Consider the following 56159-nt stretch of genomic DNA (forward strand, 5'->3'; position numbering starts at 1 on the left):
CATTCGCGGCACCATGGAGCAGGTCTATGAGCTGTTCCCGATCCTGAAGGACAAACGCCGTCAGGCCGCCGGAGAGCTTTCGGGCGGCCAGCGCCAGCAGGTCGCAGTCGGCCGGGCGTTGATGACGCGTCCCTCGCTTCTGATGCTCGACGAACCGACCGCCGGTGTCTCGCCCATCGTCATGGACGAGCTTTTCGACCGGATCATCGAGGTCGCCCGCACCGGCATCTCGATCCTGATGGTCGAACAAAATGCCCGGCAGGCGCTCGAGATTGCCGACAAGGGCTATGTGCTGGTGCAGGGCAGCAATGCCCACACAGGATCCGGCAAGGCGCTGCTGGCCGATCCGCAGGTGCGAAAAAGCTTCCTCGGGGGGACGGAATGATGGCACCCGGCCAGCCCGCCGCCCCGGCCCGACCCGGCCGCAACCGCCCCAGAAGGAACGGCTGACATGGATATTCTCAACGCCGTCGTGGTGCTCGCCAATTTCGTGCTGATCCCGGCGCTGTCCTATGGCAGCCAGCTTGCGCTCGGCGCGCTCGGGGTGACGCTGATCTATGGCATCCTGCGGTTCTCGAACTTCGCCCATGGCGACACCATGGCCTTTGGCGCCATGGTGACGATCCTGTTCACCTGGGCCTTTCAAAACATGGGGATCTCGATCGCGCCGCTGCCGACGGCGCTGCTGGCCCTGCCCTTCGGCATCGTGGTCACGGCCGCCCTGCTGCTGGCGACCGACCGCGTGGTCTATCGCTTCTACCGCCAGCAAAAGGCCAAGCCGATCATCCTTGTCATGGTGTCGCTCGGCGTCATGTTCATCCTCAACGGCATCGTCCGCGTCATCATCGGCCCGGGCGAGCAACGGTTCGAGGACGGCGCGCGGTTCATCATCAATGCGCGCCAGTTCAAGGAGATGACGGGTCTTGAGGAGGGGCTGGCCTTCAAGGCATCGCAGGGGCTGACCATCGTCGTCACGATCATCGCGGTCGCGGCGCTGTTCTGGTTTCTCGACCGCACCAAGATGGGCAAGTCGATGCGCGCCTATTCCGACAACGAGGATCTCGCGCTGCTGTCGGGGATCAACCCCGAACGGGTGGTGCGGATCACCTGGATCCTCGCTGCGATCCTCGCCACCACCGCGGGCGTGCTCTATGGCCTCGACAAGTCGTTCAAGCCCTTCACCTATTTTCAGCTGCTGCTGCCGATGTTCGCAGCCGCCATCGTCGGCGGGCTTGGCAATCCGCTCGGCGCGATTGTCGGCGGCTATATCATCGCCTTCTCCGAGGTCACGCTGACCTATGCCTGGAAGAAGGTCGCGACCTACTTCCTGCCGGCCAGCCTGGCGCCTGACAGCCTGATGCAGCTGCTGTCGACCGACTACAAATATGCGGTCTCGTTCACGATCCTGGTGATCGTGCTGATCTTCAAGCCATACGGCCTGTTCCGGGGAAAAGCGGTATGAGAAACGCAGCCCTCTTCGCCCTCGTTGCGGCGCTTTATATCGCGACCGGCATGATGCAAAGCTGGAACACGGCGCTGGCGATCTTCAACATGGGCCTGATCTCGGCGGTCATGGCGCTCGGCGTCAATATCCAGTGGGGATACGCGGGGCTTTTCAACGTCGGTATCATGGGCTTCGTGGCACTTGGCGGGCTGGCGACAGTCCTCGTCTCGATGCCGCCGGTGACCGAGGCCTGGGCCGCGGGCGGTGCGCGCATGCTGGCCGCCCTCGCCTTCGGCGCCGGCACGATCGCTGCGGGCATCGCGACCTTCCGCCGGATGCAACCGGGGCGCCGACGCGCACTCGCGGTCGCCGCGATCTTTGCCGTTGGCTTCGTGCTCTACCGCTGGGCCTTCGATCCCGCGCGCGACGCGATCGAGGCGATCGATCCGGCCTCCACCGGCTATCTCGGCGGGCTTGGCCTGCCGATCCTGATCGCCTGGCCGGTCGGCGGGTTGCTGGCCGCGGCGGCGGCCTGGGGCATCGGCAAGACAGCGCTTGGCCTGCGCTCGGACTACCTTGCCATCGCGACGCTCGGCATCGCCGAGATCATCATCGCGGTCCTGAAGAACGAGGACTGGCTCGGCCGCGGGGTCAAGAACGTCGTCGGCCTGCCCCGTCCCGTCCCCTACGAGATCGACCTGCAGGACACCCCCGAATTCGTCGCCCGCGCCACCGAGCTTGGGCTCGACCCGGCCACGGCCTCCTCGCTCTGGGTCAAGCTGTGCTATACCGGCCTCTTCGCCGCCGTGCTGCTGGCGTTGATCCTGCTGACGCAACTGGCGTTGAAATCGCCCTGGGGCCGGATGATGCGGGCGATCCGCGACAATGAGGTCGCGGCCGAGGCGATGGGCAAGAACGTCACCCGCAGGCATCTGCAGATCTTCATCCTCGGCTCTGCGATCTGCGGCATGGCCGGGGCGATGATGACCACGCTCGACGGGCAGTTGACGCCAGGAACCTATCAGCCGCTGCGCTATACCTTCCTGATCTGGGTGATGGTGATCGTCGGCGGGTCGGGCAACAACTGGGGCTCGGTGCTGGGCGGCTTCCTGATCTGGTGGCTGTGGATTCAGGTCGAACCGATCGGCGGTTTCGTGATGAACCTGATCACCATGCCGCTGCCCGAGGACTCGGGGCTGCGGCTGCATCTGCTCGACAGTGTCCAGCACATCCGCCTGCTGACCATGGGTGTCGTGCTGCTGCTGGTGCTGCGATTCAGTCCCCGCGGCCTGATCCCCGAGAAATAAGGCGTTCGGCGGGGCAAACTCATTGCCCTGCCGGCACGCGGCCGGTCAAAGCGTGGCCGCAATCGTCGACGCCGGTTATTCCTTGGCGATGCGGCTGGTCAGCCCGCCCTTCGGCATCCGCGATATCGGCGACCTGCTGGCGGTGTTCAGCGCCGCGCTGGTCGTGCTCATCGCCATAATGAGCGGCCCTCGGAGGCCGCGCCCCGCGCCGACTCACAGATCGTAGAGATCCGCGAACTTCGTTTCGAGATAGCGCAGCAGCGGCTGGGCCGAAACCGCGGCACCGGTCGCCTGCGCGATCAGCGCCGGCGCCTCGTAAAGCCCGCCATATTGCTGCACCCTCTCGCGCAGCCAGCCCGTCGCCGGCCCGGCATCGCCCGTGGCAAGCGCAGGCTCCCATTCCGGCACGTCGCGCTGCAATGCCTCGAACAGGCAGCCCGCATAGACGTTGCCAAGCGTGTAGGTCGGGAAATAGCCGAACAACCCGACCGGCCAGTGAACGTCCTGCAGCACCCCGTTCGAGGGCCGGTCGACCGCCACCCCGAAATCGGCCTTGAACCGGTCGTTCCAGGCCGCCTCGAGGTCGGCCACCTCCAGCGCGCCCCGGATCAGCGCCCGTTCCAGATCGAAGCGCAGCATGATGTGCAGGTTGTAGTGCACCTCGTCGGCTTCGGTGCGGATATAGCCCGCTTCGACCCGGTTCATCGCGCCATAGAAGGCGTCCGCCCCTGCGACCCCCATGTCACCGAAGGCCTCGACGCAGCGCCCGTGCAGCCAGCCCGCAAAGGCCCGGCTGCGGCCAAGCTGGTTTTCATAGATCCGGCTCTGGCTTTCGTGCACGCCCATCGACACCCCGGTGCCGAGCGGGGTCAGCAGATAGGCCCTGTCGATCCCCTGTTCGTAACAGCCATGGCCGGTCTCGTGGATCGTCGAATAAAGACAGCCGAAGATCTCGTCGGGGCTGGTGCGCGTGGTGATCCGTACGTCAAGCCCGCTGCCCGAACTGAACGGATGCACCGCCTTGTCGATCCGTCCGCGGTCAAGGTCATAGCCGAAGGCGCGCGCGCACTCCGTGGTCAGCCGCAGCTGCGCCGCCTCGTCGAACGGCCCCTGCAGGATGGCCATGTCACGCCCGCTGCCAAGGATGCGCTGGCGCAGATCGACCAGACCGGGACGCAGGCTGTCGAACAGCGCCGCAATCGCCGCCCCCGACATCCCGGGTTCGTGGCCGTCCAGAAGGGCGTCATAGGGATCGCCGCCATCGGCCAGCGCGGCGGCCTCGGCGCGGGCCAGATCGACCACCTGCGCCAGCGTCGGCAGGAAGGCCGCCACGTCGTCGGCGGCGCGCGCCTCGGCCCAGATCCCCTGCGACAGGCTGGTGACGCGCGCGATCTCGGAGGCCAGATCGACCGGCACCTTCATGGCGCGGTCATAGGCACGCCGGATCAGCCGGATCTGGGCGCGGGCGACGTCATCCGAGGGCTCTGCCGCGGCCAGCCATTCGCCGACACGCGGGTCGCTGCGGCGGCCGTGCAGCACCTTTTCAAGCGCTGCCATTTCCTCGGCGCGTTGCGGCGCGGCGCCCCGCGGCATCACCGTCTCCTGATCCCAGCTCAGCCGCCCGAGAACTTCGGCCAGGGCGTGAGTGTCACGGGTGAAGGCAAGCAACGCGTCATAGGCCGTCATGCGCTATTTCCTTTCCCGCACCGATTGCACCACTGGATAGCCCGCCATGTGCCGTGCCCGCAGCACCAGCACCCAGACCGCCACCGCGACCAGCTGATGGGTCAGCGCCACATGTGCCTGCGCCTGAGTCAGAACCGCCACGACGCCCAGGACCGCCTGCCCGAAAATCATCACCATCATCCAGTCAAAGGCGCGCCTTGTGCGCAGATGCGCGCTGCTGCGGCTCTGCCACCAGACGAAAAGCCCGAACAGGAACACGCCATAGCCGACCATACGGTGGACGAACTGCACCAGCCCCGGATCCTCGAAGAAGTTGCGCCAGATGGGGCTCAGCTGGAACGGATCGGGCGGAAAGAAGCCGCCGGCCATCAGCGGCCAGTCGTTGAAATTTCGCCCGGCATCGTTGCCGGCCACCAGTGCGCCGAGCAGCACCTGCACCAGCAGCGCGCCAGCCAGACCCGCCGTCAGCCGCCAAAGCCGCGCCTCGCGCAGCCGCCGCGCCTGCATCAGCACCCGGTCGGGGCGGGACAGCTGCATGACATGCCAGGCCAGCACCCCGAGGATCACGAAGGCAAGTTCAAGGTGGATCGCCAGCCGATAGGGCGCGACATCGACCATGCCGGCCCCCAGCCCCGAAGAGACCATCCACCAGCCGACGGCGCCCTGCAGACCCCCAAGCAGCCCCGGCAGGACCAGACGCCAGGTCCAGCCCGTCGGCACCTGACGGCGCAGCAGGAAATAGCCAAGCCCCAGCGCCCAGACCAGCCCCACAAGACGGCCAAGCTGCCGGTGGCCCCATTCCCACCAGTAGATCCCCCTGAACTCGTCGAGCGTCATCTGGGAGTTCTGCAAGGCGAATTCCGGGATCTGCTGGTATTTCGCGAACTCGCCCTGCCAGGCTTCGTCGGACATCGGCGGGATCGCACCCGTCACCGGGGCCCATTCGGTGATCGAAAGCCCGGCATCGGTCAGACGGGTCAGCCCGCCGACGGCGATCATGGCGACGACCAGCGCGAAAAGCACGATCAGCCACAGCCGGATCGCGCCGCGGGCGCCGGCATGGGCGCGGTCGATCACACCGGTTCGGGCAACCGGCGGTGCCTCGCGCTTTTCCGTGCCCACGTCTTCGAAAATGCTGCGTTTTGCGGCCATATCAGATAACTCCTGTCGCGGGAGGCTCAACCTTCGCCGTCGTCGGTTCCGTTCGGGGCGAGCTTGCGGCGGGTCAATTGCCGCAACATGCCGTGAAAGATCTGCACGTCGCTTGGGCTCAGCGCCAGACGCGACAGCATGTTGCGCACCGTAACCTTCATCCCCGGTGCCTTGGTCGGCGGAAAGAAGAACCCGGCCTGATCGAGCCGGGTCTCGAAATGATCGGCCAGCCGTTCGACCTCGATCGCGGGGGCCCGCTCGATCTCGTCGCCCTCGGGCAAGTCAACGGCCTGGCGGCGCCACTCATAGGCCGTCAGCAGCACGCATTGTGCGAGGTTGAGCGAGAAGAATTCGGGATTCACCGGCACCGTGATGATCGCTTCGGCCCGGGCGATGTCCTCGTTTTCCAGACCTGCACGCTCGGGCCCGAACATGATGCCGACCCGGCCGCCCGCAGCCGTCGCCGCCCGCGCCTCGGCCATGGCGGCCTCCGGCGTCAGCACCCGCTTGCTCAGCCCGCGGCCACGCGCCGTGGTGGCATAGACATGGGTGCAATCGGCAATCGCCTCGGCCGTGGTGGCAAAGATCCCGGCATGGTCCAGTACCCGGCCCGCACCGCTTGCCAGGGCGGCCGCGCGCGGGTTCGGCCAGCCGTCGCGCGGATCGACCATCCGCATCCGGTTCAGCCCGAAATTCCACATGGCCCGCGCCGCACCACCGATGTTCTCGCCCATCTGGGGGCGCACGAGGATGAAGACGGGATCGGGCATTGGCTCTCGCTTTGTCTGTCAGGCCCCGAGGTGATACGCCGCCCCCGGCCGGCCTTCAAGGCGCGGTCCCGGGGCTGCATGGGGCATGGTGCCCCGCCTGAAAGAGCGCTATAGGGCGCAAAACCAATCCAGAAGCCGGAACTGAGCCATGGCCGAGCCCGAACAGCCGCAGATCTATCTGATCACCCCCCCCGAGATCGAATTATCGATCTTTCCTGCCCGTCTTGCGCGGGTGCTGGATTCGCGCCCCGTCGCCTGCGTGCGGCTGGCGCTGGCCGGGCGCGACGAGGACGCCATCGCGCGGGCTGCCGATGCCTGCCGCGAGGTCTGCCATGGCCGCGACGTGGCGCTGGTGATCGCCGATCACCTGCTGCTGGTCGAACGCCACGGGCTCGACGGGGTGCACCTTGGCAATTCCAGGGGCATCCGCGACGCCCGCAAGGCCTTGGGAGAGGACGCCATCGTCGGCGCCTTCTGCGGCGCCTCGCGGCACGAAGGGATCACCGCAGCCGAGGCCGGAGCCGACTATGCCGCCTTCGGGCCGGTTTCGGACACGGCTCTTGGCGACGGCACGGTGGCCGACCGCGACCTGTTCGAGTGGTGGTCCGAGATGATCGAAGTTCCGGTCGTGGCCGAAGGCGGGCTAAGCCCCGCCCTGGTAGAGGCCCTGTCGCCGGTCACCGATTTCCTCGCCATCGGCGACGAGATCTGGTCGGCGGAAGATCCGGTGGCGGCGCTCGACCGGCTGGTGCCGCGGCTGGGCTGAGGGCGGGCCTCTCAACACAGCCAGACCGATGCAGGGAAGACGGGCTCAGCTGTCCGAGATCTGCACGGGACCCGGGATCCCGGACCGCACCGCCGTCTCACAGGCGGCGGCAAGCGCCTTTCGGCCCGCGAAATCTGCAACGCGGAGCGCCGGGTGATAGATCACCTCGACCGAGCCCTGCCGGGGCGCCGCGAGGATCTTCAGCAGATGCGGCCCGAAATCCATGTCGCCCCACCAGCCATAGAATCGCGGATCCTCGCCCTCTGGGGCGGTATAGACCACGGTTACCGGCTGAACCTGCAGGCCCGGCCTCAGGTGCTCGGTAAAGAACGCCTGAAACAGCGTTGTCTTGAAGGGCAGAATGCGGCGCCCGTCGGTGCTGGTCCCTTCGGGAAAGAACAGCAGCTTATGCCCCGCCATGAGCCGGGTCTCCAGAACGCTCGTGTGGTCCCTTGCCTCGCGTCGGTCGCGGTTGATGAATACCGTTCCGGTCGCCCGGGCAAGCCAGCCGATGCCGGGCCAGGCCGCGACTTCGGCCTTCGAGACGAAATAGATCCGCTGCGCGGCATTGAGCGAAAAGATGTCGAGCCAGCTCGAGTGGTTCGAGACCACCGCCCCGCCGCCCAGAATCGGGGTGCCGCGCACGCGGCGTTGGATACCCAAAAGGACGAAGGCGGCGGTACAGACGAAGCGGGTCAGCCAGGGCGTGACCGGGCGGCGCAGCCCGAACAGCGGCCGTTCCAGCAGCCGCAGGATCAGCATGATCGCAAGGCAGCCAAAGGTGACGATCGCCAGCGGCAGGCCGCGCCGAACCACCCGCACCCAGTCGCCCACGCTCAGGCGGCGCGCCGCCTCGGGTGGCGCCTCGGACCGCCAGGTGGCGCTCATCCCCGTGTCCCGGTGCCGGAATAGCCGGAATAGAGCGCCCGTTGCCGCACGTTCATCCGCGCGGTGTCCATCACCAGGCAGACATCGGTGGTATTGAATTCGTGATCGATGAAGGCTCCGTCGCCGACGCAGCCGCCAAGCCGGAGATAGCCCTTGATCAGCGCCGGGATCTGGCGAACCGCCTGCGCCCGCACCACCCGGTCCTCGGGCAGGATATCCATCGGTGCGCTGTGCTCGGGCAGCGCCCGCACCCGCAGCTCGGGCGGCGCCAGATGGCCATGGTGCAGAAACGACAGCGGCTGTGCCAGCGCCGCGACGTCGGTGCCATGGAAGCTCGCCACGCCGAACAGCACCTCGATCTGGCGGTCGAGGATATAACGCGCAAGCCCGTTCCAGAGGTGGTACATCGCCGTGCCGCCCCGACACTCGGGATGCACGCAGGAGCGGCCGAGTTCCAGCAGGCGCCGGCCAGAGTCGAGCAGCGGGGTCAGGTCGTATTCGCCGGCGGAATAGAACCCCCCCGCCTCGACCGCCCGTTCTCCGGGCATCAGGCGATAGACGCCCACCACATGGTCGAGCGCCGCGGCATCGCGCGCCGGATCTACCAGCACCAGATGGTCATAGAACGGATCAAAGCGGTCACGCTCCAGCCGCGCCTCGTGGTCGACCAGCGGCCCGTCACCGCCCAGCTCGGCCACGAAGACCTGATAGCGTAGGCGATGCGCAGCCAGAAGATCGGCCTCGGACTCGGCCAGTCGGACCTCGAACTGCGGGGCGGCGGCCGCGCGGGCTACGGGCTGGGAACCTGTCATCATGTCCCGCGGGTCTTTAGGGGCTTGCCGGCAGCTTGGCAAGCATTCGCCTGAGCCGCGGCTTGACCTGTGTCGCGGTCCCGGTAGTGTGATGGTGAATCTGGCAATGGTTCTGCGTTGTTGCGGGGATCAGGGCAATTCCGGTCGAAGGGCAATAACACGCCCGTCGATCGTGACCTTGCCGGCGTGTTCGAAATTGACGGTGATCCGTTGGTCGATGCGCGACTGTACCTGTCCCAGCCCCCAATCGGGCTGATTGGGGTGGCGCACAAGCATGCCGGGTTCGAGAAATGCGTTCAGGTCCATCATGGACCCATTGTGACCCGGAAGGCCGCGCATGTCCAATGACAGGATGACGAGCGACACCGATCTTGGCGACCTGATCGGTTCTCGGATCTGCCACGATCTGATCAGCCCGATTGGCGCGATCGGCAACGGGGTCGAGCTGTTGACCATGGACGGTCAGGTGGGGCCGGAACTGGCCCTGATCGCCGAGAGTGTGGCCAATGCCAACGCAAGGATCCGGTTCTATCGGGTGGCCTTTGGCCATGCCTCTGGCGACGCGGGTCTGGCGCGATCCGAGATACTGTCGATCCTGAAGGCCTATTATGGCCAAGGCCGGGTAAAGGTGGCCTGGGAAGTGCCCGTCGACTGTCGGCGCAGTGAGGCCAAGGCCGCATTCCTGGCGCTGCTCTGCCTTGAAACAGGCGTGCCGTTCGGCGGCCAGATCCGGGTTGGCCGCAGCGGCGTGCACTGGCAGGTCGAGGCAACCTCCGAAAAGTTGCGGATCGAGGACGAGGTCTGGAACTGGCTCGGTGCCGGACCGCGGGCCGAACTGACCCCGGCGCGGGTGCATTTCGCGCTGCTGCCCGAGGCGGTCGAAAACCTCGGCCGGCGGCTGGACGTGCAGCGGACAGAGGGCGGGATCGTCATCGGGTTCTGACCCACCCCCGGCCCATCGCGGCCCGGGCATGGGGGCGGTCACCTGCGGATCGTGCCGTCGCCGTCGACAAGGTACTTGAAGCTCGTCAGTTGCTCGGCCCCCACGGGTCCGCGGGCGTGCATCTTGCCGGTGGCGATGCCGATCTCGGCCCCCATGCCGAATTCGCCGCCATCGGCAAACTGGGTCGAGGCATTGCGCATCAGGATGGCACTGTCGAGCCGCTGGAAGAACCGCTCTGCCGTAGCGTCATCCTCGGTCAGGATCGCCTCGGTATGGCCCGACCCGAAAGTGCGGATGTGCGCGATTGCCTCGTCAACATCATCCACAACCTTCGCTGCGATCACCATATCCATGAATTCCTTGCCGAAATCATCATCCCCGGCGGGAACGGAACCGGTCATCCCGCGGGCCCGCACCTCGACCCCGGCGGCAATCAGGTCATCGACGATCTGCTGGCCGAGGCTGTCGGCCAGATCGCGATGCACCAGCAGGCATTCGGCGGCACCGCAGATGCCGGTGCGGCGGGTCTTGGCATTCATCACCACGCGGCGGGCTTTCTCGGGGTCGGCGGCCTTGTCGACATAGACATGGCAGATGCCCTCGAGATGGGCAAAGACCGGGACCCGTGCCTCGGCCTGGACAAGCCCGACAAGCCCCTTTCCGCCGCGGGGCACGATCACGTCGATGGTGCCGACCATGTGCAGCATCTCCGAGACCGCAGCGCGATCCCGGGTCGGCACGCGCTGGATCGCATCTGCGGGCAGGCCTGCGGTGGCAAGACCCTGCACAAGGCAGGCATGGATCGCGGCCGAGGAATGAAAGCTCTCGGACCCGCCGCGCAGGATCACGGCATTGCCGGATTTCAGGCACAACGCTCCGGCGTCGGCGGTCACGTTGGGCCGGCTTTCATAGATCACGCCCACGACGCCAAGCGGCGTGCGCACCCTGCGAATGTGCAGCCCGGACGGCATGTCCCATTCGGCGATGGTCTCGCCCACCGGGTCCTTCTGAGCCGCAACCGCGCGCAGCCCGTCGGCGGTGCCGCGGATGCGGGTCTCGTCCAGCATCAGCCGGTCCAGCATCGCCGGTGACAGCGCCTTGGTGCGGCCGAACTCCATATCCTTGGCGTTGGCAGCCAGCACCTCGGCGCGGCGGTCCCACAGTGCATCGGCCGCAGCAAGCAGCGCGGCGCGCTTCTGCTCGGGCGTCGCAAAGGCCAGTTCGGCCGCCGCCGTGCGGGCGCGGGCGCCGATGTTGGCCATCAGGGCGGGAATGTTGTCGGCGAGGTCCTTCATGGCGGCATTTCCCACAGGTTGAACGGTCGGAACTGGGGCGTGGTTTCCCAAACGCGGCGGCAAGCGGCGGCTAGAGCACCATGTCGTCGCGATGGATCAGAACGGCCCGTCCTGGATAGCCCAGGATCGCGGCAATGTCACCGGAGCGATGCCCGGCAATGGCGCGTGCCTCGGCGCTGGTATAGCGCGACAGCCCCTGCCCCAACTGGCCATGGGGGCCGCGGATCGTCACCGGCTCGCCACGGCCGAAGTCGCCCGCAACCGCGGTGATCCCGGCCGGCAGCAGCGACTTGCCCGCCGCCAGCGCCTGCGCAGCCCCTGCGTCGACACGAATCTCGCCATGCGGTTTCATCGAGGCGATCCAACCCTTGCGCGCGGCCTGCGGGTCGCCCTGGGCGACGAACCGGGTGCAGGCCGCCCCCTGCCCCAATGCCGACAGCGGATGCAGCACCGAGCCTTCGGAGATGATCATGGCGCAGCCTGCCGCGGTCGCAGTCTTGCCGGCCATCAGTTTGGTCTTCATGCCGCCCTTCGACAGCCCCGAGGCGGCGTCGCCGGCCTGCGCCTCGATCTCGGGCGTGATTGCCTCGATCACGTCATAGCGGCGCGCGGCGGGGTCCTCGAGCGGATTGGCGGTGTAGAATCCATCGACATCCGACAGCAGCACCAGCAGATCGGCGCCAACGGTCACGGCCACCTGCGCGGCCAGCCGGTCATTGTCGCCAAACCGGATCTCGTCCGTGGCGATGGTGTCGTTTTCGTTGACGATCGGGATCGTGCCCATCGACAGCAGCGTCGCCAGCGTGGCGCGGGTGTTGAGGTAGCGTCGGCGATCCTCGGAATCGTCGAGCGTCAGCAGGATCTGCGCGGCGGTAATGCCATGCGGCGCCAGTGCCGCCTGATAGGCATGCGCGAGGCTGATCTGCCCCACGGCCGCCGCGGCCTGCGATTGTTCCAGCGGCAGCGGTCCGGGGGCAAGCCGCAACGTCGAGCGCCCGAGCGCGATGGAGCCAGACGAGACCAGGATCACGTCGGTGCCGCGCGCGCGCGCCGCCGCGACATCGCTGGCAAGGGCGCGCAGCCAGTCGGCGCGCAGCAGGCCCGTCGCACGATCCACCAACAGCGCCGAGCCGATCTTGACCACCAGACGTCGGGCGGTATCGACCGACGGCAACACGCAGGTCAGGGTTTCCACGACGTGTCCTCGTTTTCATCCCCATTTTCGCGCAGCACGGCGGCGCGTTCGGCGGCGCGACGGGCGTCGATCTCGGATCGGACGGCGCGCAGCACCGGGGTGAGACCCTCGCGGGTCACGCCCGACATCGGCCAGACCCGGCCGCCCGACGCCTCCTCGAGCGCCGCGATCCGTTCGGCGCGTTCCTCGTCGTCAAGCGCGTCGATCTTGTTCAGCGCGGTGATCCGCGGCTTGGTGGACAGCCCGGCGCCATAGGCCTCGAGCTCGCCGATAATGGTCCTGTAGTCGGCGGCCACGTCCTCGGACGTTCCGTCCACCAGATGCAACAGCACCGCACAGCGTTCGACATGGCTGAGGAACCGGTCGCCGATGCCGCGGCCTTCATGCGCGCCCTCGATCAGGCCCGGGATGTCGGCGACAACGTATTCGGCATTGTCGATGCCGACCACGCCGAGGTTCGGGTGCAGGGTCGTGAACGGGTAGTCGGCGATCTTCGGACGCGCGTTCGAGGTGGCCGCCAGAAAGGTCGACTTGCCGGCATTGGGCAGACCCAGCAGGCCGGCATCGGCGATCAGCTTCAGCCGCAGCCAGATCGTGCGTTCGACGCCCGGCTGGCCCGGATTCGCGCGGCGCGGCGCCTGGTTGGTCGAGGTCTTGAAATGCAGGTTTCCGAAGCCGCCGTTGCCGCCGTGCGCAAGCACGACGCGGTCGCCCACATTCGCCAGATCGGCGATCACGGTTTCCTCGTCCTCGTCAAGGATCTCGGTCCCCGCCGGCACCTTCAGCACGATGCTTGCGCCATCGGCACCGGTGCGCTGCTTGCCCATGCCGCCCTGGCCGTTCTTGGCAAAGAAATGCTGCTGATAGCGGAAGTCGATCAGCGTGTTCAGCCCGTCCACCGCCTCGGCCACGACATCGCCGCCGCGGCCGCCATCGCCGCCGTTCGGCCCGCCGAACTCGATGTATTTCTCGCGCCGGAACGCAACAGCCCCGCCGCCGCCACTGCCCGAACGGATGAAGACCTTGGTAAGATCGAGAAATTTCATCGGCGTGCCTCGAAATTGTAACGTGTCAGGCGATAGATCGAAACCGGCGCAGGCTCAAGTCTGGCGGCAGAGCTCGCCATGCCCTCGCCGATCTTCTCGAACCCGAGCTTTTCCAGCACCCGGCCCGAGACCGGGTTATCCTCGAAGTGGTCGGCGGTCAGGATTTCAAGCGGGAAGCTGCGGAAGACGGCGGCGACGAGGGCCGACAGCGCCTCGCTGACCAGTCCTGCATTCCAGCATGATTTATCTAGCAGAAACATGATACTTGAAGTGCTTTCTTCGTCCATCGGTGAAATCCCGGTCAGGCCGATCAGCGTGCCGTCGGGGCGGCACAGACCAAGGCAGAACCCGGGTCGGCCCTGCCAGGCGCGGTGGGCGATCCAGGCCTCGGCTGCGTCCTCGGGCCAGGGACAGGGGATCGAGCCCATCATCGGGGCGATATCGGGGTTGCCGGCAATCGCGATCAGCCGCGGTGCGTCGGCGGCCGTCAGTGGCCGGCTGCGGGTGCGCGCGGTCACAAGGTTGGGTAGCCGGCGGCGTGCCTCCCATCCGGCGCGGCAGAGCCGCAGCAGACGACCGTCGACCTCGATCCCGCGGGCGCGCGACAGGCGGCGGCGGGACCCGACCTCGGTGAAGCCGAGTTTGGCCAGCACCGCGGCAGAGGCCGTGTTTTCAATGTCGTGCCCGGCCTCCAGATCGTTCCGGGACGGATCCGCGAACCAGTGATCGACCACGGCCGCGGCTGCCTCGGTCGCATAGCCATGGCCCCAGGCATCGCGGCGCAGCCAATAGCCAAGCTCGCCATCGCAGGAGATGACGCCGATCAATGCGCCCTCCCGGCAGATCGCCCAATGGTCGGGGCGCCCGCTGGCATGGCTCAGAAACGCGTCGGCGTCCGACGCCTCATAGGGGTGCGGCACCGCCGTCAGCCAGCGCGACACCTCAAGATTGCCGACGCCCGCGATCACGTCGGACGCGTCGGACCCGCGCAGGGCCCTGAGCGTCAAGCGGGGCGTCACAATCCTGTATTCGTCCCGCTGATCAAACATTTATCTGAGCTTCTTCAAGTAGGTCCAGGTCGGCACGGAACTGTTGCGGGCGACAGAAAATGCCTCGGCATCGCCGAGATAGGTGAAGCCTGCATTGGTCAGCACCCGGGCCGAGATCTGGTTATCCTGAAAGACCTCGGCAAAGATCGTGTCGCTGTTCTGCGGATTGGCGGCAAGCAAGGCGCGCACCGCCTCGGAGGCGAGGCCGGTATTCCACAGGATCGGCGCCACCCAATAGCTGATCTCGGACTTTGCCTTGGCATCTTCCATCCGGGTCAGGCTGATGACACCCACCAGTTCGCCCAGCCCCGAAGGCGTGCCGTCGAGCGCCCAGACATCCTCGCGCCGGTTTTCAGCCAGACTGCGGGCGATATAGGCCTCGGCCGTGCCCGGCGGCAGCGGATGCGGGATCGAACGGGTGGCGCGGGCGACGCGCTGGTCGCCCGCATAGAGGTCGAGCAGACCCTTGTCGGATTTTTGCAGCGGCCGAAGTGTGACCCGCGCCGCAGGTATGACCGGCTGTCCGGAAATGCTTTTCAGTTCCAAGATTTTTCCCTCCAATTCGGCAATACAGCCGGTGCCGCCGAAGCGTTCCGGGCGAGTTGCCGCCTCCTCCCAAAGGCCGCTGCGCCGGAACGACCGGCACCGAGCGTCGTGATTAGAATGGCAATGGCCGTGCCGGCCTGCAAGCCGACGTGACCGTGGAGCTGCGCCGCGAGGCCTGCCAGCGGCAGCTCGAACGGACGCAGCAGAAGCCGCGACAGCAGCCCCGGAACGCAGGTCGCGAGCGCATCGGGCTGCCAACGGATCTGCGCCGCACGGAATGCGGCAAGGCTGATCAGCGCCAGCAACGCCTGCAGCCACGCCACCGAACCGGACCGCCGGACGGCACCGCGACGGGTCGCCATGCCCGCCCTGCCCGCTGCGTCTTGAATGGCCATGCCCTTGTCCTTCCATCCCCGATGGCTTCCGGCCGTCGGGGGCCAGAAACACCGAAGGGGATCGGCAGTGTCGCCGATCCCCTTTTTCGATTTCCCTAACGGGCGAGATCCGGCTTACTCGGCGGCCTCTGCAAGCGGAAGCACCGAAATGAATGTGCGGCCCTTGAAGCCCTTGCGGAAGGCCACGTTGCCTTCGACCGTAGCGAAGATCGTGTGATCCTTGCCTTGGCCTACGCCTTCGCCCGGCCACCACTTGTTACCGCGCTGACGCACGATGATGTTGCCGGGATTGACGGCCTGGCCGCCATAGATCTTTACACCGAGGCGGCGACCGTCGGAGTCGCGACCGTTGCGGGATGAACCGCCTGCTTTTTTGTGTGCCATATCGCTCTACTCCTGTCTCAGGCCTCGACCGCCTCGACGGCGGCGGGCTTGGGGGCCTTGGCGGCACCGATGGCAGCCTTCACGCCGGTCGCATCTGCGCCCGATTCAAGGATTTCAGTCACCCGCAGCAGGGTCAGCTGCTGGCGGTGACCACGGGTGCGCTGCGAGCCATGCTTGCGGCGCCGCTTGACGAAGGTGATGACCTTGTCGGCCTTGATCTGGTCGATCACCTCGGCCTGCACGGCCGCACCATCGACCATCGGCGCGCCGATTGCGGTGCCGACCATCAGGATCTCGTTGAATTGCACGGTTTCGCCGGCAGTGGCTGCCAGCTTCTCGACGCGCAGGATATCGCCCGACTTCACGCGATATTGCTTGCCGCCGGTCTTGAGGACCGCAAACATGGGTCGTTCCTTTTCGTCTTCCGCGTCCTTCTTGGTCCCCTTGCGGGCGTTCACGCCGGTTTCCCGGCACCTCGGACAGCGCGTCCTTGCGGACTGTTTCTTCATCCACCCCATCGTGAACCGACAGGAGCGCCGCATATGGCGTGAAACCCGTGGTCTGTCAAGACCGTGCAGCCCGCCGCAAACCCGGTTCAGCCCCGGTGCGGGCGGCTGTCAGAGGTCCTCGCCGCCCATGTAGCGGGCCGCCGCGAGGCCAAGCTGGCGCGAGACATCGGTGAAGACGGTGTCGAAGGCGGCGAACAGCGCCGAATTCAACGCCTGCCCCGCATCGCTGGCCGAAAATGCGATATACTCCGCGATGTCGGTGTCGCTCAACGGCTCATAGGCCATGAACAGATAGGAATAGACCCAGGCGTCCGATTCCTCGCGGATCTGCGGCTCCTCGGACCAGACCTCCTCCAGCATGTCTGCCTGCGCGCGCGGCGCGTCGAAGGCGCCAGCATCGTTCAGCGCCGCATAGAAGGCGAAATTGGCATTGAGCGCGCCGGTTACGTTGTTCTCGACCAGGTCGAGCACCGCCACCAGATCCTCGATCAGCGCCAGCCGCGGCGCGCTGTCGGCCTGCCGGCCGACCAGCATCTCGCGGCTGGCCTCCACGACCGAAGGCGACAGCATGGCGCGGCGCGCATCGAGTTCGAGCGTCACCACCCGCCGGCCGAGATCGGTGCGGTAGAACGCGACCAGGTCCGCGATCTGCTCGGGCGTCAGGCGGTCGGACAGGATCGACGCAATCTCCGCCTGCATCCCGTCGGTGTCGTAGATCGCCGACACCTGATCCGACCAGGCCGCGCCGCCACGGCCGGGAAACATCTCGTTGCCGATATCCTCGCCCGAGCGCAGCCCCTCGTCGCGCATGACCGCGAGAAGCGGGGCAATCTGCATGGCCTCGATCAGATCCGAGACCCCTGCCGTGGCCACCGTCCCTTCGGTCAACCGCACGACAGGCGCGGTCTCGGCCACGCCGGGTCCCGCGAGGACGGGAGGCGAAAACGCCAGCACGAATGTTGCAAACAAGGCGCGAAGCGACATGAGCGACTCCTTTTGGCCGATGCTAGCGTCAGAACGCGGCAAGCACAAAACCCCGCTGGGCCGCCGCACCCGGTGCAGGCGCAACAACGCCGAGAAAAAGCACTTGCAACGCCCCGGCTTCGCCACTACACCGCCGCAACCCAGACCAAGGGTGGCGCGGAGAGGTGCCGGAGCGGTCGAACGGGGCGGTCTCGAAAACCGTTGTGGGGGCGACTCCACCCAGGGTTCGAATCCCTGTCTCTCCGCCATAATACCTAAATAATACCATATAATTTCAAAGCGTTACGGGCTTATTGGTCCGGGCGCTTGAAGTTCTGCCCCATGCTCTGCACCTATCCAGCCCCCGGATTTTGACGGACAAACGGCCCGTAACTCGATTACGGAACCGTGAGAAGCTGTTGCGCTCGCCGTGGACAACGCGACCGAACGCAACTGCGACTGGTGCCTTCGCGGCCTGTGCCCGACGAGGCTGTAGTGCAATTTCATCCCCAAAGCCCCCTTCGGCCAACGCCGACAGGTCGTGCTGCGGCCCTGCGGGCGTGAGCTATTGGACGCGACGAACCTGACAATGCAATCTCAGTGATCGACGAACTGAGGGCCGACCCGCGATTCGGGTGGCGGCGCTTCAGTCAGAAATCCTCGGCGGCGATCGGGAGGTCCAATACGGCAACCACCATCGAACCAACCGACCGCTTGTGCGGAGCGGCCATTCGTCTTTCTCCATTCGTTTCGGGCCGCGCGACTGCGTTGCGCATTCAGGATGCAGGCGTCACCAGGAACCTGCACCCCTTTGGTTGCGCTCCGGGCTCTGTCCGCCACCGGGAACGGGGCCTCCACCTCCCGTTCTGCCCGGCCGTTCAACGTCGCGTCGGCACCGAGGTACTCGACCCGTGCCCCTTCGATCGTGCCGTTAAATTGGAACGGCGCCTGGTCGTAATACTCGATCCCGACGGGCGACCCGAGGTCGATGCCGAAGTCGAGAGCGTCATTGGCCGTGAAGCCGAGCGGCGCACTGACCGGCACCACGCCCGAAGCGACGTCCTGGCCGTCGACTTTCATCACCACGTTCAGCGGGCCAGCCGGGCGGCGTTCGACGTAGCTTGTCTCGACATCGATCGTCACTTTGCCGACGGGAAGTCTTTCGGCTGCCTTGATATGGGTGCGCTGAACCTCGAACAGGTTGTATTCATAGGACAGCACCCCGTCCTTGACGTACAAGGCAAGACCGGCCGAGAAGCCGCCGAGCGCGTAGATGACGCCATCGGCATTTTCCGGCACATCCACGACGACACTCACGAGGTTGTGCTTGTTGCCCAATGTCGGCGCCGCGAATTCCGGCATCCGCGTGATCGCACCGGGAAAGGTCCACGATGTGTAGGGAGGCGCGATCTTGAGCTCGGGGTGCAGGACCGGGATCCACAGGCCACCGCCGACCGGCAGGCCCTTGTTCCTGGTGAGCTCGATCAGGAACCGGTCCTTGAGCGCGGCCAGCTTCTCGGGCATGGCTGCGGCCAGATCTTCGGCTTGAGACCAGTCCTTGCTGAGGTCATAAAGCTCCCACCTGTCCTGATCCGGTTTCCATTCGAGGATGCCTTCCGGAATTCCGGGAACCCAGGGGGCGCGTGGGCCAAAGGCAGAGGCCATCCACCCCTCGTGATAGAGCCCGCGACTGCCCATGATATCGAAATACTGGGTGTGCCGCACCTCTTCCGCGGTGGCGTCGTCGAAGGTCTCGGCAAAGCTGACGCCGTCGAATGTCTCCTGCGGAACGCCGTTGACCACGCGCGGCGGCGTGATGTCCAGGATGTCGTAGATGGTCGGGACCACATCGATGACATGCAGAAACTGCGACCGCGGCGCCGCGTCAGGCGCGATCTTCGCAGGCCAGCGAATGGCGAGAGGATTTCGTGTGCCGCCAAAATGCGAGGCAATCAGCTTGGTCGCCTGGTAGGGCGTGCTTCCCGCCCAGGCCCAGCCGGCGTGATACATGTTGTCGGTCTTGTCCGAGCCCAGCACATCGAGGCCACCCAGCGTATCGAGTGCCTGGATCTGTTCCTCGGTGGTGCTGGGAATGCCGTTTTGCGCCAGCAATTCGCTGATCGTGCCGCTCTGGCCTTCGGCAGAGGCGCCATTGTCACCCCAGATGTAGAAGATCAGCGTGTTGTCGCCATACCCGAGTTGGTCGATCTCGTCGACGATGCGGCCGATCTGGACGTCCACATGCTCTGTAAACCCGGCGAACACTTCCATCAGGCGCCGCTGGAACGGCTTCTGCTCGTCCGGAATCGACGCCCAGGAAGCCAGCGTGTCGGGCCGCGGCGTCAGCTTGGCATCATCGGGAATCCATCCCTGTTCCATTTGGCGCTGGAACACGCGTTCCCGGTAATTGTCCCAGCCGTCGTCGAACTTGCCCTTGTATTTGTCAGCCCATTCCTTGGGGACCTGGTGCGGACCATGGGACGCGCCGCTCGCCCAGTAGAGGAAGAAGGGCTTGTCCGGGACAAGGGCTTTGTGCGTCCGGAGCCAACCGATCGCGTCGTCCGCGAGGTCCTCGCTCAAGTGGTAGTAATCGTGGCCGCCGGAGGTATGCGGCGTCTCCACATAGGTCGTATTGCGGACGAGCATCGGCTCGTATTGGGATGCCTCGCCGGCAAGGAAACCATAGAAATACTCGAAGCCATAGCCCGTGGGCCAGTTCTCGAACGGGCCAGCGGCCGTCGTCTCGTTGGCGGGCGTGTTGTGCCACTTGCCGAAGGCCGCCGTGCTGTAGCCGTAGTCCTTCAGCACCTCCGCCACCGTGGCACTGCTCTTGGGAATCATCCCCCGGAAGCCATCCCAGTCGTTCGCGAGTTCGGTTATCTGGCCGTTGGCAACCCGCTGATGGTTGCGTCCCGTCAACAGCGCCGCCCGCGTTGGCGAACACATCGCGGTTGTGTGGAAGCGCGTGAACGCGATCCCCTCCTCGGCGATCTCGCTCAGTGTCGGCGTGTGGATCTCTCCGCCGAACGTGTCCGTCTGGGCCGGCCCGACGTCGTCGATGAGAACGATCAGGATATTCGGCGCGTCCTCGGGAAGTCGGCTCTCGACCGGAAGTGGACTGTAGACCGAATCCTGCATGGTCAGGGCCGCCGTGCTGCCCGATGGTTTCGGCGGGAACGGCAGCACTTCCTGTGCCGCAATCGGTCCCGCCGCGAGAATTAACGAAGTAACGACGATTGCAGTCCGTAGCATTGGTCTCCCTCCCTTATTTTCAGAACCTGAACGTCGCGCCGATAAGCGGACCGGTCTGGCTCACGTCGAAAACGAGGCCATCCTCCTCGTAGTCGACCGCGAGGTAGCGCCACCCGACGGTCAGGCCGAACCGCTCGTTGTAGGAATAGGTGGCGCCGGCCATCAGGCTCCATTCGAGATCGGCCCCGACGCCAAAACCGCCGACCTCTGCGCTCCCGAAGAGGTTCCAACGATCAGTGACCGTATACTGGCCGGCAATTCCGATCAGAGGATCGACCCAGCTTGCATCGCTGTTTTCCCTGATCTTCCCGAGGCCGGTGGCGGGCTGCGTCTTGACGGTGAATTCGTTGTCGAGCCACCAGGCACGAACACCGACATAGGCGTCGATGTTGTGCATGTCGCTCCGTGCAATCGTGCGGCCGACAGCGAAGGCAAGATTGGATGTCCGGCTTCGGACCTCGATACTGTCCACGACAGCGCCTCCGATCCCCTCGGTCGAGGTCGTCTGGACCGCCGATCCGTCGAAGAAGAGCACCCACGGGCCGTTGCGTGCGCTGGCGAAAAGGAAGACGCCATAGTCGAGATCGTCGAGAATGTCCCCGAACGACAGTGAGACGTCCTGGGATGGCAATCCAGGCAGGGCGCCGAGGTCTCCGTCGAGTCCCGCAAGCCAGCCATAGGGCGTCACGGTGAATTCCCAGTCCGACTGCGCCTGCGCCGCACCTCCCGCAGAACCTGCGGCCAGCGAAGCGCCGAACACAAACGTCCGAGCGAGCCTACGGATATCCATCGGATGTTCTCCCCTCTGCCCTGTGAACCAAGGTTAACAAAGGCCGGGCCGAGCAAACTTGCGCAGCGTCAAGTTGCAATGGAGACAAACTGATCAATTTGCGACAGACTGAGGAATGTCGTCCGTTCCGCTCCAGAATATCCGGGCTTGGAAGCCGGTCATGCGCGGCGTCGCCGAAGTGGTCTCACCACGCGTCATCGACCGTGGCTTGAGGTCTGTTGGCCTTAGTCGGACGCTCCTCGATGGGCCGCCGATCTTTGTGCCCTACGCGCTCCAGGCGGAATTCGCCGAAAGCGTCGCCCGCCAGACCGGCGAGCGACATCTCGGTGCCCTTATTGTCTGCCGATGCGGGTATGAAGATCTCGATCTCTATGCGAAATACGTCCTTGCCGCTCCCCGCCTGGACTTGGCCTTCTCCCGCGGCATTCGGGCACTCCGGTTTCTGCAATCGGGAGCGTTGGTGCGTGTTCGCGATGCCGGCGACAACGTCGTCCTTCAATTCGGTTCGGGCATCCAGTCTGTCGTCGGGGCCCGCCATATCGACGAAAGCACGCCGTTGCTTCTGATCGACCTTGTGCGTCACTTCCTCGGTCCGGACTGGCGCCCGGACTGGGTGGAACTGCCGCATCGGCCATGCAACGGCGATGCCACGCTCGACGACGTCTACGAAACTCCAATCCGATACGGCCGCCCTCTTCCCGGAATAGCAATCCGCAAGAACGTGCTTGGCGCGCGCAATCCGAAGTCCAACGGCGCAGCGATCGCAACCGTGTTTGCGGACCTGAGGACGATGATCCGCTGCCGTCCACCAGAGAGTGTGACGCAGGTCCTGCGCGACGTTCTGATCCTGCAAACTGTTTCCGGCGACCTCTCCGAGGAGACTGTTGCCGCCCGAATGGGCCTTGGGAAACGGACGCTGCAGCGACGCCTGGCAGCGGAAGGCCACAACTTCGTTGATCTCCTTGCGTTATTCCGCGCGGAACGGGCCAAGGCGCTCCTGATCGAGACCGAATTCTCACAGCAGCAGATCGCAGCTTCTCTGGGGTATCGGGAAGTGAACAGCTTCCGCCGAGCATTCCGCAACTGGACCGGAATGACGCCGGCGGAGTTCCGGGCCAACCACCTCAAGTCCTCGCCTGGTCTTTGCTCTGAACCTTCATATGTTTCCAATTGAAGCGGCAGTTTCCGCGTCGATCGGCACCACCGCGTCGCCGTCGGCCCGTTGCGGATATTCAGAAGGATGGCCATCGCTGCGCCGCGGCTTCCCCGAAGCGGGCTTTCGTCGAACTCACAGTATCGGCCGGCAGGTCGAGCCCCGCTGTGCGGGCCTTTCCGCCGCTTGGCGCCAAAGGGGGCGCGGCGCTGATATTTGCCGGCAAAACCGCTTTTCCCGCGACCCGCTCGATCTTCTGGCTCCGGCGGCGCTCCTGCCGGGGCGGCTTGCGGTGCCGGTTTTCATCCAGTTGGGTGAGAAACGCCGGGCCGCGGTGTTGCAGCACTGTCCCTAGGGGTGTCACATGCCGGCCAGAAGCCCGGCATAGACGCCGCCTTGTGCCGCCAGTGCCGCATGAGTTCCGGTTTCGACCACCCGTCCCTCTTGCAGTACCACTATCCGGTCAGCCTCGCGTATGGTCGAAAGCCGGTGCGCAATGGTGATGGTCGTGCGCCCCTTCGCCAGCGCATCGAGGGCCTCCGACATCGCGCGTTCGGTCCTTGTGTCGAGCGCGCTTGTCGCCTCGTCCAGAAGCAGGATCGGCGGGTCGCGCAGGATGGTGCGGGCCAGCGCCAGACGCTGTTTCTCGCCACCCGAGAACCGGAAACCGCCCTCGCCGACAAGCGTCGCATACCCCTCGGGCAAGGCCGCGATATGGTCATGGATCTGCGCCACCCGCGCCGCCGCGATCAACTCGGCCTCGGTCGCCTCCGGTCGGGCGAAGCGCAGGTTTTCGGCCACCGAGGCATGCAGCAGATAGGGCTCCTGCGAGACCACCCCCAGCATTTGCGACAGCGTTTCGAAGCTGAGGTCGCGCACATCCACCCCGTCGAAGCGGATCGCGCCACTCTCGACATCGTAAAGCCGCGCCAGCAGGTAGCCGAGCGTGGTCTTGCCCGAGCCGGTCGGACCAACGATGGCGACATGGCTGCCCGCCGGGATGATCAGGCTCACATCATTCAGCGCCGGGCCGCGTCCCTCGGCATAGGCAAAACGGACATGGTCGAGCTGCACCTCGCCGCGCATCGCGGAGCGGGGGATGGTCACCGGATCGGCGCGTTCGGTGATCTCGACCGGCTTGTCGAGATACTCGAAAACGCGGGCAAAGAGCGCGCGGGTCTTGCGCGCGTCGCGACTGACCTCGAGCAGTTGCTCGAAAGGCCACAGAAGCTGTTCCTGCAGCGCGATCATCGCAACCAGCGTGCCGATGCTGGCCGGATTGCCGCCTTCCATCAACAGGCCGCCCGCCAGCAGTGTCAGCGCAGGCAGCGTCGCCAGCGCAAAGCCGATCAGCGACCACTGCCATTCGCCTGCCGTATGCGAGCGGACCTCCAGCTGCGCCAGATCGCGCGAAATGCGGGCAAAGCGCTGCGTCAGCCAGGGGCCGCGCCCCATGGTGCGGGAAAGGATGATGCCGGAAGCCGACAGCGTCTCTTCCACTGCGGCCGACATGTCCGCGGCGCGGGCCTGTTGTTTATAGGTCAGCGCCTCGCGCAGACGGGCAACCTTGGCGCTGATCAGAACGGTCAGCGGGACGATGAAGAGAACAAACAGCGCCAGCCGCCAGTCCAGGATGAAAATCGCCACCGCCGTCATCGCCACCGCGCTGAGCGAGCGGCCAAGCTCGTTCGCGGTCTCGGTCATCAGCGATTGCAGCCCGGCAATGTCGCCCGCGATCCGGGATTGCACCTCGCCGGTGCGGGTGCCGGTGAAGAACCGCAACGACAGCGTCTGCAGATGCGCGTAGAGCCGGACCCGCAGGTCATGCAGGATCGCCTGTCCGATGCGCGCACTCAGAACGATCTGAAGCGCGCCGATCCCGGCCGAGGCCATCGCCGCCGCGATCATGCCGCCCGCGAGCCAGACCAGGAGCGAAAGATCCTGTTGCGGCAGGGCGATGTCGATGATCGCACGCAGCAGGAACGGCCCGGCAAGCCCGATGGCCGAGGCAAGGATCATCAGGGCCACCACCGCCGCGATCCGCGGCCGGTACGGGGCAAAGAGCTGCAGGACACGCCGCATCGACACATGCCGGGCGGCCAGCTCGCCGTAGGCGTCGGGATCGTCAGTCATCTGTCTGTCCGCCTTGTTTGGCTTTTTTCGGCAGCCGGATCTCCACAGCCAGACCCGTGGGGTCGTGCGGCAGGATCCGTGCCTCGCCGCCATGGGCGCGAGCGATGGCGCGCACGATGGACAGGCCCAGGCCCGAGCCGCCATTGCTGCGCCCGCGCGAGGCGTCCGCCCGCCAGAACCGGTCGAAGGCGCGGGCCCGATCCGCCGCAGAGAGGCCGGGACCGGTGTCGGAACAGCGGACGATCACCTGTTCTCCCTGTGTCATGGTCTCGACGTGAACGTGGCTTTGCGGCGAGTAGCGGCGGCAGTTCTCCAGCACCGCGACGAAGGCCTGGCGCAGCCGCGTCCGGTCCGCCACGACCCACGCCGGGGCCAGTTCGCGGGTCACGGCGATGCCCGCTGCGGTCAGTTCCGCCTCCAGCCCGTTCAGGGCCGCTCCAACCTCCTCCGCCAGATCGAAGCTTTCATAGGTAAGCTCCAGCCGGCCGGCGTTGCCGAGCGCGAGCGTGCGCAACTCCTCGACGATGGCCGAGAGGTGGTCGACATGCGCGATCAGCCGCGCATAAAGCTCCGGCGTCGGATCGAAGACGCCATCCGACATGCCCTGAAGGCGGCCGCGCAGGATGGTCAGCGGCGTACGCAATTCATGCGCGATGGCCGAGTTGGAATAGGCAAGCTCTGCCTCGGCACGTTCCAGGCGCTCGGCCATAACGTTGAAATCCGCGAGCAGATCCGCCGCTTCGCGGAAACTGCCGGCCGGCAGGTCGGCGCGGGCGGAAAAGTCGCCGGTCGCGATCCGCCGCGCGGCGGCCGCCACCGATTTCAGCGGCTCGACGATCCGCCGGGCCAGGCGCCATCCGATCCCCGAGGCGGTCAGCAACCCGAAGCCCAGAAGCAGCAGAACCATGACGGTGTCGCCTGTCCGCCAGCCTGCATCCTCGTCGAGATCGGGATAGAGCCAGTCGTAGATGAACAGGAAATACGCCATCAGCCCCAGAGAGACGACGAGCGCCGCGATCAGCGTCAGCGCGACCATCGTCTTTGTGATCCGTGCGTTCAGATTACCGGACATGGGACGCGTCCAGACGGTAGCCGACCCCGCGCACGCCCTCGAGCATGCCCTCCGCGCCCGCCGCCGCGAGCTTGCGGCGCAGATTGCTGACATGGCTGTCGACGGTGCGGTCGAGCGCGGATCCCTCCGGCAGACAGGCATCCACCAAGTCGGCCCGGCTGAAGGCCCGCCCCTGAGAGCGCGCCATATGGGCGAGGATGCGGAATTCCGTGGGTGTCAGGTCGAGTGAGACAGGCCCGGCGTCGCCCTCGAGCGTGGCGCGGTAGGCGTCGGGATCGACCGTCAAGGGACCCACGCGCAACAGCGTGTCCGGAACCCGCCCCATGGTGCGGCGTAGAACAGCGCGGGCGCGGGCCACCACCTCGTGCGGGTTGAAGGGCTTGACGACATAGTCGTCGGCCCCGATCCGTAGCGCCTGCAGCTTGTCGAGATCCTCGGCCAGGGCCGTCACCATGATGACCGGCGTGTCGCCGCGCCGGCGGATCGCGGCCAGCACCTCATAGCCGTCCTGCCCGGGCAGCTTTATGTCCAGGACCACCAGGTCGGGCCGCAGGCGCTGGTGATGCGCGAGGCCCGTGGTGCCGTCGCGCGCACAGATCACGCGAAAGCCCTCGCGGGCGAAGTAGCTTTCAAGGATCTCGGCGATCTCGGGCTCGTCTTCGATGACCAGGATCAGGGCATCAGTCATGCGGTTACCTCTCGCAACTCGGGTAGCGTCGCCCCGCAGTTCAGGCGGCTGACGGCGACGTAGAGCAGCGGCACGAAGAAGACGCCCAGCACCGTGGCCGATACCATGCCGCCGAAGACGCCGGTGCCGATGGCATTCTGGATTTCCGCCGCCGCGCCCTTGGCGGTCACAAGCGGCACTACACCGAGGATGAAGGCCATCGAGGTCATCACGATCGGCCGCAACCGCATGCGCGCGGCCAGCAGAATCGCGCGATGGAGCCCCATTCCGCCCTCGCGCAGGTGACGCGCGTATTCGACCATGAGGATCGCGTTCTTGGCCGAAAGCCCGATGATGGTGACAAGCCCGACCTTGAAGAACACGTCGTTGTCTGTGCCCCGCAGCAGCACGGCGATTACGGCCCCAAGGAGACCCATGGGCACCACCAGCATCACCGCGACGGGCACCGACCAGCTTTCGTAAAGTGCTGCCAGCACGAGGAACACGATGAGCATCGAGGCCGCCATCAGCATCGGCGCCTGGTTGGCCGATTGCTTTTCCTGCAGCGACTGCCCGGTCCACTCCACGGCGAATCCCTGCGGCAGCGCCTTGGCCAGATGCTCCATCTCGGCCATGGCCGCACCGCTCGACACGCCGCTCGCCGCCTCGCCCGAGATGGGCGCGGCCGGGTAGCCGTTGTAGCGGTTGAGCTGCGAGGGCCTGGGTTCCCAGACCGGGGTGACGACCTCCGACAGCGGCACCATGCCGCCGTCGGCATTGCGCACCTCGAGCCGCAGCACGTCCTCGGCATGCATCCGCGCCGCGGCCTCGGCCTGCACGATCACCTGTTGCATCCGCCCCCGATAGGGGAAATCGTTCACGTAGGTTGACCCCACCGCGGTCCCGATCGTGTCGCTGATCGCGTCGAATCCCAGCCCGAGCACCTGTGCCTTCTCGCGGTCGATCTTGAGCGCGATGCTCATGCCGTCGGGCAGCCCCTCACTCATCACGCCTGACAGAAGCGGGCTGGCCTCGGCCGCGGCGACCAACTGGTCCTCCGCCGCTTTCAGCGCGGCTGGGCCTGCATTGGCTCTGTCTTCCAGCCGCAGCGAAAAGCCCGATGTCGTGCCCAGCGACTCGATCGCCGGCGGTTTCATGATCATGGCCGTCCCTTCGGGTATATCCGCCATTGCGGCCTCGGCAGCGGCGATCTCCTCGTCCACGCTGGTCGTGCGCTTATCCCAGTCCCTCATGCTGGTGAAGGCCTGCGCGGCATTCGGCCCCGAACCCGAGAACCCGAAACCGAGGATCACCGTGTTCTCGAGGATGTCGGGACGGGTTGCGGTATGCGCCTCGTAGGCGGCGATCACGTCGCGGGTGCGCTCGGCCGTGGCGCCCGCGGGCAGTTCGAACATCGCCATGAAGTTACCCTGGTCCTCCTCGGGGACGAAGGAGGTCGGGATCCGCGTATAGGCGACGCCCATGACCGCGATGAGCGCGAGGTAGAGCAGGAACATGCGCCCGCCTTTGCGCAGACCCCAGCCCACCCAGCCGGTGTAGGCCTGTGTCAGCGCATCGAATCCGCGGTTGAACCCGCCGAAGACGCCGCCCTTCTTGCCATGGCCTGTCACGGGACGCAGCAGCGTGGCGCAGAGCGCGGGCGTCAATGTCAGGGCGAGAACGGAGGAAAGCAGGATCGACACCGCCATCGACAGCGTGAACTGGCGATAGATCGCACCGACCGATCCGCTGGCCAGCCCCATCGGGAGAAAGACGGCGGTCAGAACCAGAGTTGTGCCGACGATGGCGCCCGTGATCTCGCGCATCGCCTGTTGCGTCGCTTCCTTCGGCGGCAAACCCTGCCGCGACATGATCCTTTCGACGGCTTCGACCACGACGATAGCGTCGTCGACGATGATGCCGATGGCCAGAACCATGCCGAACATCGTCAGAACGTTGATCGAGAATCCCGCCAGCCACATCACCGCGAAGGTGCCCAGAAGAGCGATCGGCGCGACGATGGCCGGGATCAGCGTGAAGCGAACGTTCTGCAGAAACAGGAGCATCACCGCGAAGACCAGTACCATTGCCTCGATCAGGGTATGGATCACCTTGGAGATCGACACCTTCACGAAGGGCGCAGTGTTGTAGGAGATCGAGACCTCCATGTCCTCGGGCATCGCGAGCCGCAACTCCTCCAGCCGCTTCTCGATGGCGGCAGAGGTTCGGACGGCGTTGCCACCAGGCGTCATCTGGACCGCGGCGGCGGCCGCCGCCTTTCCATTGCTGCTGACGCTGAACGCCGTGGTTTGCGCGCCAAGCTCCAGCCGCGCGACATCGCCCAGCACGAGACGTGCGCCATCGGTCTTGGCGCGCAGGGGGATCGCGGCGAAGGCCTCGGGCGAGGTCAGCTGTCCCTCGATGGTAAGCGGGGTCGAGATCCGTGTGCCCGGAACGGTCGGGTCATCACCCACCCGGCCGGGCGCGGCCTGCGCATTCTCGCGCGCGATTGCCTCGGTGACATCGCTCATGGTCAATCCGTAGGCCGAGAGCTTCGCCGGATCGACCCAGACCCGCAGCGCTCGATCCGATCCGAACTGCTGCACGCGACCGACACCGGGCACGCGTTTGAGTTCTTCGCCGAGGTTGCGGTTCAGGTACTCGCCAAGGCTCAGTTCATCGGTCGCGCCGGATCGCGACTTGAGCGTGATGACCATCAGAAAGCCCGATTCCGCCGCCTCGACCCCCAGGCCCGCGCGGCGCACAGGGTCGGGCAGCAGGGCCTCGGCATTCTTCAGCCTGTTCTGCACCTCGACCTGCGCCATCTCTGCATTGGTCCCCGGCTTGAACGTGACCGAAATGTTCGCGCCGCCCGTCGCGTCCACGCTGGACTCGTAGTAAAGCACGTTCTTGACGCTGGAGAGTTCCTTCTCGATCGGGCTGATCACGCTGTTGCTGACGGTCTGCGCGTCGGCCCCGGCGTAGGTCGTGAAGATGCTGACGCTGGGCGGCGCGATGTCGGGAAACCTTGCGACCGGCAGTTGCGGGATCGCGACGATCCCGGCAAGCGCGATAAAGATCGCGATGACCCAGGCAAAGACCGGGCGCAGAATGAAGAACTGGGCCATTTTGTACGCTTTTCAGGATTGTGTGTCAGATTGAGGGGTGTCGGCGGGGCCGGCGTCGACCGGCATCGTCACGCCTTCGGGCACGCGGTTCTGCCCACGCACCGCCACGATCTCCCCTGGCTTCAGTCCGGAGGCGACGATGACGCGATTGCCGACGCGTTCGCCCAGCAGCACATCGCGGCGTGCGGCCTCGCCCTCGGGCGAGACGACGACAAGCTGTGCGCCGCCGTCGCTGGTGCGCAGGACGGCGTCCTCCGGCACCAGAAGGGCATTCGCGACGACGCCGTGCGGAAGCCTTGCGCGCACGAACATGCCCGGCAGCAAGGCAAGGTTCGGATTCACGGCCTCAATGCGGACGCCAACATACCCCGTTCCCTGGTCGACGATGACGTCAGAGGATTTCAGCGTGCCCGTCAGCGGCGCTGCCCTGTCCCGGTCCGTGAGAACCCTGACCGGCCCCAGCCCCTCTTCCGCAGCCATCATGACCGCGTCCAGTTCATCGGCCGGCAGGCGCAGGTCGATATTCACCGTCTCAAGATCATGCAAGACCGCGAGGGGCTTGTCGCCTCCGACCGTGACCAGCCCGCCGATCTCGGCGAGCCCCGCCGCGACGTAGCCATCGATCGGCGCGCGCAGCGTCGCAAAGTCGAGGTCGAGGCGCTTGCGCTCCACCGCGGCGCGCGCTTCCGCAACGCCGGCTTTCGCCATTTGCAGGTCGTTGTGGGCGGTGTCGTTGCTCTGCTGGCTGACGGCGTTCCGCGTCAGCAGGGAATCCGAACGTTCGACGGCGCTCCGGGCATTGGCCACGGCGGTTTCGGCCCGCGCCAGCGCAGCCTCCGCCACGTCAAGGTCGGCTTGCAGCGGCGCCGGGTCGATGCGGAACAGCACGTCCCCCGCCGAGACCCGGGCGCCTTCCTCAACGTGCCGCTCCAGGATCAGCCCACCGACTTGCGGACGAATCTCGACGCGTCGACGGGCCGAGACCCGGCCTGCATATTCGGACTCGAGCACGACCCGCTCGGCCTCGACTGTCTCGACGGTCAGCCGGATCGCAGGTTCGACCGCGTGCTCTTCCGCAGAAGCCACATAGAGGCGGTTCTCGAGCTGGAAGACGGCCAGCGCCCCTGCGATCAGGCCGATGCAGGAGAGGATCAGGATCTTGTGGCGTGTCATGGTGCGTCCTGTTGTTTTCACACCGCCGACAAATGGGATCGACCGGTGGACGAACCGCCGAGGTTTCGTGGAGATAGTGTGGATGTCGGCCCCTACGGCGGAGGCAGCTTCCCAACAGGCGACCGCAAGGTTTTCTGGCAGTTGGCCGGCCAATATGAGCCGTTCGCCACAGGTGCGTCTTGCAGCCCTTGCAAACGAGGCCCGACGCGCTGCAGTCAGTTTGGGTTCGGAGTCGTCATGCAGCGGCGCAGAGTGCGGAAGCTTGCGGCGAAACTGACCTCTTGGTGCTCACGGCCCAGAGCCGACAACGAAGGATCATTCCGTCGCTGTTGCGCAGTGTCGCCGGAGCGGCGGTTCGGGTCTGTACCGGCAAGCCCAAGTTGTCGAAGCGCCCGCCGGCCGCGCCAATCGGCTATTTCGTCAACTGTTTCCGCCACCCTCTTCGCGTTCCAATCCAGGGTTTGAGCCGTCCCACCGTCAGTACCAGTGACCCAACCGCCACCGCGCACATCAAGGTCTTCGACACGGTTCCCATAGTACCTTCGATTAAGATCGCGTGTGCCACACTTGCCAACACCACGACCGAGGCCGCCACGGTGTGTGCAAGCCGCCAGACCTGCGGGCGAAGCGGTAGCCTTTTCCGGATGCCCGCAAGGACCGCCGCGGCGACAAGGGCCCACATCGCCACGACACCAAGGACGGAGAACGCAGTCGGCGCCGTGAAGGTCAAAGCATCGAGCATGTCGGGCGGGCTCGCGATCCAAAGACCGGCGACATGCAGGGCAATGGCAAGCATCAGCGCAACGCCGGTCCAGCGATGAAGCCGTCGCCCGGCACGCAGAGCAACCCCGGGTAGCAGCCCGGCGGCGAGTAAAGGCTGCACCAGCAGGAGCGACAGCGCGACCACGCCTGCGAAGCCTGCCGTCACGTAGACGGGAGTTCGATACTGCAGGTACTCGCTCCCCGCGGCAACAAACAGGGCTGTGGCGATGACGGCCGTGATCGCGCCCCAGACGAGGATTGAGCGCAAGACGGCCAAGATCACGCAGGTTGTAGAACGAAATGTGCGGACAGGCTGGTGTCACGGGCACTGGCCATGACCGGGCGCAGAAAGACCGTCTCGAAGTCGCCGCTGTCATAGGCAAGGTGCCCATGCGGTTGTCCGAAGATCGGTACAATCTGCGGCATCTCGAGTTGGAACATGCCATCCGCGTTTGTCAGGGTCGCGCCGTGGCTTCGAGACTCGCTCTCGCGCCCCTCAGTGGTGTGCGCCCAGATCTGGATGCGAATACCCTTCAAGGGTGCGCCGTCCCCCGCGCGACGAACCGTGCCGGACATCATGAATCCACCGCCACCGATCCGGTCCACGACGGGAGCCCCCGGGCGGTAGTTGTTCGCCCCGCCGCGCATGGATTTTGTCGGAGCGAAGCCCTGCGCACGGGCAGGCGATATCAGGTATGGCCCAGTGGACAAGAGCGCCGCAGCCCCTGCTGCCAAGAACGTTCGGCGGGCAACTGGAACCTTTGACATTGGTGTCACTCCCTTCGACAGAGTACATCGTCGCGCACGAGTTTAACGTGAATCCGGGTCGAGATGGGGATTTCAGCTACCGCCGCACGGTCTTGTGACCAACCCTGAATTCATAAGGCACGACGCACGCGGCCGTAAGGAATGGCGGAACGTTCCAGGCGCCGTCTTGTCATATCCGCCGCAGGGGTCTGGCTTTCGCACCCGGACATTGGCCACACCGCGCACAGGGCCTATCTTCGGGTCAAAATGCAAAAGGAAACACGATGAGCGTGCCAGCCTCGAAAGCGGAACTTCTGGATGCGATCTCAAAGACATTCGGCAAACTGATGCCTGACCTCGCGCGGGTGCCGCCGGAGCATGCCCGCACGGCCTCTCTGGAAGGCCATGCCGCCGGGACACTGATGAGCCCCGCCGATCTGGTGGCCTATCTTCTTGGCTGGAACGAATTGGTTCTGAAGTGGCTGGATCGGGATGACCGCGGCGAGGTCGTGGAGTTTCCCGAAACCGGATTCAAGTGGAATCAGCTCGGTCTTTTGGCCCAAAAGTTCTATTCGGACTATCAGCATCTTGAGTGGAAACACTTGCTGACCCGCCTTGCTGCGGCAAATGCGCGGCTTGTTGAAACCATTTCGTCCCGACCTGACGATGAACTCTATGGCCGCCCTTGGCATGGCAAATGGACGAAGGGCCGAATGATTCAGTTCAACACCTCGTCGCCCTACGCGAATGCACGCGCACGTATCAGGAAATGGCTGAAGGCGTACGGTTAATCTCGTTCCCCGGTCAGAGTCCTCAAAGCTCTTCCGGGGCCGACAAGAGTTCACTGGGTGGGGATGCTGCGCTGTTCGGGACGGGCAGCGACCGGCACCATGAGGTGAACATAGGGCGTGCCTGTCCACATCACGTAGGGACCGTCCGTCTGTATCACCGTCGGCAGGCCGGCAAAGTCAGCAGGGTCAGGCGTTATGACCATCATGTGCGGCCCCTCGACGATCCAATCGTTGTCGGCTGTCGGTTGTCCGGCCGCCGGGTCAATGTTGCTGGCACCGCCATCGGGCTCGTCGCCTGACAGCATGTAGGCAATGGCCATGCGCTCTGCGGTAAAGGGTGTCCCGCCCATCCACGCGGCCATCCAGCGCCGCCATTCGCTATCCATGCACATCGGTCCGGCAAGCCCATCTGGTGCCGGAAAACATGTATAATCGCTCGTGCCTTCACGCAGGATATTGCCCGCCAGATCGGACACCCGCGCCGTATCGAGAATGCTGGCCGGGGCCGCGCGCAGGGCATCGGCAATCATTGCGTCGGCATCGGGCGTCGATTGCGCGATGGCCGGGCTCACCAGTGCTGTGCAGACTGCGGCCAAGCAGGCCGCGCTGCACGGGCCGCTCATCATTGTGCGGCCAAACCTCGATTGTTCGGGGTCTTTGAATTTTTGAACGGACAGGATGTGGGTGCGCATGTCGCATCTCCTCTCAAGAGATCATTCGTCTGGCCGAATTGGTGTGACGAAACTCGCTTTAGGGTGAGCCGACAGTCCTGGTCCCGATAGTCCGGAAACTGGACTACCCGACAGCAGGGGCGGTTTCGCGTCAGTGCACCAGCTTTGCCTGCACCGAGAACGGGCTAAGGCCCAACCAAGTCTGCATCGTACGCGCGATCAATGGGTCACCGTCGAGCCGGATCTTGTCGCGGACATCCTTTACTTGCGTCAGTCCCATCCAGATGGCGGTCATGGTGCGCAGGTCTGTCGTCACCCACAAGTCGACCTCGTAGCCCGGATCGGCCGAGCATAGGTCGACCTCAGCCGTGGGATCGACGACCAGCCACCAGCTGCGCTTGGCCACCGCCAGTTCCGGATAGTCGAATTTGACCACCGTCCGATGATCGGGCATGGGCGATGGATCGAGATTGCGGCGCATATCCCACATCAGCAGCGACGGATCGAGGTTCTTCAGCGTCGCTTGTGTCTCGATCCACTTCTGCCCCCAAAGGCCGAAGGCCTTGACGACGGACTCCAGGTCCCGGCCTGCTTCAGTCAGTCGGTACTCCTGCACGCCTGGCTCATCGGCCACGGGTGTGCGGGTGACGATCCCGGCGGCTTCAAGCTCTTTCAGACGTTGCGAAAGAAGGGTTGGTGACATGCGAGGAACGCCACGCCTGAGGTCATTGAACCGAGTCGAACCGGCGATCATTTCCCGCACCAGAACCATGGTCCACCGTGTGCAAAGGGTCTCGGCCGCCATCGCGACCGGACAGAATTGTCCGTAACTGCCAAGTGTCATGGCACAAATCCCTTCCGGAGAAAGCCAGCATTCGCCTTGTCCAAGCCTAGCACACCGCGCCCCGATCCGGCAGAAAAAGGGCCGGTCCAGTTCCAGGACTAGTCCGGCATCGCGCAACCGTTCAGGCTCATGACGAACCAGGACCCTTAGGGAGCGATCGCCATGACGCAGATTCTTAAGAAACTGAACGGTGGGACCGTCGAGATCACGACCGCGATACTCACCGACCTCAAGGCCTCGCTCCGTGGCAGGCTGATCGACAAGGAGGATGCCGGCTACGACGACGCCCGCGCGCTCTGGAACGGGATGATCGACCGTCGCCCCGGCTTGATCGTTCGCGCGAAAGACGTGAACGACATCCGGCTTTCCGTGAACTTCGCCCGCGAATACGACCTCTTGATTGCGGTCAAAGGCGGCGGCCACCAGATTGCGGGCCATGCGGTGGCCGACGGCGCGCTGCTTCTTGATCTGTCGCAGATGAAGGCCATTCACGTCGATGCCGACAAGGCGACGGCCACGGTCGAGCCGGGCTGTCTGCTTTCCGATGTGGATCAGGAAACCCAGCTTTACGGCCTTGCCGTCCCTCTGGGTATCAACTCGACAACCGGGATCGCAGGCCTGACCCTCGGGGGTGGCTTTGGATGGATTACCGCCAAACATGGCCTGACCATCGACAACCTTCGCTCCGCTCAGGTCGTTTGCGCCGATGGGCAGGTGCGTGTGGCGAGTGCCACCGAGAATTCCGATCTGTTCTGGGCCATTCGCGGCGGCGGCGGCAATTTCGGCGTCATCGCGTCGTTCGAGTTTGCCCTGCATCCGATCGGTCCCGAAGTCCTGTCGGGTCTGATCGTGCATCCCCTGGCCGACGCGCGGGGCCTGTTGCAAGGCTACCGTAAGATCTGTGCCCGCGCTCCGGACGAGTTGACCATCTGGACGGTCATGCGGCAGGCACCGCCATTGCCTTTCATCCCTGAGGTCTGGCACGGCAAGGAAGTTCTGATCTTTGCCGTCTGCTATGCCGGGGACATGAAGGAAGGTGAGAAGGCGCTGAAAGAGCTGCGTGATCTCGGCACGCCGATTGCCGACGTCATCGGACCGCACCCCTATGCGGGCTGGCAGCAGGCCTTCGATCCGCTGCTGACACCGGGTGCGCGCAACTACTGGAAGAGCCACGACTTCCTGGATCTGCCCGACAAAGCCATCGACATCCTGTTGCAGGCCTTGGGCGCCCTTCCCGATCCGCAATGCGAAGTCTTCATCGCCCGTGTTGGCGGCGCAATGGCGCGCGTGGCCGAAGGAGCGACAGCGTTCCCGCAGCGCAAGGCGCACTTCGTCATGAACGTGCATACCCGGTGGAGCGACGCTGCGAAGGACGCAGATTGCCTGACCTGGGCGCGCGATCTCTTTGCACAGACGACTCCGTTCTCAGAAGGCAGCGCGTATGTGAACTTCATGCCGCAGGACGAGGCGGGGCGCGTTGGAACTGCCTACGGCGCCAACATGGAACGGCTACGCAAGACCAAGGCGAAGTACGACCCCTGCAACATGTTCCGGCTGAACCACAACATCGTTCCGGTAATGGCAGCGCAGGCGGCGAAATAGCGTCTTTAGAGGGGATGGGCCTGACGCCCAACCCTCTCCACTTCAAGCCGTTGAGTTTCATTTGCTATCTTGTGCACCCGCCGGCGACTGAGTGCGGCTCAATACAGCACTGGAAAGCGGACCCGCATGGGCGAACAGCCGGAGTGGGCCGGGTCGCGGACAGCGCGCAGCATTTCGATGGTCTTCAGAAGGCCGCGATGCGCTCGATCACCCAGAAGGCGGCGACGCTGCCGATTGCATAGCTTGCCGGTCGCGTCAGCTTCGGCGCGATCCGTCCGATCTGTGGGTAAATTTGTCGGGCGGCCCATGCCGTGAGAAGGACCAGCGCGATGAACAGGATCTGGCCGATTTCCACGCCGAGGTTGAACGCGAACAGGGCCAGCGGAATGTCTCCTTGCGGCAGGCCGATCTCGCGCAGCGCGCCGGCGAAGCCCAGGCCGTGGATCAGGCCGAAGGCGAAGGACACAAGCCAGGGGAAGCGCTCGGTCAGGGGATCGCGGCGCGCGGGCGGCAGCGTCAGCTCGTAGGCGAGAAAGACGATCGACAACGCGATCGACGCCTCGACCGGCGGCGGCGGAACGTTGACCCAGCCGAACGAGGCAGCGGCCAGGGTGATGCTGTGGGCCACGGTGAAGGCCGTGACGGCCCAGAACAGCCGACGCCGGTCGCGGATCAGCAGGATCAGCGCGAAGACGAACAGCAGGTGATCCACGCCTTCGAGGATATGCGTCACGCCGAGCGCGACGTAGCTGGTGAGCACCTCGATTGTCCCCGCGTTGGCGGGCACGGTGAACGCCGTCTCGGCCGGGGTCAGACGGTGGACCTGCGTTTTGCCTGGCTCCAGTTCGTAGCGGACCAGGGTGTCGGTGCTGGTGGCCTCCAGCCCGTCGACAGCAATGATCCCGCCGGCAAGGCCGCCCGGGCAGTTGGCGATCCAACCGGTCGTCCAGGCGCGCCCGTCGAAGGCCAACGGAGGCGGGGCGTCCTGCGTGCACGCCTGCGGCAACCGCGCCGCGAGCGACATGGGACCGTTGCCTAGATCGGGCACGCGCCAGGTGACGCGCCAGCGATCCTGACCCAGAGCTTCGAGGTTGAGGTAGCCGGGATCGAGCGCGTGCGCGGATGCGGCCGTGGGCGACCACGCGTTGAAGATGAGGAACAAGGCCAGGACGAGGCGGATCATTTCCCCAGAACCTCGTCCACGGTCGGCAAAGTGACCGTATGGCGGCCGAGCAATTCCTTTCCGAACGCCTCCCGCATCTGCCTCGCCTGGTCGGACCTCCACTCGCCTTCGACGCGATCGCGAATCTTCGGAAGCGGCGGGAGCATGGCGGCGGTGCGTCCGGTCACACGCACCATATGCTGGCCATAGCCACTCCTGACCGGCCCCTGCCAGATATCCTCAGGCAGATCCGTGATCGCCGCAGCAAAGTCCGTTCCGAACATCCGGCCAATGACCGGAAGCGGGGTCAGCGGCAGGGACAGCGGCAGCAAGCCGGCCTCGCCCAGTTGCGCCGGATCGGTGCCGCCATCGAGCGCGACCCTGATCGCGACGGGGTCTTCGGTCGGCGACAGCAGGACCTGCGAGAATGCGACCTCTGCCGGCTGTTCGAACTTGCCGGGGTTCGCGTCGACATAGGCCTGCAACTCGGCGTCATCGGGCTGTTCAGCCGAGGCGCCGGATTCGGCCAGATACTGCATCTTCAAGACCAGCCGCTGCCGGATGACCGGATCGCCGCGGTCCAGGCCCAGGGCCAGCGCCTCGCGGGTCAGGGCCTCTTCCAGGGCCCATCGTTGCATCAGATCTTCCAGTTCTCTCTCGCTGGGAGGACGGCTCCATGTCGCCGTGAACTGGGCGACCAAACGCACTGCCTCGTCCGGGCGCATCGCAATCGCATCGGCGGGCGGCGCGGCGGGTTCTGGCGCGATCAGTCGGTAAGCCAAAAAAATGCAGGCCCCGAGGACGAAAAAGTGGACCAGCGGCGATCTGAGCAATGTTTTTATGGGCATCAAATCCCTGGTTCCTAGCCACTACGCAGCCCGAGAAGGCAGGGCGCCGCTCGACCGCTCCTCCTGAAAGGGACCTACATCGCCGGCGTGTACCAGATCGGCGAGGTGTAGGCGCGCTCCTGAATAAACGCCGGCACGTCGTCAGGGAGGTCGACACCAAAGATCTTGGCATCATAGGTGGTCCAGCGCGGTGTCGGGATTTCCAGCACACGCACGTAGTAGAAGGCGCGCTGTGACGGGTCGAACTCCGGGTCTGTCCAGAAGGCTTGCAGGAAGGGTGCTCCGATGGAGTTGTCATAGCTGGCGTTCTCGACGTCGACCGTGTTGCCCACCGCGGGCAGCTTGCCGTCGGCGCCAATCTCGCGATCCCCCGACCAGGCGATGTCGTAGACACGCTCCTGCGGGTCGCCGTCCGCGGTCGTCCAGCCCTTGACGACCTGAATCCGGTCGAGGTTGGCCCCGTCGGGGTCACGGAGCGCCCGAACCAGCATCGTCGGGGCTCCGCCGTCGGGCGCCGCGCTCAGGTCACCGCCCATCGGGACCCCGACATCATAGCCGTGCCTCGCAAAGTCCGACCTGTCGACATCGTCCTCGGTGAAGTCGAAGCCGCCAAAGACCCGAACCCGCATCCGAGTGCCGGTGGTTGCAAAGACCTCCCTCCGCTTCAGCGAATCCCAAAGAGCTTCGCGTGTGTTCTCTCGCGCCCAGATCGCCGCCAGACCCGAGGCGCCATTCTGCCGTGCGTAAATCTGGTGGCCTTCAGGCGCCGGGCGTCCGGCGATCACCTCGTTGAACCGGATCGGGTCAGCCGACGGTTCAAGGATCACAACCTTGCCGAAGTAGTTGTCCTCCTCCGAGGTCGAAAGCGAGGTGTGCGCGTCGGTCGACCCGACGACGCCGAACTTGAACGGGTTGGCGCCGAGCGCCGCCTCATAGGCCAGCCCGCGCTTGAACGCCTCGCGCGCGTACTCGCGCGGGATCATCTCCGGCGTCTTCGGCTCGGGGCCGAAACTCGCGAGGTCCCATGTCTCGAAGTCGGCGAACTCGTCTTCGGGTGACAGATTCGGGTGAGCCTCACCGTCGCCCTTCTGCTGCGTGATCTCGTAGACAGGCTCCCATTGCTGACGACGCGCCGCATACTCCTCGGTCAGCGGATCGCCCGAGAACGTCACGTCGTCGAACATGAGGCCGTTGGAGAGGTTCCCGTTGTGCGGGATGGCGAGGACCTGGCCGCCCGTGGTCTCCTCGTACATCTGCATCCAGTTCCAAAGGTCCTCCGGGTCGAAGCTGTCGTACTGCGAGAACGGGACGATCTGGTCAGCCTTGTCCTTTCCGTCGCGGAAGATGACGTTGCGATGCAGGTTGTTGCCATTGGGCATCGAGGTCCACTCGTAGCCGATCATCGCCGTGAACAGACCCGGGTCATTGTACCTTTCGGCGGCAGCCGTGATCTTGTTCCACATCTCGGCCTTCAGATCGGTCATCTCGGCGAGAGGGTCGTCCTGCGTCGCGTTCTTGGCCATCCAGTTTTCGTAGGCCTCCAAAGAACCTTCGAGCCCGGACTTGACGAGGTCGTGCTCCATCTTGCCCCACTCGTTGGCGAGCAGCGCGGGGTTTGACTCTGCAATTGCGGGCGCCAGACCGAGGTTCTCGGAATGGTCGGCGACCACGAGGAAATCCAGAGGCCGCCGCAGGCGCGCCTCCAGACCCGTACTGGAGATCACCGTCTCGCCACGAGCGAAGCGATAGGCGTCCTCCGGTCCCAGCGTGTTGCCGATCATGCCGGCGTCAGTCGAATAGGAGGTGTGCAGGTGCGTGTCGCCGAAATAGACGTTGTTGGGGAACGTCTCCTCCGGGTAGGGCGCGTACTGGATCTTGCGATCCAGAGGCGGCATCGAATGCACATCCTGTGATAACGCTGCGCTGGCTTGGAGTGACACCATCACCGCGATGCATGATACAACCGAGTTCCTGCGTGATCCTGGACCCATCCTGTCCTCCCGGGGTCTATCCTGCGGCTAATATTTCCGTTGAGGTTTCGCTTTCCCGTTTGTCCAACTCGCGACCATGGGGCGAACCCGTCGCGCCCAGATTATCTCATATGACATCTATTCGGTCGACAAGAACTTACAGACCGCAAGCCCTCATCAGGCGCCGGAACGCCGCCGGCCGCGCGGCGGCCTTGAGGGGCTGCGGAACACAGCGATCTCCCCCGGCCACGGCGCAGCGTGCGCCGCAATGAGCGGCCGATGCGCGCCCCGTCGATCACGGCACAGGTCATTGCCCATTTGGCGCGCGAGGGTCACGCCGTTGCCGAGGCCGACGTGATTTCCGCGCTGCAGACGTTCGAGGACGTTTGGGGTCAGCTGTTCCCTGCGGAGCAGACCCGGATCGTGCAGTTGCAGGCGTACGCGGATTCTCAAGCGCTTGGTTTACAGGCGCGAGGTGCCCGCCGTGACCCGGTTGAAACTGACCGATGTCGCGGCCTTGTGCGAACATCCCTGAAAAGCTTTCCCTAAGTGCCAATGGCAACTGACCCCGGTTTGCGCTCACCGTCGCAGCCGGGGTTTCTCTTACCTGTCTATTCTTCAACGAATCGTAGCAAAACTTCGATGCAAAGTGTTCCAGCGTTTGCGGCCTTCTTGGCACGCTCAATTAGATAGTAGTCGAATGCCATCATAGGTGTCGTTGTTTCCCCGCGTGCTGCCAACATCTCCGCCGCCTGAACCACCCGTAGTAATTCCGAAATGTCTAGCAAGTGCGCAAAACTGCCGGTTTCAGCCACAAAACTCTTGATGAACTCAAGGCCGTATTTCTGTGGGTCTTCAATGAGGTACAAGTCCGGAACCAGCACGATTGCGTGAGCAGGTTTGTCGCGGCTGATGGAAATAACTTTCCCATCGCGGTCAGTTATTTCTACGCCTTCCTTTAGCTTCCTGATTCCGCCTCGAAGCTGTTTGAACGCCTTATCAATATGCGATGAAACATCCCGTTGAAGTTTTGCCCGCGAAGGGAGCGGTTCGCGGGCAAGTATGGAAAGCGTCTTGGATTCAATCAGTGTAGCACCGAAGTCGTAGCTCAACAAAATGTCGGTGAGTTCACGCGTCTCGTTCTCTTTGTAGGGGCGCTGCGGACTATGATAGGCACCCGAAGGGTGAAGACTATCTGTGAGCCAGATGCCGATTTGCTCTTGCTGGTTGCCTTCGTCTTGATCGAACACGTCTATAAGACTTGAACTGGCCGCAGCCGTTATGAAGTGGTTGCGGAGGGGCTTCCAATCGCTTCTGCCACCGATTTCGAGTATCATCCAATCAACGCTTGCGCCGTCACTGCTGCCCAGCTTGTCCAAGAGTTTCGTTGCTTTGCCCTTGATCGCTCTGTGATCGACAACGCCTAGCGATGCACCTTCAACAAGGTTGGTTAGCCTCGCCGAAGTTTCTAGTGGGGGACAATCGTTCCACGCTACGTTGACGGCAATCTCATTGAATAAGAACGCGACTAACGGTTGCGCTTGGGCCAAGCCGCGAATGGCATCCAGTTCTTCTTGGCGCTCAGCGACCGACCAAAGTATGCCGCCGTCGTTGTCATCATCAAACACGCGCAGCGCATACAGAAGTCGTCCTTCGCAAGGTGCAAACGCAAGTTGCATTCGTGCCCCGAGGACGATGTATTTAATAAGTAGGGTGCTACCCTTGATGAGTACAGTCGGTTCCTGGCCATCGCGCCCTGCGGAATAGTCGAACCGGATGAGTTGTGGGACCGCCAAAAACTCGTCGCGGTTATGAGCAGAAAGCATGTGCATCGTGCCGTCCTAGCGTAGATAGAGCCGAAAATCACTGGCTGAAAAGAATAGTAGAACGTTAGTAGGATTGGCTACCTGCCGGATTTCTCAATGAAATCAAGGGAATGTGGCGGAGAGACAGGGATTCGAACCCTGGAGACGGTCTCCCGCCTACACACTTTCCAGGCGTGCGCCATCGACCACTCGGCCACCTCTCCGGTGCGGCGGGGTTTAGCCGCAATCCGGGAGGATATGCAAGGGGCTAACCGCGCGGTTCGGTGGTGCAACGCCGCCCGTGATACGCGGGCGACGGGGGCGGTGACGTCGCGGCGGAGCTCAGTCGAGCAGCAGCATGTTCACGCGCCGGTTTCGGGCGCCCTTCTTCTCGATCTTGCCGAGCCGGATGCGGCCGATTTCGGCGGTGCGGGCGACGTGGGTGCCGCCGCAGGGCTGCAGGTCGATCTGCGCCTCGCCCTCGCCGATCCGGACCAGCCGCACCCTGCCCTGCCCTTTGGGCGGCGCGACCGACATGGTCTTGACGAGGCCCGGATTGGCGGCAAGGTCGGCATCGGTGATCCAGTCCTCGGTCACCGGCAGATCGCGGTCGATCAGGTCCTGCAACGCGCGTTCCAGCGCCTCCTTGTCGTCGGGCGCCTCGGGCATGTCGAAATCGAGCCGCCCCTTGTCGGTCGCGATGGCGCCGCCGCTGACCGGCAGCGGGATCACCACCGACAACAGATGCAGCCCGGTGTGCACGCGCATGTGGCGATGGCGGCGATCCCAGTCGAGCCGCTGGCGCAGCGTCGTGCCCACAGGTGGCAGCGCAGTGCCCGGCTCGGGCAGAAGAACGATCGCCTCACCCTCGCCTTTCACCGCCTCGGCGATCGCAAGGCTGCCCCCGTCCCAGTCGAGCCAGCCGGCGTCGCCCGGCTGGCCGCCGCCGCGCGGATAGAAGATCGTGGCGTCGAGAACGATGCCGCCCTCGGCGGTCACGGCCTCGACGCGGCCCTCGGCCTCGGCGGCATAGGCGTCGTTGCGGAACAGCGGTTCGGTCATGTTTCATCCTCCGGCGAAAGATTTGCCACGGCATCGCCCGATGCGGGCAGCTCGGGCATGGAATCGGGCGCGACCGGCGCGGTTGCCGTGATGCCGGCCGGGGCGGCGACGCCGGGGCGCGGCCGCAGTGCTTCGGCGTTGCGCACCCAGATGTCGCGCTGCGGGAACGGGATCTCGATCCCGGCTTCGGCAAAGCGCTCGGCGATGCGATGGTTCAGTTCGGTCCGCGTGCCGAGGCCGAAGTTGATGTCGCGCAGGATCACCCGCATCTCGAAATCGAGCGAATTGTCCCCGAAGCCCTGGAAGACGATCAGGGGCGGCGGGTTGACGATGACCAGCGGATGGGCCTCGGCGATCTCTTGCAGGATCTCGGCCACCTTTCGGGTGTCCGAACCATAGGCCACGCCGACGGTCAGGATCAGCCGGCCGGTGAGGTTGCCGCGGGTCCAGTTGGTGACCTGGGAGGTGATGAAATCCGAGTTCGGGACGATGACGTCGGTCCGGTCGAAGGTCTCGACGGTGGTTGCGCGAACCGAGATCTTGCGCACCGTCCCCATGACGCCGCCGACCTCGACCCAGTCGCCTTCGCTGACCGGCCGCTCCATCAGCAGGATCAGCCCCGAGACGAAGTTCGATACGATGTTCTGCAGCCCGAAGCCGACACCGACCGACAGGGCGCCCGCGACGAAGGCGAGGCTCGACAGGTTCAGCCCCGCGACCGAAACCGCCACCAGCCCCGCAATCGAGATCCCGAGATAGCCGACGCCCGAGTTGACCGCGCTTTGCGCCCCGGGGTCGAGCCGCGTGCGCGGAAGGATCGAGGTTCGCATCACGCCCTGAAGCAGCTTGGTTACGGAATAGCCGATCAGGAAGATCACAAGCAGCGAGAAGGCCGCCGAAAGCGATACCTTTGTGCCGCCGAGTTCCACCCCGTCCTGAAGTTTCAGCCAGATCTCGGCCAGATCCGCCTGGCGCACGCCCCAGATCACCGCCAGAAGCGGCACCGCGGACAACACGATCAGCACGTTGAACAGCACCGGCCACAGGCTGTCGCCGTCCCGGGACGATGGCAGGAACAGGTTGAACAGCCGGGTCGACAGGCGTTGAAGGAAGTTGATCAGCGCCAGCAGTGCCAGCGACAGCGCGGGGGACAGCGTCAGATAGATCCCGGCCTGCGAATAGCCGAGCATCGCCACGACCGGGCCGGCGATGGCAAAGATCCTGCCCGCCCGGCCAATCAAATGATAAACGCCGTCGATGAAGCTGCGCTCGGCACTGACCGGCACGGTCTCGTCCCTGCCCGTCGGGCGAGCGCCCTCCTCTGTTGCACCGGAGGGAACCAGACTCTTGTCGGCATGCGAGATCAGAAGCCCGGACAACCCCCAAAGACAGATCGCCGACAGCAGGACCAGCGGAATGCGCAGGATCACCTCCGTGGCGTGTTCGAGAATGAACAGTTTGCTCAGGTTCTGGACTACCAGGAACAGCGCGAACAGGATCCCCAGCGCCATGAAGTAGAACCGGCCACGCCGCCTTTCCTTGAAGGTCAGATCGAACATGCTGGGCCAGTTGGAATCGTAGGGGAAAGTCTGGCCGCCAAGCCAGCGCGCCAGAAAGACCGACAGGCCCATGCTCGGGATAAGCTGCACCAGCTCCACCCCGCGTGCGCCGAACATCGAGGTTGCCAGCAGCGCTGCGGTCAACAGGAACACCCCGATGAAGGGCACCACGACCTGACCGAGCGACATCAGCATCGCGCCGACGATACCGCGTTCGCTGCCGCGGCCGCGGTTGATCATCCACTGCGCTGCGCGCTCGAACCACAACCGGCCCCGCCACAGGAACAGGACCGCAAGAAACACCAGCACGCCGATTACCGGCAGGTTCTGCCGCAGCAGGACCCTCTCGCTGCGCAGATTCATGGCCGAGGTCGTCTCGTTCACCAGGACCCGCGCCAGTCCGGCCAGGTCTCCGATCCCCTTGCGCAGGTTCATCGGGTTCAGCGGCGAGGGCCCGCGTTGCAAAAGCTGGCTTCTCTGGCGTTCGCGCAGCAGCGTGTCGAGATCGGAGATCATCCCGTTCGCCCGCGCCAGCGCCTCGTTTGCGATGCGCACCGGGGCGATCAGGTCCTGATACTGTTTCTGCAGTTCCGCGCGCCGCGCGGCCAGTTCCTCGTCTTCGGTCTCGCCATCGGTCGGCGGCGGGCCAAGCGCCGCGATCTGACCCTCAAGCGTCGCGATGCGCGAGGCATTCTGCTGCTCGGCTTTCTGCAACTTCGCCCGCCAGACAACCAGATCGGCGCGAAGTTGCTCGAAGGCGGCGTCCGATGCCTTGGCATCGCTCAGGGATTGCTCGGCCCGGATGGCCGTCTTTTCCCAGGCGTCGAAGTCGGCCGGCTCGTCCTGGCCTGTGGTCAGTTCGTCGGCGGCGTGGACCGGCAGGCAAAAGCCCGACGTCGTGACCGCAACGGCAATCAGCAGGATGCGTAGCCAGACCGCGATCCGCGCCATTGTCATGCGCCTTCGAAGACGTCTGGCAGGTCGCGACCGGCTCCGGGTTCCAGCCAGTGCGGCACGGGCAGTCCCTTGTCGTGCAGGAAGGCAGGGTTGAAGAGCTTTGACTGATAGCGCGTGCCATAGTCGCAAAGCACGGTGACGACGGTGTGGCCCGGCCCCATCGCGCGCGCCATGCGGATCGCGCCGGCAACATTGATCCCCGAGGAACCGCCCAGGCACAGCCCTTCGGTCTGCAGCAGATCGAACACCACGGGCAGCGCCTCGGCATCGGGGATGTTGAAGGACATGTCGGGCGTGAACCCCTCGAGGTTCGCGGTGATCCGCCCCTGCCCGATCCCTTCGGTGATCGAACTGCCCTCGGCCTTCATCTCGCCCGTGGTGTAAAAGCTGTGCAGCGCCGCGCCATCGGGATCGGCCAGCCCGATCTTGACCCCCTTCGGCTGCAGCGCCATGGCGACGCCCGCAAGCGTTCCGCCAGAGCCCACGGCACAGATGAACCCGTCAACCTTGCCGTCCGTCTGGGTCCAGATCTCGGGCCCCGTCGTCTCGACATGGGCTTGGCGGTTGGCAACGTTGTCGAACTGGTTGGCCCAGATCGCGCCCTTCGGCTCGGTGGCCGCCAGCGCCGCGGCCAGACGGCCGGAATAGCGCACATAGTTATCGGGGTGGCGATAGGGTCGCGCTGGCACTTCGACCAGTTCGGCCCCCGCCAGCCGCAGCATGTCCTTCTTTTCCTGGCTTTGCGTATCGGGGATCACGATCACGGTCCGAAACCCCATCGAGGCGCCGACCAGCGCAAGCCCGATGCCGGTGTTGCCGGCCGTGCCCTCGACAATCGTGCCGCCCGGCAGCAGCGTGCCGCGCTCGATTGCGTCGCGGATGATATAAAGCGCCGCGCGATCCTTGACCGATTGACCGGGATTGAGGAATTCGGCCTTGCCGAGGATGTCGCAGCCCGTCGCCTCGCTTGCCGCACGAAGCCGGATCAGCGGCGTGTTGCCCACGGCCGCTGCAAGATCGGTCCTGATGTCCATTGCTGCTCTCCCTCGGTTGATGCTGTCCTTGCTAGCCGAGGGGTCGCCGGTGTCAACTCGCCGACCGCAGCGCGTCACGCATTCGTGCCAGCTGCAGCAGCAGCAGGATCAGCGGGCCGACGTTGATCTCGCCACTGTCGATCAGCGCCATCGCAGCGTCAAACGAGATGACGTGGCTGCGAATATCCTCGCCTTCGACCTCGAGCCCGCCCAGATGCCCCGCCGCCTCGTCGGGCAGATCGGCCGTGGCGACATAGGCAAACAGGAACTCGCTTTTGGCGCCGGGGGTCGGATAATACTTCCCGACCAGCGTCAGCGCCGTCAACTCCAGCCCCGCCTCTTCGACCGCTTCCCGCCGTGCCGTCTGTTCCGGTGTCTCGCCGCCGTCGATGCGGCCTGCGATCGGCTCCAGAAGCCAGGGCTGAGCATCGCCGCGAGCATAGGGCCCGGCGCGGAACTGTTCGACCAGCAGCACGCGGTCGCGCACGGGATCATAGGGCAGCACCGTCACCGCATCGGCAGAAATGAACGCCGAACGGTTCACCTGTTCGCCGTATTCGCCCGAGAACTTGCGATGGGAAAAATCGTATTCCTCGACCGAGAAGAACCGCGAATAGACCAGCGAGCGCTGATCCAGCCGCACATCCTCGGGCGTGGCGCTGCGGCGCAGGGTGGTCGGTGCGGCCATGCGGGCGTTCAACCGCGCCTGCGCCCGGGCGCGAAGCGGCCCGAACCGGCGGGCGACATCGGCTGCGGGGCGGGCATCCATGTCGGCCATGATCTCTTCGGCGGTCAGGCAAGTCAGCGGTCCCCAACGGTCCACCCAGTCCTGCAGCACCCAAGGGGCGCCGGGGGTCAGCCCGGCCTCGACATGCACGAACATCTGCGCCGCAACAGTGCCTGCGTCGGTCAGGACCTCGACCGGTTCCAGACGGCAGTCGAGGCTCTGCTCGTAATAGTCCAACCGCCGAAGCGCCGCCTCTTCCGCCGCCTCCAGCAGCAGGCCCTCGGCATCGGCCCCCGATTCCTGCAGGATCAGTGGAAACGGCTCTCCCTTGGCCCAGACCACGCGGTGATCCTTCAGAACGGCGGGCCGCAGCATCGGGTCCTCGCCGCCCAGCACCAGCTTCAGCAGCGGGGCATGGCAGAGCGTGCCATAAAGAAATATTGCTGTCGGTTTCATGATGTCATCCGCCCACGGGGCTTGCCCGGACCCGCGGCCGTTCCGGCCGCTTTCGCCAGATCGGGTAACACCCGGCACAGGCCCGCCGCAAGTGTCCGATCATCGCAGGTCGCGCAGGATCAGGCGCTGCCGCTCCCTGTTTCGTGGCCGAGGGTAATCTGGGTCACGTCGCAATTGCCCGACGCGAATGCCGCCGCACAGGCGCAGAGATAGAACTCCCACATCCGCCGGAACCGCTCGTCAAAGCCAAGCCTGGCCACCTCGTCCCAACGTTCCGAAAAGGTCCGGTGCCAGTGCCGCAGCGTGCGGCTGTAACTGTCGCCGAATTCGACCGACCCAATGACCGAAAGCCCCGCCTTTTCGACCTCGGCGCGCAGCACGGACGGACTGGGCAACATGCCACCCGGAAAAATGTATTTCTGAATGAAATCGACGCCTTTTCGATAGATCTCAAAGCGGCGGTCCTGCACCGTGATGATCTGCAGGCTCGCCTTGCGTTCCGGTTTAAGGCAGTCTCTCAAAGTCTTGAAATAGATGGGCCAATACTTCTCGCCCACCGCCTCGAACATCTCGATCGAGGCGATGCCGTCATAATGGCCCGCCTCGTCGCGATAATCCTGCATCCGGATCTCGACCCGGTCCTGCAGACCCTCCCGCGCAATCCGGGCCTGCGCGAAATCGTGCTGGGCCCGGCTGATCGTCAGCCCCGTCACCTTCAGCCCGCGGGCCTTTGCGGCATGTTCGGCGAACCCGCCCCAGCCGCAGCCGATTTCGAGCAGATGGTCCCCCGGACCAACCTCCATCCGGTCGAGCAGACTGTCGTATTTGCGGGTCTGGGCGGCTTCGAGGCTTTCGGCGCCGTGATCGAACCGGGCCGAGGAATAGGTCATCGTACGGTCGAGCCAGAGCGCATAGAACTCGTTGCCAAGGTCATAGTGGCTGGCAATGTTGCGCCGCGCCTGGGTCCGGCTGTTGTCGCGCAGGCGAAACCGCAGGTTCTCATAGAGCCGGACCAGCGCCATGCCGGGAAACCCGTCATAGATCTCGTCCCCGGCCAAGTGGATATAGTCGAGGAATGCCTGCAGGTCGGGGGTGGTCCACCAGCCGTCGACATAGGCCTCGCAGAATCCCAGATCGCCCTCGCGCACGAGGCGCGCCAGAACGTCGGGATTGACGATGTCGATCCGTGCCTCGGGCCCTGCCGCCGGCCCCAGGGCGCGAAACACCCGGCCGTCCGGCAGCACGAAGTCGAGCCGACCGCACCCGAAGCGACATGCACTGTCGAAGACATGCGAGAAGTAGCGTGGCAGACCGGTCTCGCCCGCGGTTGTGGTCAGGATCTCCATGTCGCCTCCGGCAGAACGGGCTACTGGTCGCTCCAACTCATAAAACGGCGCCGGCCCCGTCTGCGTCAAGCGTCCTGCTTGAACCGCTGATAAGCGTCCAGCGCGCGTTTGCGCCCAACGTCGAGCGCCACCACAGGTTTCGCGGGATAGCTGTCGCCGGGGCCGAGGCCCCAGCGCTGTGGCACGGCGCGGAAGAACGCCAGCGCGGTTTCGGGCGGATCGGCCTGACCCTCGGCGATCCAGCGCCGGACATAGGCGCCATCGGGATCGAACCGGGCGCGCTGGGTTTCGGGGTTGAAGATCCGGAAGAACGGCGCGGCGTCGGGGCCGCTGCCCGCAACCCATTGCCAGCCCATCGCGTTGTTGGCCGGGTCCCAGTCGACCAGATGGTCCTCGAACCAGTGCAGGCCGATCCGCCAATGCGCCAGCAGATGCTTGGTAAGGTAGCTCGCCGCCACCATCCGGGCGCGATTGTGCATGGTGCCCGTCACCTGCATCTCGCGCATGCCCGCGTCGACCAGCGGCACGCCGGTGCGGCCCTGTTTCCAGGCCAGAACCTCGGGGCGGTCGGGGGTGTCGTCCCAGGGAAACCCATCCCAGTCTGCCCGCCAGTTGCCGGTCAGAAGCGCTGGCGTATGAAAGGCCAGATGATGGGCAAAGTCGCGCCAGGCGAGCTGGCGCAGGAACGCCTCGGCGCCCTGACGGCCCTGCGCGCGCGCGGCAAGCCCGGCCTGCCACAGCCGGCGGATGCCGATCTCTCCCAGTGCCAGATGGGCGCCGAGCCCCGAGGTGCCGTCGCGGTCGATCCGGTCGCGGTCGGCGCCATAGTCGTCGACCGGCCCGTCGAGGAAGGCCGCCAGCCGCTCCTCGGCGGCCGCCTCGCCGATGCGGGCATGGGCCGCGACCACCTCGCCCCCACGTCGCATCGCCGTGCCAAGCTGCCAGTCCTCCAGCGCCTCGGAGCCGGGCCATCGCGGCGGCGCGGCAAGCGTCGCAGGCGTCGGGGCGGGGGCTGCGGCGCCACGGGCGCGCAGCGCCTTCCAGAACGGGGTGAACACCCGGTATGGGCCGCCCTGCCCGGTCGCAATCTCCCATGGCTCGGCCAGCAGGGTGCCGGCGAAGCTCTTCGCCTCCAGCCCCCGTTGTTTCAGCGCGGCCTTGAGCGCGGTGTCACGGTCGCGCGGCGCGGCCTCGTAGAGACGGTTCCAGAAGATCGCGTCGGCCCCGGTTTCGGCGGCAAGGCCCGTCAGCACCTCGGACGCCGGGCCGCTGCGCAGGATCAACCGCGATCCGACCGATTGCAGCGCGTGATCGAAACACCCAAGCGCCCGGCCAAGCCGCCATTTCGGCGCCGCTCCCAGCGCATCGACCAGCGGATCGCGGACAAAGACCGGGATCACCGGGCGGCCGGTTGCGGCGGCGGCCGCCAGCGCGGGGTTGTCACCCAGCCGAAAATCCCGGCGCAGCCACAGCAGGATCGGCCCGGCCGCGCTCATCACCCGCTCGTCGGTTCAGGGGTCACAGCACCGTGTCGAGGGCCGCGACCAGTTGGTCGACCTCTTCCGCTGTGGTGTAGTGGACAAAGCTCAGCCGCAGCACACCCGTTTCGAGGTCGACGCCAAGCGCCTCGAGCGGCCGCACGGCATAGAAATCGCCACCGCCCGCCATGATCCCGTGCGCCGACATCGCCTTTGCCACCTCGAACCCGGGACGGTCGAGCGCCAGCGCGATGGTCGGCGCCCGATCCTCGGCCCGGCGTGGACCGAGCAGCCGCACGTCATTGCGGTTGCCGAGATAGTCGAGCAGCGGCGCCATCAACGCGACTTCGTGGGCACGCATCAGGTCGTGCACCGCAACCGCGCGTTCGGTCAGCGTGCCCTTCAGCCCGTGATGATCTGCGAGCGCCTCGAGATAGTCCGCCATCCCGGCCGAGGCCGCGATCTGCGCGTGGTCAGGACCCGCGGGCGTGAATCGCTTGGTCGGGTAGCCTGCATTGAAAAAATGCGCCTGATTGGGCAGCTCGCCGGCCAGCCCGCGCCGGATCACCATCAGCCCCTGATGCGGCCCATAGGTCTTGTAGGCCGAAAACAGATAGATGTCGGCCCCAAGTGCGCCAACGTCGGGCCAGCCGTGCGGCGCATAGGACACCCCGTCGACACAGACGAATGCCCCGGCGGCATGGCAAAGCGCGGTGATCGCGGCGACATCGTTGATCTCGCCCACCACGTTCGAGCAATGCGGGAAGCAGACCAGCCGGACGTTGCCGTCGTCGAGCAGCGGGCCAAGATCCGCGGGGTCGAGATGGCCGGTATCGCGGTCGATCTTCCATTCCCGGATCTCGATCCCCTCGCCCTCCAGCCGCCGCCAGACGCCCGAATTGGCCTCGTGATCCTGATTGGTCACCACGATCGCCTCGCCGGGCGACATCCAGCGCCGCACCGCCTGCGCAAGGACATAGGTGTTCTGGCTGGTCGAGGGACCGAAGCTCAGCTCGTCCGCCTCGACCCCGAGGATCGCGGCCATCCGCACGCGGGCCTCGTCCATCTCGCCCCCCGCGGCATCGGAGGCCGCGAAGGCGCCATAGGGCTGCACTTTGCGTTCCCGGTAATAGCGGTCGAGCCGCGCGATCACGGGCCCGCAAGCATAGGAGCCGCCGGCATTTTCAAAGAACCCCTGCCCCTGAAGGGGGGGTTCGGAGAAGGCCGGGAACTGGGCCCGGACGAAATCGATATCGAGTCTCATGGCGTAATGGAGTAACCGAAACGCCGGCCGCGACAAGACCCGTTACGCTGCCCCTGTCACGGCGCAACGACACTCGGGGCGGGTTTGGCAGATCGACCGCGCGGGTGTATCCTTGCACCGCACGGGATCGCGCCCGCGGCGAGGGGAACGCGGTATGGTCGAATCGGAACGGCACGACGCCTGGCAGACCGGGGGCAGCTATGACGCCTACATGGGGCGCTGGAGCCGGGCGGTGGCGCAGAGGTTCGTCGATTGGCTCGGCGCCGCGCCACAGGCGGACTGGCTCGACGTCGGTTGCGGCACCGGCGCACTTTCGGCTGCGATCCTGGACCGCTGCAATCCGCGCAGCCTGCTCGGCATTGACCTGTCCGAGGGCTTTCTTGCGGCGGCACGGGCAAATGCCGACGATCCGCGGGCCGAGTTCCGGGTCGGCGACGGCGCGCAGATGGACCTGCCCGCCGCCAGCCGGGACGTCGTCGTCTCGGGCCTCGTGCTCAACTTCCTGCCCGAACGCGACAGGGTGCTCGCCGAACAGCGGCGGGTCGCCCGACCGGGCGGGCTGGTCGGCTTCTATGTCTGGGACTATCCGGGCAATGGGCTCGGCTTTCTCGATGCCTTCTGGCAGGCCGCCGCCGCGCTCGATCCGGGCGCTGCGGAATTCGACGAGGCGCGGCGGTTTCCCTTCTGCACGCCCGAGGGCCTGACGGCGCTCGCCGCCCGCGCCGGGCTGCCCGAAGTCGAGATAGCGGCGCTCGAAGTGCCGACCGTCTTCGCCGATTTCGACGATTTCTGGCGCCCGTTCACCCTCGGCACCGGGCCGGCGCCGGGCTATTGCGCCAGCCTGGCGGCAGACCAGCGTCAGCGGCTGGAAGACCGGCTGCGCGACCGCCTTCCCCGGGCGCCGGGCGGGTCTATCGCCATGACGGCGCGCGCCTGGGCGGTCCGCTCGCGCCTGCCCTGAACGGAAAGGGCGGCCCCGAGCCCGCTCAGGCGTTGACGTCGACGACGACCCGGCCGCGCACCTTGCCCTTCAGGATCTCGGCGCCCAGCCGGGGCAGATCCTGCAATGTCGCGGGCACGATCATGCCCTCCAGCCGGTCCTTTGGCAGATCGCGCGCGATGCGGGCCCAGGCGCGCTGCCGCTTTTCGAACGGCTGCGTGACGCTGTTGATCCCCAGCAGGTTGACCCCCCGCAGGATGAAGGGCGTGATCTTGGCCGGCAGTTCCGCCCCGCCGGCCAGCCCGACGGCTGCGACGGAACTGTTCTGCTTCATCTGCCCGAGGACACGCGCCAGCATCGCCCCGCCGACGGCGTCGATGCAGCCGGCCCAGGTCTCGCGCTCCAGCGGCTTTGGCGTCGTCTCGGCCAGTTCGTCGCGGGTGATCAGCTTGCCGGCGCCCAGATTGCCCAGATAGCTCGCCTGCTCCGGCCGGCCGGTGACGGCGGCAACCTCGTAATCAAGGTTCGACAGGATCGCGGTTGCGACCGATCCCACGCCCCCCGTGGCACCCGTGACCAGAACCTCGCCCTGATCCGGGGTCAGCCCGTGATCCTCAAGCGCCATGATCGCCAGCATCGCGGTCAGCCCCGCCGTGCCCACCGCCATCGCCTCGCGCGTCGTCAGCCCCTCGGGCAGCGGCACCAGCCAGTCGGCATCGACCCGCGCCTTCTGGGCATAGCCGCCCCAATGGATCTCGCCCACCCGCCAGCCGGTCAGCACCACGGCATCGCCGGGCTGATAACGGCTGTCTTCGCTGGCCTCGACGATGCCGGCGAAATCGACGCCCGGAACATGGGGATAGCTTTTGACCAGCCCGGCCCCCGGCCCGATACAAAGGCCATCCTTGTAGTTCAGGGTGGAATACTCGATCCGCACCGTCACGGCAGCGACCGGAAGCCGGCCCTCGTCGATGTCCTCGACCGCAGCCCGGGTCGTTCCATCCGCGGATTTCTCCACCACAAGTGCGCGCATCACGCCCCCCGTCTCGATTGTTGCGGCGCGCCCCGGCGCCAAGTCTCAGATCCGCTCGGGCATAAAGACAAGATCCGTCAGCCCGGTCACGGCGCCCGCCGCCGACATCATCGCATGAATCTGACCGCGATGGTGGGTCTGGTGATTGAACATGTGCACCACGCAAAGCCCGATCGGCGAGGTCACCTCTACCTCTTTCGACGCCGAGCGCCACGCCAGAGTGCCGCGCAACTGCGCCGGCCGCAACTGGCGCGCCCACAGCAGGATCCGCGCATCGGCCCGCATCCGGTCGCATTTCCACGCCGCAAGCGTCGGATAGCATTGCGCACTGTCCGCAAGGCTCCCCTCGGGTTGCTTCCAGTCGGCCAGTCGCGACATCCACAACCGGTCGACCCACAGCAGATGGTTCAGCGTCCCGAGGATCGAGCGGAAGAACGCACCGCAATCGCGGGTCAGTTCCGCGGGATCGAGCGTCTCGGCCAGGCCGATCATCGTCTCGTTCTGCCACGCGTTATAGCGCGCCATCACTTGCACATATTCAACCGAAATCAACGGGTCGCACCTTTCGGGACCTGCAACGGGATCATGCCGCATCAAGGCCGCGGCAACGCCCCGCTGTCAATCCGAAGATGGCGCGGCACGCCATCCTCGGCCTGCCGGTCTCAGCTGCTGCCGATCAGGATGCCCGCGGCCAGCACCAGCCCACCGCCGACCACGACCTGCAGGGCCGCACGCCAGAACGGGGTGTCCATGTATTTCTCCTGAATCCAGGCGATGGTCCAAAGCTCGATGAAGACCACGATGAAGGCGATGATGGTGGCGGTCCAGAAATGCGGGATCAGATAGGGCAGCGCGTGGCCGAGCCCCCCGACCATGGTCATCACCCCCGAGGCGACGCCGCGCTTGAGCGGGCTTCCGCGCCCCGAAAGCTGTCCGTCGTCCGAGGCCGCCTCGGTGAAGCCCATCGAGATCCCGGCCCCGACCGCGGCGGCAAGCCCGACCCGGAAGGTATAATGGGTGTCGCCGGTGGCAAAGGCAGTGGCGAAGATCGGCGCAAGCGTCGAGACAGAGCCGTCCATCAGCCCCGCAAGCCCCGGCTGCACCCAGGTCAGAAGGAACCTGCGCCTTGCGTGGTGATCCTCGGCCTCGACCGCGGCTTCGGTCAGGTTGGCGTCGCTCAGTTCCTCGGCCCGGGCCTCGTGCCCGCCCTCGGCGGCGGCAAGATCGCCCAGCAACAGCCGGGTGTCGGCATCGGTCACCTTGGCGGCGGCGTTCTCGTAGAAGGTGCGCGCGTCGTATTCCATGTCCGAAACGATCTGGCGAATCTTCTCGATCGGCAGTTGCTCCATCAGCCAGACCGGCTTGCGGGCGTAGTATCCGGCGACATGCTCGCGGCGCAGCAAGGGGATCGTCTCGCCAAAGCGCAGCCGGAACAACACGATCAGTCGCTGGCGATGCTCGTCCTCTTCGCTTGCCATGCCGTCGAAAACCGCCGCGGTCGCCGGGAATTCGTCGCGCAGGCGGGCTGCAAACCCGCGATAGATCTGGGCGTCGTCCTCCTCGGAGGAGATTGCGAGTGCGAGGATTTCGGCTTCGGTCAGGTCCTGAAACCGTTTCCGGCCAGAGAGAAGTGAGCGCATGTGCTGGCATCCGTAGGGTTGGAACCATTCTAACCTATTAGGATGCCGCGCCGCCGCAAGCCCCTGAACCACCTTGTATCGGCGGCATTTTGGCCTTATCTTCGTAACGTTCCTTCGGGAACTATGGCGATAAACGCGCTCGTAATACACGGCTCGGACCCGGGGGCGGTACCCGGCGGCTCCACCATATCATGCCCATTGGCGGGCAAAATGGGGCCGAAATAGGATCGACGGACGTCTAAAGGGGTTTGCTTTTGCTCGGTGAGGTACCACCGTTATCGGTCCAAGCATGATAGTTGCCAATAACAACCGTGCTCCGGTGGCAGTTGCTGCGTAAGCAGTAATCAAACCGAAAACTAAGTCCTGACGCCTAGCAGCGTTTGGCGGGGTTCGCAGGTACCTGGCAACAGAAACCTGCACTTTTCCCCTCTCCCTGCTCCGGCCCCTATGCACCTTTGGCGAGAAGGTTGAATTTTCAACGTTTCGCGATCCGAAACAGCGAATGTCGTTCAATCTTTGTTCATAGCATTTCGCTAGCTTTTCCGCGAATGCGAGGACAGCGGACATGACCAATCTCGAGTTGCTCAAATCTTTCTACGACCGGGTCTGGATCGGCGGCGCCATCGAGGAAGCCGGCGATTATTTCGATACCTCGGCCGCGGCCAGCGGGCTAATGCCCGACCTGGCGATCGGACCGCAGGAATTCTATGAATTCGTCGCCCCCATGCTCGAGATGCTCGAGGTGCAGAGCGTGACCTTCGAACATGCGGTCGAACAGGGCGACTGGATCTCGGTCATGGCAAGTTTCGAGGCCATGGTCCGCGCCACCGGCCAGACCATCACCGGCAGCGGTATGCTGATGGCGCGGATCGAAGGCAACAAGATCGCCGAGGCTTTCAACTGCATAGATTTTCTCGGTTTCTTCGAACGTCTCGGGCTTGTG

50 protein-coding genes, 2 tRNA genes, 1 other RNA gene and 1 pseudogene (2 of these 54 only partly in view) are annotated in these 56159 nt (G+C 65.3%); 13 read left to right on the forward strand and 41 right to left on the reverse strand.

Going from position 1 to position 56159, the window contains the following annotated elements; translation table 11 throughout:
* The 3 genes from DQG17_RS05295 to DQG17_RS05305 all read left to right on the forward strand — a co-directional run.
* Nucleotides 1-385, forward strand: partial view of an ABC transporter ATP-binding protein gene (locus tag DQG17_RS05295; RefSeq protein ID WP_198666028.1) — the 3' portion only. Its footprint begins 365 nt before the window's first position; only the last 385 of its 750 coding nucleotides appear in the window; its start codon lies beyond the left edge, outside the window; it ends in the stop codon at nt 383-385.
* 66 nt (nt 386-451) lie between these two features.
* The gene (locus tag DQG17_RS05300; RefSeq protein ID WP_116131697.1) at nt 452-1462 is read left to right on the forward strand and encodes a branched-chain amino acid ABC transporter permease; all 1011 of its coding nucleotides are present in this window, start codon (nt 452-454) and stop codon (nt 1460-1462) included.
* Nucleotides 1459-2751 (forward strand): branched-chain amino acid ABC transporter permease, encoded by a 1293-nt coding sequence (locus tag DQG17_RS05305; RefSeq protein WP_116131698.1) that lies wholly within the window; start codon nt 1459-1461, stop codon nt 2749-2751. The genes DQG17_RS05300 and DQG17_RS05305 overlap by 4 nt, the downstream gene beginning before the upstream one ends.
* Nucleotides 2752-2964: 213 nt before the next feature.
* Here DQG17_RS05305 and DQG17_RS05310 read toward each other — a convergent pair whose 3' ends face one another.
* The 3 genes from DQG17_RS05310 to DQG17_RS05320 are packed head-to-tail and all read right to left on the reverse strand — an operon-like array spanning nt 2965 to nt 6359.
* The gene (locus DQG17_RS05310) at nt 2965-4437 is read right to left on the reverse strand and encodes a carboxypeptidase M32 (RefSeq protein WP_116131699.1); all 1473 of its coding nucleotides are present in this window, start codon (nt 4435-4437) and stop codon (nt 2965-2967) included.
* Nucleotides 4438-4440: 3 nt separating this feature from the next.
* Entirely contained in the window at nt 4441-5589 is a 1149-nt protein-coding gene (gene ctaA / locus DQG17_RS05315; RefSeq protein WP_116131700.1) for a heme A synthase, read from the reverse strand.
* A gap of 26 nt (nt 5590-5615) precedes the next feature.
* Nucleotides 5616-6359, reverse strand: coding sequence for an RNA methyltransferase (locus DQG17_RS05320; protein ID WP_116131701.1), 744 nt, complete (start codon nt 6357-6359; stop codon nt 5616-5618).
* A gap of 148 nt (nt 6360-6507) precedes the next feature.
* Here DQG17_RS05320 and DQG17_RS05325 point away from each other — a divergent pair, with 148 nt between their 5' ends.
* On the forward strand, nt 6508-7125 hold the full coding sequence (locus DQG17_RS05325; protein WP_116131702.1) for a thiamine phosphate synthase: 618 nt from the start codon (nt 6508-6510) through the stop codon (nt 7123-7125).
* A 45-nt stretch (nt 7126-7170) separates the two neighbouring features.
* Here the strand turns inward: DQG17_RS05325 and DQG17_RS05330 are convergent, their stop codons facing one another.
* From DQG17_RS05330 to DQG17_RS05340, 3 genes are all read right to left on the reverse strand, one after another.
* Entirely contained in the window at nt 7171-8013 is an 843-nt protein-coding gene (locus tag DQG17_RS05330; protein WP_116131703.1) for a 1-acyl-sn-glycerol-3-phosphate acyltransferase, read from the reverse strand.
* The gene (locus DQG17_RS05335; RefSeq protein ID WP_116132600.1) at nt 8010-8825 is read right to left on the reverse strand and encodes a GNAT family N-acetyltransferase; all 816 of its coding nucleotides are present in this window, start codon (nt 8823-8825) and stop codon (nt 8010-8012) included. The genes DQG17_RS05330 and DQG17_RS05335 overlap by 4 nt, the downstream gene beginning before the upstream one ends.
* A 129-nt stretch (nt 8826-8954) precedes the next feature.
* Complete coding sequence (locus DQG17_RS05340; protein ID WP_116132601.1) at nt 8955-9134, reverse strand: DUF3553 domain-containing protein; 180 nt, start codon at nt 9132-9134, stop codon at nt 8955-8957.
* A gap of 28 nt (nt 9135-9162) precedes the next feature.
* On the opposite strand from DQG17_RS05340, the gene DQG17_RS05345 reads away from it, so the two are divergent.
* Nucleotides 9163-9768 carry a histidine phosphotransferase family protein gene (locus DQG17_RS05345; protein WP_369907986.1) on the forward strand — a complete coding sequence of 202 codons (606 nt, stop codon included), beginning with the start codon at nt 9163-9165 and terminating at the stop codon, nt 9766-9768.
* A 38-nt stretch (nt 9769-9806) separates the two neighbouring features.
* On the opposite strand, the gene DQG17_RS05350 is transcribed toward DQG17_RS05345, so the two are convergent.
* From DQG17_RS05350 to DQG17_RS05385, 9 genes and pseudogenes are all read right to left on the reverse strand, one after another.
* Entirely contained in the window at nt 9807-11114 is a 1308-nt protein-coding gene (locus tag DQG17_RS05350; protein ID WP_255415653.1) for a glutamate-5-semialdehyde dehydrogenase, read from the reverse strand.
* 19 nt (nt 11115-11133) lie between these two features.
* Entirely contained in the window at nt 11134-12258 is a 1125-nt protein-coding gene (gene proB, locus DQG17_RS05355; protein ID WP_369907987.1) for a glutamate 5-kinase, read from the reverse strand.
* A complete protein-coding gene (gene obgE / locus DQG17_RS05360; protein ID WP_116131705.1) occupies nt 12246-13304 on the reverse strand; it encodes a GTPase ObgE in 1059 nt (352 codons plus the stop codon). The genes proB and obgE overlap by 13 nt, the downstream gene beginning before the upstream one ends.
* Nucleotides 13301-14353 (reverse strand): GNAT family N-acetyltransferase, encoded by a 1053-nt coding sequence (locus DQG17_RS05365; protein WP_116131706.1) that lies wholly within the window; start codon nt 14351-14353, stop codon nt 13301-13303. Before DQG17_RS05365 ends, obgE begins: the two co-directional genes overlap by 4 nt.
* Nucleotides 14354-14899 carry a GNAT family N-acetyltransferase gene (locus DQG17_RS21960; protein ID WP_232829330.1) on the reverse strand — a complete coding sequence of 182 codons (546 nt, stop codon included), beginning with the start codon at nt 14897-14899 and terminating at the stop codon, nt 14354-14356.
* Nucleotides 14890-15261, reverse strand: coding sequence for a hypothetical protein (locus tag DQG17_RS21965; protein WP_232829331.1), 372 nt, complete (start codon nt 15259-15261; stop codon nt 14890-14892). Before DQG17_RS21965 ends, DQG17_RS21960 begins: the two co-directional genes overlap by 10 nt.
* A 147-nt stretch (nt 15262-15408) precedes the next feature.
* Nucleotides 15409-15678 (reverse strand): 50S ribosomal protein L27, encoded by a 270-nt coding sequence (gene rpmA / locus DQG17_RS05375; RefSeq protein WP_116131708.1) that lies wholly within the window; start codon nt 15676-15678, stop codon nt 15409-15411.
* A gap of 32 nt (nt 15679-15710) precedes the next feature.
* Nucleotides 15711-16082: pseudogene (rplU, locus tag DQG17_RS05380) on the reverse strand (50S ribosomal protein L21); the annotation flags it as partial.
* Between the two features lie 213 nt (nt 16083-16295).
* Nucleotides 16296-17171, reverse strand: coding sequence for a DUF2059 domain-containing protein (locus DQG17_RS05385; RefSeq protein ID WP_116131709.1), 876 nt, complete (start codon nt 17169-17171; stop codon nt 16296-16298).
* 158 nt (nt 17172-17329) lie between these two features.
* On the opposite strand from DQG17_RS05385, the gene DQG17_RS05390 reads away from it, so the two are divergent.
* Nucleotides 17330-17419 (forward strand) — tRNA-Ser (locus DQG17_RS05390).
* 328 nt (nt 17420-17747) lie between these two features.
* On the opposite strand, the gene DQG17_RS05395 is transcribed toward DQG17_RS05390, so the two are convergent.
* A complete protein-coding gene (locus DQG17_RS05395) occupies nt 17748-20402 on the reverse strand; it encodes an arylsulfatase (RefSeq protein WP_116131710.1) in 2655 nt (884 codons plus the stop codon).
* A gap of 19 nt (nt 20403-20421) precedes the next feature.
* Nucleotides 20422-21192, reverse strand: a complete 771-nt coding sequence (locus DQG17_RS05400) for a hypothetical protein (RefSeq protein ID WP_157973530.1) — start codon at nt 21190-21192, stop codon at nt 20422-20424.
* A 160-nt stretch (nt 21193-21352) separates the two neighbouring features.
* Between DQG17_RS05400 and DQG17_RS05405 the strand changes: the two genes are divergently transcribed.
* Entirely contained in the window at nt 21353-22366 is a 1014-nt protein-coding gene (locus tag DQG17_RS05405) for an AraC family transcriptional regulator (RefSeq protein ID WP_198666029.1), read from the forward strand.
* 339 nt (nt 22367-22705) lie between these two features.
* Here the strand turns inward: DQG17_RS05405 and DQG17_RS05410 are convergent, their stop codons facing one another.
* From DQG17_RS05410 to DQG17_RS05440, 7 genes are all read right to left on the reverse strand, one after another.
* Nucleotides 22706-24478, reverse strand: coding sequence for an ABC transporter ATP-binding protein (locus DQG17_RS05410; RefSeq protein ID WP_116131713.1), 1773 nt, complete (start codon nt 24476-24478; stop codon nt 22706-22708).
* Entirely contained in the window at nt 24471-25550 is a 1080-nt protein-coding gene (locus DQG17_RS05415) for an ATP-binding protein (protein WP_116131714.1), read from the reverse strand. Before DQG17_RS05415 ends, DQG17_RS05410 begins: the two co-directional genes overlap by 8 nt.
* The gene (locus DQG17_RS05420; RefSeq protein WP_116131715.1) at nt 25540-26238 is read right to left on the reverse strand and encodes a response regulator; all 699 of its coding nucleotides are present in this window, start codon (nt 26236-26238) and stop codon (nt 25540-25542) included. Before DQG17_RS05420 ends, DQG17_RS05415 begins: the two co-directional genes overlap by 11 nt.
* Nucleotides 26235-29345, reverse strand: a complete 3111-nt coding sequence (locus DQG17_RS05425) for a multidrug efflux RND transporter permease subunit (protein WP_116131716.1) — start codon at nt 29343-29345, stop codon at nt 26235-26237. Before DQG17_RS05425 ends, DQG17_RS05420 begins: the two co-directional genes overlap by 4 nt.
* A gap of 12 nt (nt 29346-29357) precedes the next feature.
* Nucleotides 29358-30518 carry an efflux RND transporter periplasmic adaptor subunit gene (locus DQG17_RS05430; RefSeq protein WP_116131717.1) on the reverse strand — a complete coding sequence of 387 codons (1161 nt, stop codon included), beginning with the start codon at nt 30516-30518 and terminating at the stop codon, nt 29358-29360.
* Between the two features lie 412 nt (nt 30519-30930).
* Nucleotides 30931-31548, reverse strand: a complete 618-nt coding sequence (locus tag DQG17_RS05435) for a ferric reductase-like transmembrane domain-containing protein (RefSeq protein WP_369907989.1) — start codon at nt 31546-31548, stop codon at nt 30931-30933.
* Nucleotides 31549-31559: 11 nt separating this feature from the next.
* Nucleotides 31560-32048: a twin-arginine translocation pathway signal gene (locus tag DQG17_RS05440; RefSeq protein ID WP_116131718.1), complete on the reverse strand. Its 489-nt coding sequence runs from the start codon at nt 32046-32048 to the stop codon at nt 31560-31562.
* A gap of 263 nt (nt 32049-32311) precedes the next feature.
* Here DQG17_RS05440 and DQG17_RS05445 point away from each other — a divergent pair, with 263 nt between their 5' ends.
* On the forward strand, nt 32312-32818 hold the full coding sequence (locus DQG17_RS05445) for a ClbS/DfsB family four-helix bundle protein (RefSeq protein ID WP_116131719.1): 507 nt from the start codon (nt 32312-32314) through the stop codon (nt 32816-32818).
* Between the two features lie 50 nt (nt 32819-32868).
* On the opposite strand, the gene DQG17_RS05450 is transcribed toward DQG17_RS05445, so the two are convergent.
* Together DQG17_RS05450 and DQG17_RS05455 are read right to left on the reverse strand one after the other, a co-directional pair.
* On the reverse strand, nt 32869-33510 hold the full coding sequence (locus tag DQG17_RS05450; protein WP_198666030.1) for a hypothetical protein: 642 nt from the start codon (nt 33508-33510) through the stop codon (nt 32869-32871).
* A 130-nt stretch (nt 33511-33640) separates the two neighbouring features.
* A complete protein-coding gene (locus DQG17_RS05455) occupies nt 33641-34333 on the reverse strand; it encodes a helix-turn-helix domain-containing protein (protein ID WP_116131720.1) in 693 nt (230 codons plus the stop codon).
* Between the two features lie 306 nt (nt 34334-34639).
* On the opposite strand from DQG17_RS05455, the gene DQG17_RS05460 reads away from it, so the two are divergent.
* On the forward strand, nt 34640-35935 hold the full coding sequence (locus DQG17_RS05460) for an FAD-binding oxidoreductase (RefSeq protein WP_232829332.1): 1296 nt from the start codon (nt 34640-34642) through the stop codon (nt 35933-35935).
* 184 nt (nt 35936-36119) lie between these two features.
* Here DQG17_RS05460 and DQG17_RS05465 read toward each other — a convergent pair whose 3' ends face one another.
* The 3 genes from DQG17_RS05465 to DQG17_RS05475 form a co-directional block, all read right to left on the reverse strand.
* Nucleotides 36120-37118 carry a HupE/UreJ family protein gene (locus DQG17_RS05465; protein WP_116131722.1) on the reverse strand — a complete coding sequence of 333 codons (999 nt, stop codon included), beginning with the start codon at nt 37116-37118 and terminating at the stop codon, nt 36120-36122.
* Nucleotides 37115-37822 carry a peptidyl-prolyl cis-trans isomerase gene (locus DQG17_RS05470; RefSeq protein ID WP_198666031.1) on the reverse strand — a complete coding sequence of 236 codons (708 nt, stop codon included), beginning with the start codon at nt 37820-37822 and terminating at the stop codon, nt 37115-37117. The genes DQG17_RS05465 and DQG17_RS05470 overlap by 4 nt, the downstream gene beginning before the upstream one ends.
* A 197-nt stretch (nt 37823-38019) precedes the next feature.
* Nucleotides 38020-39840 carry a DUF3604 domain-containing protein gene (locus DQG17_RS05475; RefSeq protein ID WP_232829333.1) on the reverse strand — a complete coding sequence of 607 codons (1821 nt, stop codon included), beginning with the start codon at nt 39838-39840 and terminating at the stop codon, nt 38020-38022.
* A gap of 354 nt (nt 39841-40194) precedes the next feature.
* On the opposite strand from DQG17_RS05475, the gene DQG17_RS05480 reads away from it, so the two are divergent.
* Nucleotides 40195-40464, forward strand: a complete 270-nt coding sequence (locus DQG17_RS05480) for a hypothetical protein (RefSeq protein WP_116131725.1) — start codon at nt 40195-40197, stop codon at nt 40462-40464.
* A 62-nt stretch (nt 40465-40526) separates the two neighbouring features.
* Here DQG17_RS05480 and DQG17_RS05485 read toward each other — a convergent pair whose 3' ends face one another.
* The 9 genes from DQG17_RS05485 to DQG17_RS05525 all read right to left on the reverse strand — a co-directional run bounded on the left by DQG17_RS05485 (nt 40527) and on the right by DQG17_RS05525 (nt 51603).
* The gene (locus DQG17_RS05485) at nt 40527-41747 is read right to left on the reverse strand and encodes an SGNH/GDSL hydrolase family protein (protein ID WP_116131726.1); all 1221 of its coding nucleotides are present in this window, start codon (nt 41745-41747) and stop codon (nt 40527-40529) included.
* A gap of 107 nt (nt 41748-41854) precedes the next feature.
* Nucleotides 41855-41944 (reverse strand) — tRNA-Ser (locus DQG17_RS05490).
* 118 nt (nt 41945-42062) lie between these two features.
* The gene (locus DQG17_RS05495) at nt 42063-42782 is read right to left on the reverse strand and encodes an alanyl-tRNA editing protein (protein WP_116131727.1); all 720 of its coding nucleotides are present in this window, start codon (nt 42780-42782) and stop codon (nt 42063-42065) included.
* Nucleotides 42779-45292 carry a DUF3772 domain-containing protein gene (locus tag DQG17_RS05500; protein WP_198666032.1) on the reverse strand — a complete coding sequence of 838 codons (2514 nt, stop codon included), beginning with the start codon at nt 45290-45292 and terminating at the stop codon, nt 42779-42781. The genes DQG17_RS05495 and DQG17_RS05500 overlap by 4 nt, the downstream gene beginning before the upstream one ends.
* Nucleotides 45293-45294: 2 nt before the next feature.
* A complete protein-coding gene (locus tag DQG17_RS05505) occupies nt 45295-46332 on the reverse strand; it encodes a cysteine synthase A (RefSeq protein ID WP_116131729.1) in 1038 nt (345 codons plus the stop codon).
* Nucleotides 46333-46384: 52 nt separating this feature from the next.
* On the reverse strand, nt 46385-47515 hold the full coding sequence (locus DQG17_RS05510) for an NUDIX domain-containing protein (protein ID WP_116131730.1): 1131 nt from the start codon (nt 47513-47515) through the stop codon (nt 46385-46387).
* Nucleotides 47516-47634: 119 nt separating this feature from the next.
* Nucleotides 47635-48861: a cyclopropane-fatty-acyl-phospholipid synthase family protein gene (locus DQG17_RS05515; RefSeq protein ID WP_116131731.1), complete on the reverse strand. Its 1227-nt coding sequence runs from the start codon at nt 48859-48861 to the stop codon at nt 47635-47637.
* Nucleotides 48862-48926: 65 nt separating this feature from the next.
* Nucleotides 48927-50357: a deoxyribodipyrimidine photo-lyase gene (locus tag DQG17_RS05520; RefSeq protein WP_116131732.1), complete on the reverse strand. Its 1431-nt coding sequence runs from the start codon at nt 50355-50357 to the stop codon at nt 48927-48929.
* A 22-nt stretch (nt 50358-50379) separates the two neighbouring features.
* A complete protein-coding gene (locus DQG17_RS05525) occupies nt 50380-51603 on the reverse strand; it encodes an aminotransferase class V-fold PLP-dependent enzyme (protein WP_116131733.1) in 1224 nt (407 codons plus the stop codon).
* 154 nt (nt 51604-51757) lie between these two features.
* On the opposite strand from DQG17_RS05525, the gene DQG17_RS05530 reads away from it, so the two are divergent.
* On the forward strand, nt 51758-52564 hold the full coding sequence (locus tag DQG17_RS05530; RefSeq protein ID WP_116131734.1) for a class I SAM-dependent methyltransferase: 807 nt from the start codon (nt 51758-51760) through the stop codon (nt 52562-52564).
* Between the two features lie 25 nt (nt 52565-52589).
* On the opposite strand, the gene DQG17_RS05535 is transcribed toward DQG17_RS05530, so the two are convergent.
* The 3 genes from DQG17_RS05535 to mbfA all read right to left on the reverse strand — a co-directional run bounded on the left by DQG17_RS05535 (nt 52590) and on the right by mbfA (nt 55216).
* The gene (locus DQG17_RS05535; RefSeq protein ID WP_116132607.1) at nt 52590-53579 is read right to left on the reverse strand and encodes an MDR family oxidoreductase; all 990 of its coding nucleotides are present in this window, start codon (nt 53577-53579) and stop codon (nt 52590-52592) included.
* 42 nt (nt 53580-53621) lie between these two features.
* Nucleotides 53622-54128: a DinB family protein gene (locus DQG17_RS05540; protein ID WP_116131735.1), complete on the reverse strand. Its 507-nt coding sequence runs from the start codon at nt 54126-54128 to the stop codon at nt 53622-53624.
* 110 nt (nt 54129-54238) lie between these two features.
* On the reverse strand, nt 54239-55216 hold the full coding sequence (mbfA, locus tag DQG17_RS05545; RefSeq protein WP_116131736.1) for an iron exporter MbfA: 978 nt from the start codon (nt 55214-55216) through the stop codon (nt 54239-54241).
* Nucleotides 55217-55285: 69 nt separating this feature from the next.
* On the opposite strand from mbfA, the gene ssrA reads away from it, so the two are divergent.
* Nucleotides 55286-55637, forward strand: a transfer-messenger RNA (tmRNA) gene (gene ssrA / locus DQG17_RS05550).
* Between the two features lie 144 nt (nt 55638-55781).
* Nucleotides 55782-56159: the 5' portion of an ester cyclase gene (locus tag DQG17_RS05555; RefSeq protein ID WP_116131737.1), read on the forward strand. Its footprint extends 48 nt past the window's final position; 378 of the gene's 426 nt are visible here — the first part of the coding sequence; the start codon lies at nt 55782-55784; the stop codon falls past the right edge of the window.

Source organism: Tropicimonas sp. IMCC34043, assembly GCF_003390845.1.
Classification (GTDB): domain Bacteria; phylum Pseudomonadota; class Alphaproteobacteria; order Rhodobacterales; family Rhodobacteraceae; genus Tropicimonas.

What these genes read in the sequence shown, in the direction of transcription:
- DQG17_RS05500 (WP_198666032.1), bottom strand. Translation starts at nt 45,292, where the DNA reads ATGGCGCGGATCGCGGTCTGGCTACGCATCCTGCTGATTGCCGTTGCG.
- DQG17_RS05425 (WP_116131716.1), bottom strand. Translation starts at nt 29,345, where the DNA reads ATGGCCCAGTTCTTCATTCTGCGCCCGGTCTTTGCCTGGGTCATCGCG.
- DQG17_RS05415 (WP_116131714.1), bottom strand. Translation starts at nt 25,550, where the DNA reads ATGTCCGGTAATCTGAACGCACGGATCACAAAGACGATGGTCGCGCTG.
- DQG17_RS05455 (WP_116131720.1), bottom strand. Translation starts at nt 34,333, where the DNA reads ATGACACTTGGCAGTTACGGACAATTCTGTCCGGTCGCGATGGCGGCC.
- DQG17_RS05310 (WP_116131699.1), bottom strand. Translation starts at nt 4,437, where the DNA reads ATGACGGCCTATGACGCGTTGCTTGCCTTCACCCGTGACACTCACGCC.
- DQG17_RS05410 (WP_116131713.1), bottom strand. Translation starts at nt 24,478, where the DNA reads ATGACTGACGATCCCGACGCCTACGGCGAGCTGGCCGCCCGGCATGTG.
- DQG17_RS21965 (WP_232829331.1), bottom strand. Translation starts at nt 15,261, where the DNA reads ATGGCGACCCGTCGCGGTGCCGTCCGGCGGTCCGGTTCGGTGGCGTGG.
- DQG17_RS05440 (WP_116131718.1), bottom strand. Translation starts at nt 32,048, where the DNA reads ATGTCAAAGGTTCCAGTTGCCCGCCGAACGTTCTTGGCAGCAGGGGCT.
- DQG17_RS05510 (WP_116131730.1), bottom strand. Translation starts at nt 47,515, where the DNA reads ATGAAACCGACAGCAATATTTCTTTATGGCACGCTCTGCCATGCCCCG.
- DQG17_RS05470 (WP_198666031.1), bottom strand. Translation starts at nt 37,822, where the DNA reads ATGCGCCCGGACGAGGCAGTGCGTTTGGTCGCCCAGTTCACGGCGACA.
- DQG17_RS05395 (WP_116131710.1), bottom strand. Translation starts at nt 20,402, where the DNA reads ATGCTACGGACTGCAATCGTCGTTACTTCGTTAATTCTCGCGGCGGGA.
- DQG17_RS05520 (WP_116131732.1), bottom strand. Translation starts at nt 50,357, where the DNA reads ATGAGCGCGGCCGGGCCGATCCTGCTGTGGCTGCGCCGGGATTTTCGG.
- DQG17_RS05460 (WP_232829332.1), top strand. Translation starts at nt 34,640, where the DNA reads ATGATCGACCGTCGCCCCGGCTTGATCGTTCGCGCGAAAGACGTGAAC.
- DQG17_RS05405 (WP_198666029.1), top strand. Translation starts at nt 21,353, where the DNA reads ATGCGCGGCGTCGCCGAAGTGGTCTCACCACGCGTCATCGACCGTGGC.
- DQG17_RS05530 (WP_116131734.1), top strand. Translation starts at nt 51,758, where the DNA reads ATGGTCGAATCGGAACGGCACGACGCCTGGCAGACCGGGGGCAGCTAT.
- DQG17_RS05330 (WP_116131703.1), bottom strand. Translation starts at nt 8,013, where the DNA reads ATGAGCGCCACCTGGCGGTCCGAGGCGCCACCCGAGGCGGCGCGCCGC.
- DQG17_RS05430 (WP_116131717.1), bottom strand. Translation starts at nt 30,518, where the DNA reads ATGACACGCCACAAGATCCTGATCCTCTCCTGCATCGGCCTGATCGCA.
- DQG17_RS05345 (WP_369907986.1), top strand. Translation starts at nt 9,163, where the DNA reads ATGTCCAATGACAGGATGACGAGCGACACCGATCTTGGCGACCTGATC.
- DQG17_RS05515 (WP_116131731.1), bottom strand. Translation starts at nt 48,861, where the DNA reads ATGGAGATCCTGACCACAACCGCGGGCGAGACCGGTCTGCCACGCTAC.
- DQG17_RS05465 (WP_116131722.1), bottom strand. Translation starts at nt 37,118, where the DNA reads ATGATCCGCCTCGTCCTGGCCTTGTTCCTCATCTTCAACGCGTGGTCG.
- DQG17_RS05385 (WP_116131709.1), bottom strand. Translation starts at nt 17,171, where the DNA reads ATGTCGCTTCGCGCCTTGTTTGCAACATTCGTGCTGGCGTTTTCGCCT.
- DQG17_RS05320 (WP_116131701.1), bottom strand. Translation starts at nt 6,359, where the DNA reads ATGCCCGATCCCGTCTTCATCCTCGTGCGCCCCCAGATGGGCGAGAAC.
- rpmA (WP_116131708.1), bottom strand. Translation starts at nt 15,678, where the DNA reads ATGGCACACAAAAAAGCAGGCGGTTCATCCCGCAACGGTCGCGACTCC.
- DQG17_RS05335 (WP_116132600.1), bottom strand. Translation starts at nt 8,825, where the DNA reads ATGACAGGTTCCCAGCCCGTAGCCCGCGCGGCCGCCGCCCCGCAGTTC.
- DQG17_RS05305 (WP_116131698.1), top strand. Translation starts at nt 1,459, where the DNA reads ATGAGAAACGCAGCCCTCTTCGCCCTCGTTGCGGCGCTTTATATCGCG.
- DQG17_RS05300 (WP_116131697.1), top strand. Translation starts at nt 452, where the DNA reads ATGGATATTCTCAACGCCGTCGTGGTGCTCGCCAATTTCGTGCTGATC.
- DQG17_RS05400 (WP_157973530.1), bottom strand. Translation starts at nt 21,192, where the DNA reads ATGGATATCCGTAGGCTCGCTCGGACGTTTGTGTTCGGCGCTTCGCTG.
- DQG17_RS05420 (WP_116131715.1), bottom strand. Translation starts at nt 26,238, where the DNA reads ATGACTGATGCCCTGATCCTGGTCATCGAAGACGAGCCCGAGATCGCC.
- DQG17_RS05450 (WP_198666030.1), bottom strand. Translation starts at nt 33,510, where the DNA reads ATGCGCACCCACATCCTGTCCGTTCAAAAATTCAAAGACCCCGAACAA.
- DQG17_RS05445 (WP_116131719.1), top strand. Translation starts at nt 32,312, where the DNA reads ATGAGCGTGCCAGCCTCGAAAGCGGAACTTCTGGATGCGATCTCAAAG.
- DQG17_RS05525 (WP_116131733.1), bottom strand. Translation starts at nt 51,603, where the DNA reads ATGAGACTCGATATCGATTTCGTCCGGGCCCAGTTCCCGGCCTTCTCC.
- DQG17_RS05475 (WP_232829333.1), bottom strand. Translation starts at nt 39,840, where the DNA reads ATGCCGCCTCTGGATCGCAAGATCCAGTACGCGCCCTACCCGGAGGAG.
- DQG17_RS05505 (WP_116131729.1), bottom strand. Translation starts at nt 46,332, where the DNA reads ATGGACATCAGGACCGATCTTGCAGCGGCCGTGGGCAACACGCCGCTG.
- ctaA (WP_116131700.1), bottom strand. Translation starts at nt 5,589, where the DNA reads ATGGCCGCAAAACGCAGCATTTTCGAAGACGTGGGCACGGAAAAGCGC.
- mbfA (WP_116131736.1), bottom strand. Translation starts at nt 55,216, where the DNA reads ATGCGCTCACTTCTCTCTGGCCGGAAACGGTTTCAGGACCTGACCGAA.
- DQG17_RS05480 (WP_116131725.1), top strand. Translation starts at nt 40,195, where the DNA reads ATGCGCGCCCCGTCGATCACGGCACAGGTCATTGCCCATTTGGCGCGC.
- DQG17_RS05340 (WP_116132601.1), bottom strand. Translation starts at nt 9,134, where the DNA reads ATGATGGACCTGAACGCATTTCTCGAACCCGGCATGCTTGTGCGCCAC.
- obgE (WP_116131705.1), bottom strand. Translation starts at nt 13,304, where the DNA reads ATGAAATTTCTCGATCTTACCAAGGTCTTCATCCGTTCGGGCAGTGGC.
- DQG17_RS05485 (WP_116131726.1), bottom strand. Translation starts at nt 41,747, where the DNA reads ATGCACATGCTTTCTGCTCATAACCGCGACGAGTTTTTGGCGGTCCCA.
- DQG17_RS05325 (WP_116131702.1), top strand. Translation starts at nt 6,508, where the DNA reads ATGGCCGAGCCCGAACAGCCGCAGATCTATCTGATCACCCCCCCCGAG.
- DQG17_RS05365 (WP_116131706.1), bottom strand. Translation starts at nt 14,353, where the DNA reads ATGTTTGATCAGCGGGACGAATACAGGATTGTGACGCCCCGCTTGACG.
- DQG17_RS05495 (WP_116131727.1), bottom strand. Translation starts at nt 42,782, where the DNA reads ATGACCGAACCGCTGTTCCGCAACGACGCCTATGCCGCCGAGGCCGAG.